49 protein-coding genes and 2 pseudogenes are annotated in these 56,841 nt (G+C 64.6%); 20 read left to right on the forward strand and 31 right to left on the reverse strand.

Going from position 1 to position 56,841, the window contains the following annotated elements; translation table 11 throughout:
- The coding region (locus tag CC207_RS27875) for a retention module-containing protein (protein ID WP_143496153.1) at positions 1–1,830 on the reverse strand (1,830 nt) is incomplete at its 3' end.
- A 488-nt stretch (positions 1,831–2,318) separates the two neighbouring features.
- Between CC207_RS27875 and CC207_RS21040 the strand changes: the two genes are divergently transcribed.
- The 3 genes from CC207_RS21040 (at position 2,319) to CC207_RS21050 (ending at position 7,312) form a co-directional block, all read left to right on the forward strand.
- Positions 2,319–3,692: a TolC family outer membrane protein gene (locus CC207_RS21040; RefSeq protein WP_028691108.1), complete on the forward strand. Its 1,374-nt coding sequence runs from the start codon at positions 2,319–2,321 to the stop codon at positions 3,690–3,692.
- 77 nt (positions 3,693–3,769) lie between these two features.
- Positions 3,770–5,905 carry a type I secretion system permease/ATPase gene (locus CC207_RS21045; protein ID WP_088852701.1) on the forward strand — a complete coding sequence of 712 codons (2,136 nt, stop codon included), beginning with the start codon at positions 3,770–3,772 and terminating at the stop codon, positions 5,903–5,905.
- A gap of 51 nt (positions 5,906–5,956) precedes the next feature.
- On the forward strand, positions 5,957–7,312 hold the full coding sequence (locus CC207_RS21050; RefSeq protein ID WP_028691110.1) for an HlyD family type I secretion periplasmic adaptor subunit: 1,356 nt from the start codon (positions 5,957–5,959) through the stop codon (positions 7,310–7,312).
- A gap of 94 nt (positions 7,313–7,406) precedes the next feature.
- Here CC207_RS21050 and CC207_RS21055 read toward each other — a convergent pair whose 3' ends face one another.
- From CC207_RS21055 to CC207_RS21085, 8 genes and pseudogenes are all read right to left on the reverse strand, one after another.
- The gene (locus CC207_RS21055) at positions 7,407–8,138 is read right to left on the reverse strand and encodes a peptidase (protein WP_028691111.1); all 732 of its coding nucleotides are present in this window, start codon (positions 8,136–8,138) and stop codon (positions 7,407–7,409) included.
- A 32-nt stretch (positions 8,139–8,170) separates the two neighbouring features.
- Positions 8,171–8,968 (reverse strand): transglutaminase family protein, encoded by a 798-nt coding sequence (locus tag CC207_RS21060; protein WP_088852702.1) that lies wholly within the window; start codon positions 8,966–8,968, stop codon positions 8,171–8,173.
- Complete coding sequence (locus CC207_RS21065; protein ID WP_062360625.1) at positions 8,965–9,915, reverse strand: alpha-E domain-containing protein; 951 nt, start codon at positions 9,913–9,915, stop codon at positions 8,965–8,967. The genes CC207_RS21060 and CC207_RS21065 overlap by 4 nt, the downstream gene beginning before the upstream one ends.
- 3 nt (positions 9,916–9,918) lie before the next feature.
- Positions 9,919–11,328: a circularly permuted type 2 ATP-grasp protein gene (locus tag CC207_RS21070; protein WP_028691114.1), complete on the reverse strand. Its 1,410-nt coding sequence runs from the start codon at positions 11,326–11,328 to the stop codon at positions 9,919–9,921.
- Between the two features lie 203 nt (positions 11,329–11,531).
- Positions 11,532–12,131, reverse strand: coding sequence for a tRNA-uridine aminocarboxypropyltransferase (locus CC207_RS21075; RefSeq protein WP_028691115.1), 600 nt, complete (start codon positions 12,129–12,131; stop codon positions 11,532–11,534).
- A 150-nt stretch (positions 12,132–12,281) separates the two neighbouring features.
- Positions 12,282–13,310, reverse strand: a complete 1,029-nt coding sequence (locus CC207_RS21080) for a methyl-accepting chemotaxis protein (RefSeq protein WP_371263157.1) — start codon at positions 13,308–13,310, stop codon at positions 12,282–12,284.
- 234 nt (positions 13,311–13,544) lie between these two features.
- Positions 13,545–13,889: pseudogene (locus CC207_RS28420) on the reverse strand (PAS domain-containing protein); the annotation flags it as partial.
- Between the two features lie 98 nt (positions 13,890–13,987).
- On the reverse strand, positions 13,988–14,881 hold the full coding sequence (locus tag CC207_RS21085; protein ID WP_028691117.1) for a LysR family transcriptional regulator: 894 nt from the start codon (positions 14,879–14,881) through the stop codon (positions 13,988–13,990).
- Positions 14,882–15,107: 226 nt separating this feature from the next.
- Here CC207_RS21085 and speB point away from each other — a divergent pair, with 226 nt between their 5' ends.
- Positions 15,108–16,058: an agmatinase gene (speB, locus tag CC207_RS21090; protein WP_028691118.1), complete on the forward strand. Its 951-nt coding sequence runs from the start codon at positions 15,108–15,110 to the stop codon at positions 16,056–16,058.
- 168 nt (positions 16,059–16,226) lie between these two features.
- A complete protein-coding gene (locus tag CC207_RS21095) occupies positions 16,227–17,606 on the forward strand; it encodes a sodium:solute symporter (protein WP_088852703.1) in 1,380 nt (459 codons plus the stop codon).
- Between the two features lie 70 nt (positions 17,607–17,676).
- Here CC207_RS21095 and CC207_RS27880 read toward each other — a convergent pair whose 3' ends face one another.
- Both CC207_RS27880 and CC207_RS21100 read right to left on the reverse strand, forming a co-directional pair.
- A complete protein-coding gene (locus CC207_RS27880) occupies positions 17,677–17,805 on the reverse strand; it encodes a PA1414 family protein (protein ID WP_256206021.1) in 129 nt (42 codons plus the stop codon).
- Positions 17,806–17,929: 124 nt separating this feature from the next.
- Complete coding sequence (locus CC207_RS21100) at positions 17,930–18,823, reverse strand: LysR family transcriptional regulator (RefSeq protein ID WP_088852704.1); 894 nt, start codon at positions 18,821–18,823, stop codon at positions 17,930–17,932.
- A gap of 106 nt (positions 18,824–18,929) precedes the next feature.
- Here CC207_RS21100 and CC207_RS21105 point away from each other — a divergent pair, with 106 nt between their 5' ends.
- Both CC207_RS21105 and CC207_RS28425 read left to right on the forward strand, forming a co-directional pair.
- Positions 18,930–20,099 (forward strand): MFS transporter, encoded by a 1,170-nt coding sequence (locus CC207_RS21105; RefSeq protein WP_088852705.1) that lies wholly within the window; start codon positions 18,930–18,932, stop codon positions 20,097–20,099.
- 95 nt (positions 20,100–20,194) lie between these two features.
- Positions 20,195–20,338: pseudogene (locus tag CC207_RS28425) on the forward strand (DNA-binding protein); the annotation flags it as partial.
- Between the two features lie 16 nt (positions 20,339–20,354).
- Here the strand turns inward: CC207_RS28425 and CC207_RS21115 are convergent.
- Together CC207_RS21115 and CC207_RS21120 are read right to left on the reverse strand one after the other, a co-directional pair.
- Entirely contained in the window at positions 20,355–21,281 is a 927-nt protein-coding gene (locus CC207_RS21115; RefSeq protein WP_084943071.1) for a DMT family transporter, read from the reverse strand.
- A gap of 91 nt (positions 21,282–21,372) precedes the next feature.
- Entirely contained in the window at positions 21,373–21,777 is a 405-nt protein-coding gene (locus CC207_RS21120; RefSeq protein WP_028691123.1) for a hypothetical protein, read from the reverse strand.
- A 484-nt stretch (positions 21,778–22,261) separates the two neighbouring features.
- Here CC207_RS21120 and CC207_RS21125 point away from each other — a divergent pair, with 484 nt between their 5' ends.
- On the forward strand, positions 22,262–22,531 hold the full coding sequence (locus CC207_RS21125; RefSeq protein ID WP_028693087.1) for a hypothetical protein: 270 nt from the start codon (positions 22,262–22,264) through the stop codon (positions 22,529–22,531).
- An 11-nt stretch (positions 22,532–22,542) separates the two neighbouring features.
- Here CC207_RS21125 and CC207_RS21130 read toward each other — a convergent pair whose 3' ends face one another.
- The 3 genes from CC207_RS21130 to CC207_RS21140 form a co-directional block, all read right to left on the reverse strand.
- Positions 22,543–22,779, reverse strand: a complete 237-nt coding sequence (locus CC207_RS21130; RefSeq protein ID WP_028693086.1) for a BrnA antitoxin family protein — start codon at positions 22,777–22,779, stop codon at positions 22,543–22,545.
- A complete protein-coding gene (locus CC207_RS21135) occupies positions 22,754–23,062 on the reverse strand; it encodes a BrnT family toxin (protein WP_028693085.1) in 309 nt (102 codons plus the stop codon). Before CC207_RS21135 ends, CC207_RS21130 begins: the two co-directional genes overlap by 26 nt.
- A 158-nt stretch (positions 23,063–23,220) precedes the next feature.
- Positions 23,221–24,546: a DEAD/DEAH box helicase gene (locus CC207_RS21140; RefSeq protein ID WP_028693084.1), complete on the reverse strand. Its 1,326-nt coding sequence runs from the start codon at positions 24,544–24,546 to the stop codon at positions 23,221–23,223.
- Between the two features lie 142 nt (positions 24,547–24,688).
- Between CC207_RS21140 and CC207_RS21145 the strand changes: the two genes are divergently transcribed.
- Together CC207_RS21145 and CC207_RS21150 are read left to right on the forward strand one after the other, a co-directional pair.
- On the forward strand, positions 24,689–25,990 hold the full coding sequence (locus CC207_RS21145) for a mechanosensitive ion channel family protein (RefSeq protein ID WP_088852706.1): 1,302 nt from the start codon (positions 24,689–24,691) through the stop codon (positions 25,988–25,990).
- Between the two features lie 165 nt (positions 25,991–26,155).
- Positions 26,156–27,358 (forward strand): MFS transporter, encoded by a 1,203-nt coding sequence (locus tag CC207_RS21150; protein ID WP_088852707.1) that lies wholly within the window; start codon positions 26,156–26,158, stop codon positions 27,356–27,358.
- Between the two features lie 3 nt (positions 27,359–27,361).
- Here the strand turns inward: CC207_RS21150 and CC207_RS21155 are convergent, their stop codons facing one another.
- The 3 genes from CC207_RS21155 to CC207_RS21165 all read right to left on the reverse strand — a co-directional run bounded on the left by CC207_RS21155 (position 27,362) and on the right by CC207_RS21165 (position 29,550).
- The gene (locus CC207_RS21155) at positions 27,362–28,234 is read right to left on the reverse strand and encodes a carboxylate/amino acid/amine transporter (protein WP_088852708.1); all 873 of its coding nucleotides are present in this window, start codon (positions 28,232–28,234) and stop codon (positions 27,362–27,364) included.
- A 291-nt stretch (positions 28,235–28,525) separates the two neighbouring features.
- Positions 28,526–29,125, reverse strand: a complete 600-nt coding sequence (locus tag CC207_RS21160) for an FMN-dependent NADH-azoreductase (protein WP_028693076.1) — start codon at positions 29,123–29,125, stop codon at positions 28,526–28,528.
- Between the two features lie 110 nt (positions 29,126–29,235).
- On the reverse strand, positions 29,236–29,550 hold the full coding sequence (locus CC207_RS21165) for a hypothetical protein (protein ID WP_028693075.1): 315 nt from the start codon (positions 29,548–29,550) through the stop codon (positions 29,236–29,238).
- Positions 29,551–29,600: 50 nt separating this feature from the next.
- On the opposite strand from CC207_RS21165, the gene CC207_RS21170 reads away from it, so the two are divergent.
- From CC207_RS21170 to CC207_RS21185, 4 genes are read left to right on the forward strand one after another with little or no spacing between them, the layout of a single operon-like run.
- On the forward strand, positions 29,601–30,524 hold the full coding sequence (locus CC207_RS21170) for a LysR family transcriptional regulator (RefSeq protein ID WP_028693074.1): 924 nt from the start codon (positions 29,601–29,603) through the stop codon (positions 30,522–30,524).
- 13 nt (positions 30,525–30,537) lie between these two features.
- A complete protein-coding gene (locus tag CC207_RS21175; RefSeq protein WP_028693073.1) occupies positions 30,538–31,350 on the forward strand; it encodes an alpha/beta fold hydrolase in 813 nt (270 codons plus the stop codon).
- Positions 31,344–31,901 (forward strand): peptidylprolyl isomerase, encoded by a 558-nt coding sequence (locus CC207_RS21180; RefSeq protein ID WP_088852709.1) that lies wholly within the window; start codon positions 31,344–31,346, stop codon positions 31,899–31,901. Before CC207_RS21175 ends, CC207_RS21180 begins: the two co-directional genes overlap by 7 nt.
- 51 nt (positions 31,902–31,952) lie before the next feature.
- Positions 31,953–33,785, forward strand: coding sequence for an ABC transporter ATP-binding protein (locus CC207_RS21185; RefSeq protein ID WP_028693071.1), 1,833 nt, complete (start codon positions 31,953–31,955; stop codon positions 33,783–33,785).
- Positions 33,786–33,905: 120 nt separating this feature from the next.
- On the opposite strand, the gene CC207_RS21190 is transcribed toward CC207_RS21185, so the two are convergent.
- The gene (locus CC207_RS21190) at positions 33,906–35,033 is read right to left on the reverse strand and encodes a GNAT family N-acetyltransferase (RefSeq protein WP_088852710.1); all 1,128 of its coding nucleotides are present in this window, start codon (positions 35,031–35,033) and stop codon (positions 33,906–33,908) included.
- Positions 35,034–35,272: 239 nt separating this feature from the next.
- Here CC207_RS21190 and CC207_RS21195 point away from each other — a divergent pair, with 239 nt between their 5' ends.
- Complete coding sequence (locus tag CC207_RS21195; protein WP_028693069.1) at positions 35,273–36,517, forward strand: putative porin; 1,245 nt, start codon at positions 35,273–35,275, stop codon at positions 36,515–36,517.
- A gap of 125 nt (positions 36,518–36,642) precedes the next feature.
- Here CC207_RS21195 and CC207_RS21200 read toward each other — a convergent pair whose 3' ends face one another.
- Together CC207_RS21200 and hrpA are read right to left on the reverse strand one after the other, a co-directional pair.
- Positions 36,643–37,764: a beta-ketoacyl-ACP synthase III gene (locus CC207_RS21200; RefSeq protein ID WP_028693068.1), complete on the reverse strand. Its 1,122-nt coding sequence runs from the start codon at positions 37,762–37,764 to the stop codon at positions 36,643–36,645.
- Between the two features lie 219 nt (positions 37,765–37,983).
- Positions 37,984–41,889: an ATP-dependent RNA helicase HrpA gene (gene hrpA / locus CC207_RS21205; RefSeq protein WP_062360604.1), complete on the reverse strand. Its 3,906-nt coding sequence runs from the start codon at positions 41,887–41,889 to the stop codon at positions 37,984–37,986.
- A 581-nt stretch (positions 41,890–42,470) separates the two neighbouring features.
- Between hrpA and CC207_RS21210 the strand changes: the two genes are divergently transcribed.
- Both CC207_RS21210 and CC207_RS21215 read left to right on the forward strand, forming a co-directional pair.
- Positions 42,471–43,835, forward strand: a complete 1,365-nt coding sequence (locus tag CC207_RS21210; RefSeq protein WP_062360602.1) for a glutamine synthetase family protein — start codon at positions 42,471–42,473, stop codon at positions 43,833–43,835.
- Positions 43,836–43,864: 29 nt separating this feature from the next.
- Positions 43,865–45,172, forward strand: coding sequence for an FAD-binding oxidoreductase (locus CC207_RS21215; RefSeq protein ID WP_069016969.1), 1,308 nt, complete (start codon positions 43,865–43,867; stop codon positions 45,170–45,172).
- Between the two features lie 121 nt (positions 45,173–45,293).
- Here the strand turns inward: CC207_RS21215 and fadD1 are convergent, their stop codons facing one another.
- Complete coding sequence (gene fadD1, locus CC207_RS21220; RefSeq protein ID WP_028693064.1) at positions 45,294–46,991, reverse strand: long-chain-fatty-acid--CoA ligase FadD1; 1,698 nt, start codon at positions 46,989–46,991, stop codon at positions 45,294–45,296.
- A 311-nt stretch (positions 46,992–47,302) separates the two neighbouring features.
- On the reverse strand, positions 47,303–48,991 hold the full coding sequence (fadD2, locus tag CC207_RS21225) for a long-chain-fatty-acid--CoA ligase FadD2 (protein ID WP_069016971.1): 1,689 nt from the start codon (positions 48,989–48,991) through the stop codon (positions 47,303–47,305).
- Positions 48,992–49,192: 201 nt separating this feature from the next.
- Between fadD2 and CC207_RS21230 the strand changes: the two genes are divergently transcribed.
- Entirely contained in the window at positions 49,193–50,137 is a 945-nt protein-coding gene (locus CC207_RS21230) for an alpha/beta hydrolase (RefSeq protein WP_028693062.1), read from the forward strand.
- Positions 50,138–50,170: 33 nt separating this feature from the next.
- Complete coding sequence (locus CC207_RS21235) at positions 50,171–50,641, forward strand: MaoC family dehydratase (protein WP_028693061.1); 471 nt, start codon at positions 50,171–50,173, stop codon at positions 50,639–50,641.
- A gap of 42 nt (positions 50,642–50,683) precedes the next feature.
- On the opposite strand, the gene CC207_RS21240 is transcribed toward CC207_RS21235, so the two are convergent.
- From CC207_RS21240 to CC207_RS21265, 6 genes are all read right to left on the reverse strand, one after another.
- Complete coding sequence (locus CC207_RS21240) at positions 50,684–51,922, reverse strand: RNA polymerase sigma factor (RefSeq protein WP_028693060.1); 1,239 nt, start codon at positions 51,920–51,922, stop codon at positions 50,684–50,686.
- A gap of 41 nt (positions 51,923–51,963) precedes the next feature.
- Positions 51,964–52,308, reverse strand: coding sequence for a YciI family protein (locus tag CC207_RS21245; protein ID WP_028693059.1), 345 nt, complete (start codon positions 52,306–52,308; stop codon positions 51,964–51,966).
- A gap of 42 nt (positions 52,309–52,350) precedes the next feature.
- Positions 52,351–52,776, reverse strand: a complete 426-nt coding sequence (locus tag CC207_RS21250) for a nuclear transport factor 2 family protein (protein ID WP_028693058.1) — start codon at positions 52,774–52,776, stop codon at positions 52,351–52,353.
- Between the two features lie 94 nt (positions 52,777–52,870).
- A complete protein-coding gene (gene aac(6') / locus CC207_RS21255; RefSeq protein ID WP_051555778.1) occupies positions 52,871–53,323 on the reverse strand; it encodes an aminoglycoside 6'-N-acetyltransferase in 453 nt (150 codons plus the stop codon).
- 24 nt (positions 53,324–53,347) lie between these two features.
- Entirely contained in the window at positions 53,348–53,989 is a 642-nt protein-coding gene (locus CC207_RS21260; protein WP_028693056.1) for a LysE family translocator, read from the reverse strand.
- A 77-nt stretch (positions 53,990–54,066) separates the two neighbouring features.
- A complete protein-coding gene (locus CC207_RS21265) occupies positions 54,067–55,026 on the reverse strand; it encodes a threonine dehydratase (protein WP_088852711.1) in 960 nt (319 codons plus the stop codon).
- 75 nt (positions 55,027–55,101) lie between these two features.
- Here CC207_RS21265 and CC207_RS21270 point away from each other — a divergent pair, with 75 nt between their 5' ends.
- Positions 55,102–56,469, forward strand: a complete 1,368-nt coding sequence (locus CC207_RS21270; RefSeq protein ID WP_088852712.1) for a PLP-dependent aminotransferase family protein — start codon at positions 55,102–55,104, stop codon at positions 56,467–56,469.
- 52 nt (positions 56,470–56,521) lie between these two features.
- Here the strand turns inward: CC207_RS21270 and CC207_RS21275 are convergent, their stop codons facing one another.
- A complete protein-coding gene (locus CC207_RS21275; RefSeq protein ID WP_028693053.1) occupies positions 56,522–56,779 on the reverse strand; it encodes a DUF2790 domain-containing protein in 258 nt (85 codons plus the stop codon).
- Positions 56,780–56,841 lie beyond the last annotated feature (62 nt).

The raw sequence follows: 56,841 nt of genomic DNA on the forward strand, positions 1-56,841 counted from the left end.
GGCCACCACCGGACCGCTGGGGATCCGATCCGCCCCCTGGAGGTCATTGCTCAGCACATTGCCGCTGAGTTCCACATGCTGTTCGGTGGCAGCGGTGGCATTGGTGTCGTTCACAGCCTTGGGCAGGTCATCGACAATATTGACGTCCAGCGAGCCACTGGCCGTGCTGCCGTCGGTATCCGTGGCCGTGACGGTGAAGTGCTCCGTGAGGCTGTTGGCGCCGTCGCCGTTGGCATGGGTCTCATTGTCCAGCAAGGTGTAGCTGTAGCTGATCACGCCCGTGGTGGGGTTGTAGCCGGTGATGGTCAGGGTATTGCCCAGGGCCGTGGTGATCGACTGCGGGAAGCTCGCCGCCACGCCACCGCTGACCACGCTGATGCCGCCGACGCTCAAGGATTGCAGGCCATCCGGCGCGCTGACCGTGAAAGTGCCGCTCTGGGTCAGGGCGCCCGGGTTCGGCGCACTGCCGTCGGCCAGGTTCTTCTCGTAGACGGTCAGTTCGCCACCGTTCACGTCCAGCCCGCCCAGGGTCACCGGGTCGTTGAGGTTGCTGACATTGAGGGTCAGGGTCGCGCTGCTGGTGTCGCCGTCGGCATCCTTCAGGGTGTAGGTGAAGGTCTCCACCCCATTGCCACCGCCGTGCAGGTTCTTGAAGTCCGGGTCGTTGGTGTTGAGGGTGTAGGTGTAGGAACCGTCCGCCGCCAGCACCAGGGTGCCGTAGGTGCCAACGAAGGTACCTGCCACCACCGGACCGCTTGGGATACGGTCCGCTCCCTGGATGTCATTGCTCAGCACATTGCCGCTGAGTTCCACCTGCTGCTCGGTGGCGGCGGTGGGATTGCTGTCGTTTACGGCCCGTGGCACATCGTCGCGGATGATCACGTCCAGGGACCCGCTGGCCACGTCGCCATCCGTATCGCTTACCAGCACCGGGAAATGCTCGCCCAGCGTGTTGGTACCCGCGCCGTCAGGGTGATGCTCGGCGCCGGTCAGGGTGTAGCTGTAGCTCACCACGCCGGTGGCCGGGTTGTAGCCGGTAATGGTCAGCACATTGCCGAGCCCGGTGACGATGGACTGCCCGACGCCCGTGACCACGCCCGCCGTGACCACATTGATGCCACCGACACTGAGGTTGAACACGCCGTCGGCAGCCACCACCGTGAAACTGCCGGCCTGTGTCAGCGCCGCAGGGTTGCTGGCCGAGCCCTGGGGCAGGTTGGCCTCGTCCAGGGTCAATTCGGCCGGGCTGACCTCCAGGCCAGTGAGGCTGACCGGATTGTCGACCACCGGCGTATTGGCTGGGAGCGGCCCGTCATCGTTGCCATCGAGGCCGCCAAGCTCGAGGTTGGCCAGCAGGGGGAAGCCATTGAATCCCGCGGTGGGGAAACCGATGGTGGGATCCACACGGGCGCCCACTTCAGTCAGTATCACGAAACTGTGGCCTCCGCCGAGCGCCCCCGAAACGCCTGAGGGGTTGCCACCCGCCGCCGTCGCTTCAGCGTCCTGCGTGGGGTCGGCACCTGCGGCAATGGCTTTTTGCAACTGCTCGACATCGCTGAGCTGGGCCTCGCTGGGCTGAGCATCAGGCGCCTGCACATGGGGAGCGCGATTGGCCAGCAGGTCGGTGGTCATCTCCAGGCTGCTGCCGCGACCCAGGGTCAGCTCCGCGCCATTGTGCAAACGCACCGCCACGGCGCCCTCGCTGCCGGTCTCGAGTTGTTCGCCGGCGAACAAGCGGTCGCCTTCCACCAACAGGCGGCGATGACCATCGTCGCCCACCGCGAATACCTGGCCGATCACCTTGCCGACTACACCGACTAATTTAGCCATGAGCGTACGCCTCCCCTGCCGATGGGCTTTTCGCAGATCAAGGCGTGCCGGGTAATGTGCGCAACGTTCCGAGTGCCATGGCTGGTGGATCGCTGCTGTCACGTTCGTGAGAAACCACGCTCCTTGTGACGACTGCCGCGATAGCGAAGAGGGCGAATGGCCATTATTAAGTGCCATTTTTTTGTCGCCAAATTCCGCTTTCGCCTTCCTCCCCTGTCTCCTTAGCTGCAAAAAATCTGGAACTTTCACAAAGGCCCGAAAATCGCCTGTCCCAGCCAATTCCCGTAACCACCTGAATGAAACAATGTCCCGGATTCCTTAGACCGCATAAGTTTTTTTTCGCATATATCTTATGAAAAAATCTTCTTAGCTCGCCCGATAAATGTTCTTAGCTCTGTTGTTACAAACCTGAAACGGTTTGATTCTAATTTTTCGTCATTTTTTTGGCGAACAGCAGGACATTATTCAAGACCAGGGAGATGTACCCCATGCGCGCTTTAACCCCCATCACCAGTGCGATTTTGTTGGCCATGGCGTGTGCCAACAGTCAGGCGATGTCGATCACCGAGGCTGTCCAGAACGCCGTGGACCAGCATCCCGAGATCAGCGCCAGCCGCAACAGCAGGCTGTCGGCCGACGAGGATGTGAAGTTCGCCCGCGGGGGGTACTACCCAACCGTCGATCTGGTCGCAGGCTATGGCCGGCAACGCTCGGACAACACCAACACCCGCGGCTTCAACCCCGACGGCACGCGTAACCACAACAAGGAAACCCTCAACTACACCCAGTCCGAACTGCGCCTGCGGCAGATGCTGTTCGACGGCTTCAACACCTCCAACGAGGTCGCCCGCACCGAAGCGGTGGCCACCTCGCGCGCCTACTACACCCAGGCCACCGCCGAGACCGTCGCCCTGCGCGCCATCGAGGTCTACCTCGAAGTGCTCAAGCGCCGCGAGCTGGTGACCCTGGCCAAGAACAACCTGCAGGCGCACCTGCGGGTCAACGACCAGATCGGCCTGCGCAGCGAGCGTGGCGTGGGCAGCACCGCCGACCTCGACCAGTCCCGCGCCCGTCGCGCCCTGGCTGAGAACAACCTGGACACCGCCGAGGTCGACCTGGCCGACGCCGAGGCCAACTTCTACAGCGTAGTCGGGCGCATGCCGGACGAGCTGGAAACACCGGTCACGATCAAGGGCGAAGTACCGGCCGACCTGCTCAACGCCCGCCAGGGCATGCTGGAGAACAACCCCTACCTGAAGTCGGCCCAGGCTGACGTACGCTCCGCCGAGCAGCAATACGAAGTGGCCAAGTCGCCCTTCTACCCGCGCCTGGACGCGGTGCTGGCCACCGGCGCCAACAACAACATCGGCGGCCAGAAGGGCCACGACAACAACGACTGGCAGGCCGGCGTCGAGCTCAGCTACAACCTGTTCCGCGGCGGCAGCGACAAGGCCCGCCTGCAGTCCGACGCGCACAAGATCAACCAGGCGATGGACATCCGCAACAACGCCCTGCGCGAGCTGAATGAAAATCTCAGCCTGGCCTGGAACGCGATGAACAACGCCCGCAAGCAGACCCCGAGCGCCCGCGAGTACGCCGAAACCACCCAGCGCGTACGCGCCGCCTACCAGGACCAGTTCGGCCTGGGCCAGCGTACCCTGCTCGACGTGCTCGATAGCGAGAACGAGCTGTACAACGCCAACCGACGCTATACCGAAGTGCGCTACACCGAAGAGTTCTCCATGTACCGAGTCCTGGCGACCATGGGTGAGTTGCTGAGCAAGCAGCACATCTCGCTGCCGCCCGAGGCCATCGCCAAGACCGAAGTACGCAACGAGGCGAAACTGCCAGACATGCGCTAGGTTCTGACGAGACAAGAGATTTTTCGCCAGCGCCCGTTTCCCGTCCACCGCGGCAGGAGTAGGCCATCGTGACCAGTATGCAAAGCGCGCAACCGCGCCTGGATGTTGATGATCCGTTGCTCGATGGCCTGTTGATCCTGTGCAAGTTGCACGGCTGCCCTGCCAGCCGCGCCAGCCTGTGCAGCGGCCTGCCGCTGGCCGCGCAGCGCCTGCCCCTGGCCCTGCTGCCCCGCGCCGCCGCGCGGGCGGGGTTGCAGGCGCGGGTGCTGCAGCGTGAGCTGGACGCCATCTCGGCACTCAACCTGCCGGTCTTGCTGATCCTCAACGACGGCCGCAGCGCCGTGCTGCAGCGCTGGGGGGACAACGGCCGGGGCCTGCTGCTGCCGTGCGAAGCCGAAGGCGGCGAGCAGTGGGTCGAACGTGATGCCTTGGCCGAAGCCTACAGCGGCCAGGCCCTGTTCGCCCGTCCCCGTCATACCTTGGAAGAGGTGCGCGCCCCACTGATCCCGCGGGTCAACGCCTGGTTCCGCGACACCCTGCGCCACTCCCGATGGCTGTATGGCGATGCCCTGCTGGCCAGCCTGCTGATCAACCTGCTGGGGTTGATGGTGCCGCTGTTCGTCATGCAGACCTACGACCGCGTGGTGCCCAACCAGGCGCTGTCCACCCTCTGGGTGCTGGTGGCCGGCCTGTTCATCGGCACAGCCTTCGAGCTGGTGCTGCGCATGGTTCGTGCGCACCTGCTGGACCAGGCTGGCAAGAAGACCGACCTGATTCTCTCGGCCACTTTGTTCGAACGCATTACCGGCATGAGCATGAAGGCGCGGCCGGCCACCATCGGCGGCTTCGCCCAGAGCATCCATGACTTCCAGGGACTGCGTGAATTCCTCACCGCGGTCACCCTGACCAGCATCATCGACCTGCCATTCGTGGCGCTGATGCTGCTGGTGATCGGCCTGCTCGGTGGCTGGCTGGTGGTGATCCCGCTGATCGCCTTCCCGCTGGCCGTGGGCCTGGCGCTGTTCATCCAGGTGCGCCTGCGTGACACGGTACAGAAGAGTCTGAGCCTCGGCGCGGTGCGCCAGGCGCTGCTGATCGAGACCCTCGGCGGACTGGAAACCCTCAAGGCCTGCGGCGCCGAAAGCGAACGCCAGTACCAGTGGGAGCACACCAACGGCGCCATCGCCCGCCTCGACGCCCATGCCCGCAACCTGTCCTCGTTGGCCAGCAACGGCACGCTCTTCATCCAACAATTCTGCGGCATGGCCACCATCGTCGCCGGGGTCTACAGCATCATCGCCGGCAACCTCAGCGTCGGCGCGCTGGTGGCCAGCTACATGCTCGGCAGCCGGGTCCTCGCGCCGCTGGGCCAGATCGCCGGGCTGATCACTCGCTACCAGCAGGCGCAGTTGACCATGCGCAGCACCGACGCGCTGATGAGCCTGCCCCAGGAACGCGAAGCCGAGCACCAGGCCCTGGAACACACCGCGCTGCAGGGTGGCATCAGCATCAACCACGCCACGTTTCGCTATGCCGGGCAAACGGCCCCGGCGCTCAATGATGTCAGCGTCACACTCAAGCCGGGCGAGCGCATCGGTATCATCGGCCGCAGCGGCTCGGGCAAGAGTACCCTCACCCGCCTGCTGATGGGCTTCCATCACCCCGAAGATGGCCAGGTGTTGCTGGACAATCTCGACCTGCGCCAGCTGGACATCGCCGACCTGCGCAGCCAGGTCGGCTACGTGGCCCACGACCTGCCCCTGCTGGCCGGCAGCCTGCGCGACAACCTCACGCTCGGCGCCCGCCACGTCAGCGATGCGCGCATGCTCGAGGTGGCCGAGCTGACCGGGGTCAGCGAACTGGCCCGCCAGCACCCGCAAGGCTTCGACCGCCCGGTGGGCGAGCGCGGCCAGCTGCTGTCCGGCGGCCAACGCCAGGCCGTGCTGCTGGCCCGGGCCCTGCTGCTGGAGCCGCCGATCCTGATCCTCGACGAACCCACCAGCCACATGGACAACAGCAGCGAGGAGCAACTGCGCCAGCGCCTGCTGAACTGGGTGCAGGGCAAAACCCTGCTGCTGGTCACACACCGCACCTCGATGCTCAGCCTGGTGGACCGGCTGCTGGTGCTGGACAACGGCAAGATCGTCGCCGACGGGCCGAAGGACGCGGTCATCGACGCGCTGCGCAAGGGCCGTATCGGCGCGGCGCTGTGAACCAACAACCTGGGATTCCACAACGGCCTCGGTCTGCACCGGAGGTAGAACATGCCCCTCAGCCACAGCGTGCGCAGCTACCTCCAGGGCGCCGACAAGCGCGCCGAGCGCGACTACATGCCGGAGCTGGCCGGTGCCACCTTGCAGGAATCGCCCAGCCTGTCGCGCCTGACCGTGTGGCTGGCCGCGATCCTGCTGTTGGTAGCCTTGGTCTGGGCCAATTTCGCGGTGCTCGACGAGGTCACCGTCGGCGAGGGCAAGGCCATTCCGTCTAGCAAGGTGCAGGTGGTGCAGAACCTTGAGGGCGGCATCGTCACCGAGATCTTCGTGCGTGAAGGGCAGATGGTCGACAAGGGCGCGACCCTGCTGCGCCTGGACGACACGCGCTTCAAGTCGAACAAGGGCGAGAGTGAAGCCGACCGCTACGCGCTCACCGCCCAGGTCGAGCGCCTGTCGGCCGAGTCCGAAGGCCGTCCCTTCGTGTTGTCGAGCGAAGTCCGCGCCAAGGCACCGCAGGTGGCCGAGGACGAAGCCGCTCTGTATGACTCGCGCCAGCGCCGCTTGGCCAGCGAAAAGCAGACCCTCAACGAACAATTGCGGCAAAAGACCCAGGAGCTTGCCGAGTTCCGCTCCAAGGTCGATCAATACCGCTCGGCGGTCGGCCTGCTGCAACAGGAACTGGACATGTCCTCGCCACTGGTGAGCAAGGGTGCCATATCCCCCGTGGAAATCCTGCGCTTGAAGCAGCGCAGCGTCGAGGCGCGCGGCCAGCTCAATGCCACCAACCTGGCCATTCCCCGCGCCGAAGCGGCGATCGCGGAGATCCGCAGCAAGATCCAGGAATCCGACGCCAGCTTCCGTTCCGACGCCGCCAAGGAACTCAACGACAAGCGCACGGAGCTGTCGAAGATCACCGCCACCAGCATCGCCATCGACGACCGGGTCAACCGCACCACCGTGGTGTCGCCGGTGCGCGGCATCGTCAAGCTGCTGAAGGTCAACACCATCGGCGGCGTGGTCCAGCCCGGCAGCGACCTGGTGGAGATCGTGCCGATCGAGGACAACCTGCTGATCGAGGCCAAGGTAAGGCCCCAGGACGTGGCATTCCTGCACCCGGGGCAGACCGCGATGGTCAAATTCAGCGCCTACGACTACACCATCTACGGCGGGCTAAAGGCCAAGCTGGAGCTGATCGGCGCGGATACCGTCACCGACGACAAGGGCAATGCGTTCTACCTGATCCAGGTGCGCACGGACAAGAACCACCTGGGCGGGGACAACAAGCCGCTGCTGATCATTCCGGGGATGGTGGCCACGGTGGATATCATCACCGGGCAGAAGAGCGTGCTGGACTATCTGCTCAAACCCGTCCTCAAGGCCAGGACCGAAGCGTTGCGAGAGCGGTGAATGCCTATCCAGGCGCCTTCACGGAGAAGCCCGCTCAGACAGGCATATCAGCACAGCAGGATCGGTGGTGCGCCCCTATCCCCGACAAACGCCCTCAACGGATATAAGCCTCCGGCGGCTCCGGCAACGCGGCGAGCAGATCCCGCAGACCATCGGCCCATTGCGCCTGGATCCGCAGAAAATAGGGATCGTGGGTGCCGATCCGGTGACAGTTGCTGGCAGCCAGGCTGTCCTTGCGATACACCAGCACATCCAGTGGCATGCCCACCGACAGGTTGCTGCGCATGGTCGAATCGAACGAGATCAGGCCACAGCGCAATCCCTCGCCCAGGGGTGTGTGATACAGCAGGTTGCGATCAAGGATCGGCCTGCCGTACTTGCTCTCGCCCAGTTGCATGAACGGCGTGTCTTCCGTGGCCTGGATGAAATTACCCTGGGGATAGATGTTGTACACCCCCATGGGCTGCTCGGCGATCTGCCCGCCCACCAGGAACGAGCAGCTCAGGTCGACCTTGCCTGCCAGTTTGGTGCAGTCGCGGGCGATCACCTCGCGGATGGTCTCGGCCACCAGCGCCGTGGCGTCATACAGCGTCGGCACGTTCAACAGGTGCGCGCCGTCCTGGTTGCAGCGCTGACGGAGCAGGCTCACCACTGATTGCGACGTGGCCAGGTTGCCGGCGGTCTGCAGCACAATCACACGCTCGCCCGAGCGGTTGAAAACGAACAGCTTGCGAAACGTCGATATCTGGTCGATCCCCGCATTGGTCCGTGAGTCCGAAATGAACACCAGCCCATCGGCCAGGTGCATCGCAACGCAGTACGTCATGGTGCTAACTCATGCAGAGGTAGGAAGTGTCGCTATTGCTGCTGAAGCTGTGGCTTGGAGCTGACCAGAACCTGTGCCTGCATCGACTCGGTCCCTCCGCCACGGCGCATGCCGCGTACCGGGCAAGCGTCCAGGTAATCATGCCCCACCGCCAGTTTCAGGTGGCGCTCGGGCCGAGCCAGGCGGTTGGTCACATCGAAGCTGTACCAGCCATCGTCAAGCCAGGCCTCGGCCCAGGCGTGACTGGCCAGATGGTTCTCGTCCTCGGTGCACAGGTAACCTGACACATAGCGCGCCGGCACGCCCAGGCTGCGGGCACAGGCGAGAAAAGCGTGGGTATGGTCCTGGCAGACTCCGGCGCGGTTGGCGAACGCCTCGGCGGCCACGGTATCGACCGCCGTCGAACCAGGCCTGTAGGCCATGTGATCGGCCAATCCGTTCATCAACTCGATCAGCGCCGTCCGATCACGACGATCGCCACAGTGGCGCACGGCGAAATCGCGCAACGCCTCGTCGGGGCTGCTGAGCTTGCTCGAACGCAGGAAGGGCAAGGCCGATCGAGAGTCGTGCTCCACCTCCAGGGTCTGGTCGATCTCCACCTCGCCGTGGGCGCTCAGCATCAACGCACCATGGGGTTCGTCGAGCGTCAGCACGTGCAGGACGTTGCCATAAGGGTCAAGTTGGCTGCCTACCGGGCGCGGCAATTCCAGCTGCCATTGCAGGACGCGCTGGCGCTCGCTGCTCTGGGGCGTCAGTCGCAGCAGCTGAATGCTCATGCAGACATCGTCGGAATAGTGATAGGTGGTGTCGTGACGAATGAACAGTCTCATACTACCTCCAGATAGGAATCGTGAACGCTCTGCCCCAGATGATTGATCTGGCCAATGTAATGACTCAGCCACTGATGCAATCCGGACGCGAGAATTTCCTCGATACCGGTAAAGCGCAACCGCGCACTCAGCTCTGCCGCGAGGCGTTGCGCCGGACGCCCGTTGTCGCCCGGCAGGCCGGCCAGCAACTGGGCCAGCTCCTCGACACAGGCATGCAGCGAACGCGGTACGTCCGCGCGTAGCAACAACATCTCCGACACCTGCTCGGCACCGGGAGCCGTGCGGTAGATTTCATTGAACGCCTCGAAGGAGGACAGTGCCCGCAGCAAGGCACTCCACTGGTAATAGCCACGGGCCGAATTGTCACTGACCTCCTCGGACTCCTCACCAAACATTTCGTAGCGCGCATCCAACAGGCGCAGCGTGTTATCGGCCCGTTCGAGGAAGGTGCCCAGCCGGATGAAGCCATAGGCGTCATTGCGCATGATGGTGCCGGCGGTGGCTCCGCGGAACAGATGCGAACGCTCCTTGACCCATTCGCAGAAAGAGTTGATGCCGTAGCGTGCCAGGCCCTTGTCGGCGATGTTGCGCATCTCGAGCCATGTAGCGTTGATGTTCTCCCACATGTCAGCAGTGATCCGCCCGCGCACGGCATGCGCATTGCTGCGAGCCGCGCGCAGGCAACAATAGATGCTGCCGGGATTGCGTTCGTCCAGGGCGAAAAAATGCAGCATGTACTCGACGTTGAGTTCACCATGGCGACGGTGATAATCGTCCAGCGTCCCGGCCGCCAGCAGCGACATCGCCAGCTCGGCTCGGCCATCGCTACGCCCCGCCTGCGGCATCAGCGAAAGCGAATAGCTGACTTCGAGCATGCGTGCGAGGTTCTCCGCGCGCTCAAGGTAACGGGACATCCAATACAGGTCGGCAGCCGTTCTTGAAAGCATGATTCAGTCCTCCACCACCCAGGTGTCCTTGGTGCCGCCGCCCTGGGAAGAATTGACCACCAGCGAGCCTTCACGCAGCGCCACGCGGGTCAGGCCACCTGGCACCAGGCGGGTTTCTTTGCCTGACAGCACAAACGGGCGCAGGTCGATATGCCTGGGCGATATGCCACTTTCGACAAAGGTCGGGCAAGTGGATAGGCACAGCGTGGGCTGTGCGATGTACGCATGGGGTCGCGCCTTGATACGGGCACGGAACGCTTCGATTTCCGCCGTGCTGGCGGCCGGCCCGACCAACATGCCGTAGCCACCAGACCCTTGGGTTTCCTTGACCACCAGGTCCGCCAGATTGGCCAGCACATGGGACAACTCCGCAGGCTTGCGACATTGCCAGGTGGGCACGTTCTTGAGAATCGGCTCTTCGCTCAGGTAGAAGCGGATCATGTCGTCGACATACGGGTAGATCGACTTGTCGTCAGCCACTCCGGTGCCCACGGCGTTGGCCAGCACAACGTTGCCGGCCCGGTAGGCCGTGATCAGTCCTGGCACGCCCAGCAACGAGTCCGGATTGAACGTCAGCGGATCGAGGAAGGCATCGTCCAGCCGGCGGTAGATCACATCGACCGCCTGCGGGCCTGACGTGGTACGCATGAACACCCGGTTGTCACGCACGAACAGGTCAGCGCCCTCCACCAGTTCCACACCCATTTCCCGCGCCAGGAAGGCATGCTCGAAATAGGCACTGTTGAAGCGGCCCGGAGTCAGCACCACGGTGGTGGGATTGTCCAGCGGGCTTGAGCGCTTGAGGGTGTCCAGCAACAGATTGGGATAGTGGTCGATGGGCGCCACCCGCTGGGCGGCGAACAGCTCCGGGAACAGCCGCATCATCATCTTGCGATCTTCGAGCATGTAGCTCACGCCGCTCGGTGTGCGCAGGTTGTCTTCCAGGACGTAGTAGCTGCCGTCGCCATCGCGCACCAGATCGACACCGGCGATGTGCGCATAGATGCCTCGGTGCAGGTCCAGCCCCTGCATGGCCACCTGGTAACCGTCGTTGGCCAGTACCTGCTCCGGTGGGATGATGCCTTGCTTGAGGATCCGCTGGTCGTGGTAGATGTCCTCGAGGAACAGGTTCAACGCCTGCACCCGCTGGATGCAGCCACGCTCCACGACCTGCCACTCGCTGGCCTTGATGCTGCGCGGAATGATATCGAAGGGGATCAGCCGCTCGGTACCCTGCTCATCGCCGTACAAGGTGAACGTGATGCCTGCCCGGTGAAACAGCAGGTCCGCCTCGCGACGCCGCTGTTCGAGCAGCTCCAACGGCGTATCGGCCAGCCAGCGTGCGAACGCCTGATAATGAGGCCGGCAATCACCCGCCGCATCGTACATCTCATTGAAAAAGGCCCGAGGCATAATCAGTTCCTCACCACGCAATGCTTGTCCGTTATCGATGCATGGTTGACCTAGCAATAGCAGTGCCGGAAACACGGCACCTCAGGCGGGACGAGGTGTGCACGGGTCGCAGCAGGCGGCGGCCATGCCCCAGATCAGGGCTTCACCGGCGAACGCGCCCCTGTCGGTGAACCAAAACAGGGTGCTGGTGATCGGCGTAGTGCTCACTTTTCGCCATGATTACGTTCGAACGTCTCCTGCCCCATCGCGCTGATCTGCCCCTCGATCAGCGCTTCGAAAGGCCTCAACAAAGCAGCGAAGCCGCTCGGCGCCTCCAACACATTCAACGCCTGCACCACCGCCTCCAGGGTCGACAAGGCCCCTGGTTCCGGTGCCTTGCGCAGCCGGTAGCGCGAGGGTGGGACGTTGCCCAGGGCCACTCGCGGCAGCGCCTCGAGCTGCGGGTTCAGGTACAGCATCTTGCGCGCCTTGCGCCAGGTGCCATCCGGCACGATCAGCATCAGCGGCAGGTCGACGTCTTGACCATAGCCTTGCAGAACCTCGGCTTCATCACCGGGGAACAGCAACGCGGGTCGATAGCCCGGCGTGGCCAGCAGCGTGTGCAGGTCGTCGAACACCTCGCCGATCCGCAGCTCGGCGTTGACCAGCCCAAGGACCGCAAGGCGTGCGGTGTTCAGGGCGTGGGCGGTTTCACTGGGGTGCTGCAGCACGACCACGCGGGTGCGGCTGTCCAGGTGCGGGATCAGTGGGCAAAGGCAATGGGCGAGCGGGCGCTGACAACGCTCGCAGCGGGGTCTGGGCATGGGGGGCTCCTTGGGGCGGGTAGTTTGCCACAGGGCTGCCATCCCCGGGTTGCTGCGAGGCATTCGTGGGAGCGGGCTTGCCCCGCGATAAAGCCAGCACCGCAATCGCGGGGCAAGCCCGCTCCCACGCACCGCTCACACAGTCCAACTTCAGCGGTTGAACCGCTCCGCCAGGCTGTGCAGGTACTCCGCCATGCGCTCCAGGTCCTGGCTGATCTCGGCCCCCTGCCTGGCCTGCCCCGCGCTTTCGTCGCACAAATGGGCGATGCGCACGATCTGCTGGTTGATGTCCTCGGCGACATGGCTCTGCTGCTCGGACGCCGTGGCCATCTGTTGGCTCATGCCAGTGATGCGACTGACCGCCTGGGCGATCCCCGACAACGCCGCCTGCACCGCCTCGACACTGTGCACGCTGTCGCTGGAGATCTGTTGGCCGCGGCTGGCGCTGGCCACCGCGCGGTCGGCACCGGAGCGCAGGGTGGAGATGATGTGGTGGATCTCCTCGGTCGAGGCGCGGGTCCGCTGCGCCAGCGAGCGCACTTCATCCGCCACCACGGCGAAACCCCGGCCCTGCTCGCCGGCCCGCGCCGCCTCGATGGCGGCATTGAGCGCCAGCAGGTTGGTCTGCTCGGCAATCGAGGTGATCACATCCACCACGCTACCGATCGACTGCGTCTGCTCGGCCAGGGCGTTGACCGCCTGGCCGATGTCGCTCACCGCCTCGCTCATGCTGCCCATGGCGCGCAGGCTCTGCTGCGCCAGGTCGCTGCCTTGCTGGGCCAGCTGGTCGGCGTCGCTGGCGGCATGGGCGGTGCTCTGCACGTTATGGGTGACCTGCTGGATGGTCGCCGCCATCTGCGCGATGGCGGTGGCCGACTGGTCGGTCTCGCTGCGCTGGCGGTCGAGCATCTGCGCCTGGGCATCGGACAGGTCGGCGGACTGCGCGGCCCGTGACTTGACCCCGACACCGGCGTCCACCAGACGGGTCAGCGCAGTCTGCAGGCGCGCCTCCTCGCTGATGATCGCCAGGTCGAGCTGGCCCTGCAGCCCGGGGTTGTCGCTGTAGGTCAGCGCCACCAGCGGGCTGGTGAAGGCCTTGGGGTGCTCCTGCAGGGTGCGCCGGATCGACTGGTTCTGCCGGTGCTCGACCACGTACCAGGCCGCCAGCAGGCTGGCCATCAGCACACCCAGTGCCGCGTAGGGGGGCAGCCACAGGTAGGCGGCGGCCGACAGCAAGCCTGCACCGATCAGCGGCCAGCCATGGCCGATCCCATGCCCCAGGCGCGCCGCCAGCGGTACCGGCGAGCGCCCTGCCCGCAGGCGGGCGTACAAGTTCTCGGCCCGGCGGATCTGCTCCCGGGTCGGCACCGAGCGCACCGACTCGTAGCCGCTGATGCGGCCGTTCTCGTAGACCGCCGTGACGTAGGCGCTGACCCAGTAGAAGTCGCCGTTCTTGGCGCGGTTCTTGACCACGCCCATCCAGGGTTTGCCTTGCTTGATGGTGTCCCACATATGCCCGAAGACCGCCGGCGGCATGTCAGGATGACGCACCAGATTGTGCGGCTGGCCGACCAGTTCGTCGTAGGTGAAACCGCTGATGGCCACAAAGGCGTCGTTGCAATAGGTAATGCGACTGTTCAGGTCGGTGGTGGAGATCAGCCGCTGGTCTTGGGGAAAGGTTCTTTCGTGCTCGGTGACGGGCAAATTCATGCGCATCGTTGGCGATCCCTTGCTTATCCAGATGAGTGGGAAAATCATCAAAGCAAGTAGATATTTAGCAGAAGGCCATCACGTGAGCGGTCAACTTTCGTAGGAAATTTACCCGACCTGACGGAATGTGCTGAAAGCGACCTGGATCAGCCCACATTGAGCTGGCTCTTGAGCAGGTCACGGAACGTCTGGATCAAGGGTTCCCGGCTCCGGCCACGGCGGATGATCAGGGAAAACGGCGCCTGGTAGCCGAAGGTCGCCGGCGACAGCACGCGCAGGTCGCCCTTGTCGACCCAGGCCTGGGCGTAGTGCTCGGGCAGGTAGCCAATGTAGGCGCCGGAGAGAATCAGAATCAGCTGCGCTTCCATGCTCTCCACGGTGGCGGCGCTGTGCTTGAAACCGTGCCGGGCCAGCTCCGCCTGGCTCCAGTAGCCACGCCCGACCATGCGCTGCTGGGTGATCACCGGCTCCGGGATCCGTCGCTCGCCGAACAGCGCATGGCGGCTGCTGCAATACAGCCAGTGCTGCTCGCGGTACAACGGCTGGTAGACCAGGCCACTCATGCGCGATGAAAACGCGCCGATGGCCAGGTCCAGGCGGTTGTCCTGCACGCCCAATTGCAGTTCGTAAGGGCTGGACACCGACAGGTGCAGGTGTACCGCCGGGTGTTCCTGGCTATAGGCGCCGATGGCCTCCGCCAGCGGCAGGGCGCGGTCGCCCACGGTGGAGTCGATCACCCCGAGGTTGAGGGTGCCGCGCAATTCGCCCTTGAGCGCCGCCGCATACTGCTCGAAGCCATCCAGTTCCCCCAGCAGGCGCAGGGTCTCCTGATGAAACAGCTCGCCCTTGCTGGTCAGGCTGAAACCGCCACGGCCTCGGTGGCAGAGCACGATGCCCAGGGCGCTTTCCAGCTGGCTCATGTAGGTGCTGATGGCCGAGGTCGACAGGTTGAGGTCGCGCTGGGCGTTGGCGAAGCCCTGGTGACGCACCACGCTGGCAAAGATGCGCAGCAGTTTCAGGTCGGGCAGCGATGAGGCCATGGGGCAACGGGTCCGTGGGCTGGAAATGGCCTGAGTCTAACCCGGCCGCGCACCGATAGTTCAGAAATTCCTGAAGTAAGTTTTTGTCGGTAGCGATTCTTCCCGGGCACTACCTTGCGCAGACTGCGGCGAAATGTCCCTGCCCGCCAGCACAACCAGAGCAACGAGGCGCGCGGCGGCACAGGTTCGAACAAACAGAACAATCGACCGACTGATGAGGCCCACCGTGGACAAGATTCTCCACCAACCACTGGGCGGCAACGAAATGCCGCGTTTCGGCGGCATCGCCACCATGCTCCGACTCCCCCACCTGCAGAGCGCCGAAGGGCTCGACGCCGCGTTCATCGGCGTGCCCCTGGACATCGGCACCTCGCTGCGCTCGGGTACCCGCTTCGGCCCACGGCAGATCCGTGCCGAGTCGGTGATGATCCGCCCGTACAACATGGCCACCGGCGCCGCCCCGTTCGACTCGCTGTCGGTGGCCGACATCGGTGACGTGGCGATCAACACCTTCAACCTGCTGGACGCCGTGCGCATCATCGAAGAGGCCTACGATGAAATCGTCGAGCACAATGTCATCCCGCTGACCCTCGGTGGCGACCACACCATCACCCTGCCGATCCTGCGCGCCCTGCACAAGAAGCACGGCAAGATCGGCCTGGTGCACATCGATGCCCACGCCGACGTCAACGACCACATGTTCGGCGAGAAGATCGCCCACGGCACCACCTTCCGCCGCGCCGTGGAAGAAGGCCTGCTCGATTGCGAGCGCGTGGTGCAGATCGGCCTGCGCGCCCAGGGCTACACCGCCGACGACTTCAACTGGAGCCGTCGCCAGGGCTTCCGTGTGGTCCAGGCCGAAGAATGCTGGCACAAGTCGCTGGAGCCGCTGATGGCCGAAGTGCGCGAGAAAGTCGGTGGCGGCCCGGTGTACCTGTCGTTCGACATCGACGGCATCGACCCGGCCTGGGCGCCAGGCACCGGTACCCCGGAGATCGGCGGCTTGACCACCATCCAGGCGATGGAGATCATCCGCGGCTGCCACGGCCTGGACCTGATCGGCTGCGACCTGGTCGAAGTCTCCCCACCGTACGACACCACCGGCAACACCTCGCTGCTGGGCGCCAACCTGCTGTTCGAAATGCTCTGCGTGCTGCCGGGCGTGGTACGCCGCTAACCGCCGAGTACCGCCCGTTTACAGGGGCGCTGCAATCGATTGCTTGACCCCGGCAGGAGCCATTCGGGAGGGCCATAGAGGCCCGCCAACACATGACAGGACCGCCGGGCGCCTTGCAGCGTCCGGACGGCCGATCTCGCCATAATAAAGATAATCGGGAGACCCCCAATGGCCTTGGACATCATCGTTGTACTGATCTATGCCGCCGGCATGCTCGGCCTCGGCTGGTACGGCATGCGGCGCGCGAAGACCCACGAAGACTACCTGGTGGCCGGGCGCAACCTCGGCCCGACCCTGTACATGGGCACCATGGCCACCACCGTGCTCGGTGGCGCCTCCACCGTCGGCACCGTGCGCCTGGGCTACGTCCATGGCATTTCCGGCTTCTGGCTGTGCGCCGCCCTGGGCCTGGGGATCATCGCCCTCAACCTGTTCCTGGCCAAGCCGCTGCTGCGCCTGAAGATCTTCACCGTCACCCAGGTGCTGGAGCGCCGCTACAACCCGATGGCCCGCCAGGCCAGCGCGGCGATCATGCTCGCCTACGCGCTGATGATCGCGGTGACCTCGACCCTGGCCATGGGCACCGTGCTGCAGGTGCTGCTCGACGTGCCGTTCTGGATGGCGCTGCTGTTCGGCGGCGGCGTGGTGGTGGTGTATTCGACCATCGGCGGCATGTGGTCGCTGACCCTGACCGACATCGTCCAGTTCATCATCAAGACCGTTGGCCTGATGTTCATCCTGCTGCCGGTGTGCCTGTACAAGGCCGGCGGCTGGGACGCCCTGGTGGCCAAGCTGCCGGCGGCCAGCTTCAGCTGGACCACCATCGGCTGGGACACCATCATCACCTACTTCCTGATCTACTTCTTCGGCATCCTGATCGGCCAGGATATCTGGCAGCGCGTGTTCACCGCCCGTGACGAGAAGGTCTGCCAGCGCGCCGGCACCACCGCCGGTATCTACTGCGTGCTGTACGGCCTGGCCTGCGCCCTGATCGGCATGGCCGCCCACGTGCTGATGCCGGACCTGGCCAACCCGAACAACGCCTTCGCCGAGATGATCAAGGGCCAGTTGCCCGAGGGCATCCGCGGCCTGCTGATGGCCGCCGCCCTGGCCGCGATGATGTCCACCGCCAGCGCGGGCCTGCTGGCCGCCTCGACCACCCTGACCGAAGACCTGCTGCCCAAGTTGCGCGGTGGCAAGCAGTCGAGCCTGGGCATCAACCGCCTGTTCACCCTGCTCACCGGCCTGGTGGTGCTGGGTATCGCCCTGGCAGTGAACGATGTGATCAGCGCCCTGACCCTGGCCTACAACCTGCTGGTGGGCGGCATGCTGATCCCGCTGATCGGCGCGATCTTCTGGAAACGCGCGACCACCGCCGGGGCCATCGCCAGCATGACGCTGGGCTTCGGTACCGCGCTGTTGTTCATGTTCAAGGACGGCCTGGAAGCCAACTCGCCGATCTACTACAGCCTGGCCATCGGCCTAGTGAGCTTCGTGGTGGTCAGCCTGGCTTCGCGCAAGCCGGTGGCGACGGTGAACCTGGCCTGAGGCCAGATCCCGGGGCAACAACGCAAAAGGCCGCCGCATCGATAAGATGCGGCGGCCTTTTTGTCAGGGGTCAGCGCCGACGCGGCTGGCGCTTGCGCTGTTCTTCGTCGGTCGGGATCGGCACCGGCTGCAGCGGTGGCGGGAGCAGCCCCAGGGCGACGGCGAGGTCATGGAGCCAGTTGTACATGCGTTCGTTCATAGTGCCCCCTTGACGGGTCAGCCTCACGGTCAATCAAACTTGCGATGCGTCATACAGATCATAGACCTATGTCCTGTATTGCGCATGCCTCTGTTCCTACACATAGGGGCGATTTTGACCCGGATCAAGCGCTGATGGCAGCTTCCGACGGTCGGTCAATCGTTTCGCTTTGTTGCAGGTCGATCCAGGCCTGCAGATTCGCCCCGCGTTTGCCCTGGCGCCACATCAGCCAGGTCATCGCCTGGTCGAACGGCGCCTGCAGCCGATGCGCCCGCACCTGCTCGCGGCCCGGCAGGCTGTCGAGCATGGACTGCGCCATCAACGCCACGCCGGCCCCGGCGATCACACAGGCCAGCATGCTCTGGTACGACTCGATCTCCATGACCCGCCCCATGGGCGTGTGGTCATGGGCGTACCAGGCTTCCAGGCGCATGCGGTACGAGCAGCCCTGGCGGAAGGTGAACACCGCCTTGCCGGCGACATCCCTGGCGCTGTGCACCGTCGGGTGCTCGGGGCTGGTGATCAGCACCAGGGTTTCCTCGCACAACGGCACGCCATCGAGCCCTGCCAGGTTGAGCGGGCCGTCCACCAGCGCCGCGTCCAGCCGATGGCTGAGCACCCCCTCCAGCAGCTCGGCACTGGGCGCCGCCTGCACTTGCAGGTTCACCGCCGGGTAGGCCTGGTGGTAGCGCGCCAGCAGCGCCGGCAAATGAATGGCTGCCGTGCTGTACATGGTGCCCAGCACGAAATCCCCCGCCGGCTGGCCGCCCTGCACCGCGGCCAGCGCTTCGTCGCGCAGGCTGGTCAGCCTATGTGCATAGTCCAGCAACACCTTGCCGGCCGGCGACAGCTGCAAGCGCTGGCGCTCGCGCAGGAACAGCTCCACCCCCAGTTGCTCCTCGAGCTGGCGCAGGCGCGTCGACAGGTTCGACGGCACCCGGTGCAATCGCTCGGCGGCGCGGGTCACCGAGCCCTCCTCGGCCACGGCCTGGAAGATGCGCAGTTGGCTGAACTCCATGAGATTCTCCAAAACAGAACAACTTGATCATCATTATTCAATTTTATTGAAAGTCAATGAACCCTACCCTGCCATCCATCGCATCCCTCCGTGCAGGAGACTTTCCATGTCACCCATCGTGCAATTGCTGGCCAGCGCCGTGGCGCTGATGATGGCCATGGGCATCGGCCGCTTCGCCCTCACGCCGCAACTGCCCCGACTGATCGCCGAGGGCCAGTTCGACCTGACCGCTGGCGGCCTGGTCGCCGCCGCCAACTACCTGGGCTACTTCCTCGGCGCCGTGGACGCCATGTTCGCCCGCCAGCCCGCCCAGGTGCGTTTGCGCCTGCATGGAGGCCTGTGGCTATGCGTGCTGCTGACCCTGATCTCGTGGGCCGCCGACGGTTTCTGGAGCCACCTGTTGCTGCGTTTCGGCACTGGCGTGGCCAGCGCCTGGGTGCTGGTGATGATCGCCAGCCTCAGCCAGCAACTGGCCAGCGCCCATGGCCGCCAGCGCCTCGGTGCGCTGGTGTTCGCCGGGCCCGGCGTCGGCATCGCGGTGACGGGCGTGCTGGCCCTGGGTGCGCACCTGCTGGGGCTGGATTCTGCCGCCCTGTGGCTGGTCTATGGCGTCGCCGCGCTGGTCATGCTGCTAGCGGTGCTACCGTGGCTGCCACGGGCGCTGGAGCCCGCCGCCACGCCTGCGGCCGTCAACGAACAAGGCCATGGCACCGGCATCGGACGGCTGGGACTGGTCTATGCGCTCTACGGGATCGGCTACATCCTGCCGGCCACCTTCCTGTCGCAGATGGCCAGCCAGCAGTTCCATGGGCAGTGGCAAGCCGACCTGTTCTGGCCCGCGTTCGGATTGGCATCGGCGCTCGGCGTGGCCATCGTCAGCCTGCGCCGCCCTGGGCGGACCTCTGCCTGGCTGACCACCACCCTGTGGCTGCAAGGGCTCGGCGTACTGGCCTGCCTGCTCGGTGGCGGTATCGGCCTGGCATTGGGCGTGCTGCTGTGCGGCGGGCCGTTCCTGGCCTGCATGCAACTGGTGATGCAGCGCTCACGGGAGCTGGCGCCCCATGCCACACAGCGCAATGCCGGGTTGCTGACAGCATGCTTTGCCCTGGGGCAGTTGAGCGGGCCGTTGCTGGCGGCGTTGAGCAGTCATTTCAGTGGTGGATTACAGCCAGCATTGGTGTTGGCGGCGGCAGGGTTGGCCGTGGCCGGAGTGCTGGCCGTGACAGGAGGTCATTACCTGCAGGATTGCCACTCAAATGCCCGAACAGCCGGGTGATGGTGGGTTCAGTTCAGCAACAGATCGAAATCATTTGTGCCTCTCTCGACAACGTTTCATTGGCTACATTCTCCAGCACTCGCAGAGGACGCAAAATGACTGAAACGTTCCATGAATTCGACGCTGCCGCCTATCTGGCTTCTCCGGAAACCATCGCACAGTTCATGGCTGACGCATTAGAGACAGGAGATGCAGCCTACGTAGCAAAAGCCGTGGACGTGGTGGAGCGCGCCAGGGGCCGGCGCGTCTACCCTCTCATCCCACCAGCTTGCGCAACTGCTGCCGCACCCACGCCTCGGCGCTGACCATGACCACCCCGAGCAATACCATCACCGCGCCGATCACGAAGTTCAAGCTCAACGGCTCATCCAGCAGCAACACGCCGAAGGTCACCCCGAACAGCGGCGTGATGAAGGAAAACACCGCCAGGTTCGAGGCCAGGTATTTGCGCAGCAACCAGAACCAGGTCAGGTAACTGACGAACGACACCACGATCCCCTGGAACAGCACACTGCCCACCGCCAGCGGGGTCAGCGAGAAATCGGCGATCTGCCCGCTCACCAGGGCGATCAGCACCAGCCCGACAAACCCCACCGCCAGCTGGTAGAACAGCGTCAGGGTCGCCGGCGCCTCGGACAGGCGCGAGCCGCGCACCACCACCGTGGTCGCGCCCCAGGCCAGGCCTGCCAGGATCGCCAGGGCATCGCCCAGCAACATGCGTCCATCGAGGTACTCTAGGGAAACGCCACCAGCAAAGGCCAGGGCAATCCCCCCGAAGGCCAGCAGGATGCCCAGCCACTGCAACAGCCGCAGCCGTTCGCTGGGCATCATGAAATGCAGCCCCAGGGCGGTGAAGATCGGCGCGGTGTAGAGAAACACCGACATATGCGCCGCCGAGGTCAGCTTCAGCCCCTCGGCGATGAACAGGAACTCCAGGCCGAACAGCGCGCCGGCCAGCAACCCGGCACGCCAGGTGCTGCCCACCTGGCTCCAGCCTCCCCGCCAGCAGACCAGCAGCCCCACCAGCAGCGCGGCGATGCCATTGCGAAACGCCGCCTGCATGACCGGTGCAATGTCCACGGCAGCGGATTTGATCAGCACCTGCTGGCAGCCCCAGATCAGGCACAGCCCCAGCATGACCTGGAAGGCGAAGGCGTCGGGGTTCTTGCGGACCGCAGTCATGGGCGGCCCCTCAGCGGGTTGAACGGCATGGCAAGGCTCGGCAGTGAGAATGGATCCCGATTATCGGGGGACCGGCCTTGCCGATGCCAGTCTAAATTGATCCGCCAGCGATCTGTGCCTTGGCCGAGACGTGCTCGAAGGTGGCTTCGTCCAGCGCATCAGCCTGTTCATCGAGCACCTGGCGTGGGTGTTCGAAGCCCGGAATGCTGCTGTCGATCAGGCTGAGCAGGCGCGAGCCACGCGGACTGAGGACGAAATTCTCGCCGTTGCCGCCTTCCGCTTCAGGCCGGCTCTCGATGAAACCCCGTTCCAAGAGGATCTTTTCGTACTCGCAGGCCTGGGCCTTGAGCTGGTTCAGATCGCCCGGCGCCTCGCCATCGGCGGCCAGCGCGGCGGCATGCTGCTCGGCATAGGGGCGTGGCGTGAAACTGTGACCGGCGCCGTTCTGCACTTCGTGCAGCAAGCGTTCGATCAAGTCCCAGTCGTATGTGCTCATGGGGTAAGCCTCCTGCTGTGGACAAGTAGGTACACAGCGTGGGACTGACAGAGGTTGCCAGGTGTTCAATCAGAAACCGAGGCCACCCCATTGCTCCTCGACGGCTAAAAGTCGTTCAGCATTTCACGTATGTACTCGGAAAAACTGTCCGCCACTTGATGCGCTTCACGGCTTACCGGGTCGATATCGATAACCACCCAGCCATTGTTCGTATCGAACCCCGAGCAGTACCCTTGGTCGTGCAGGCCAGCAAGGCGGCAAGCATGCAAGCTCGCCCCCGGTTAAAACGCATAGACATCATCCAGTCCCTGGACCACGGAAAAGAGCGCGGGATATTATTTAGCCATCATCATGGCGTCAAATTAATATCGTCAAAAAACCGTGAAAGTCATCTGATGCCTGAACCAGCAGTCACCCGGACTGAACTTCCTCGCAGACCGGCGCCTCCACCGGACTGAATCCACTGGTAACAAGGAGTCGAGGGATGAAACCGTTGCCATGCCTTATCTGCGCGGCCACCCTGCTCTGTGCACAGCCCATCTTGGCCTGCACACCGGAAGAGGCCACGCAAAAAAGAGAAGAACTGGCAGGGCTGGTCAGTCAGTTGACCGAACAGAACCCGCGCAAGGCCAAGGAGATAAACGACGAGCTCCAGCACATGGAGCTCGGAACGGCCAGCAAGGACTTGCCGGACAAATGCCAGTTGATCGACAAGCGCATCCAGGAACTTAAAGAAGCGGAAAGGAAAACCTGACCGCGCCAGTGTCAGCGTCGCTGCTGGGCCTGCATGTACTGGCGAAGCAACTGGTTGATGCGGGTCTGGTAGCCGGCGCCCTGTTCCTTGAACCAGGCCAGCACGTCGGCGTCCAGGCGGATGGTCACCGTTTGCTTGGCCGGCACTCGCAGCTCGGCGCGGCGGAAGAAGTCATCGTCGAGTTCGGGGATGTCCGAGGTATCGACCGGGGCTTGGTCTTGCTCACAGTTTATGGACGGTTTCGACATAGCGCGTTACCTCACGTCGGGTGGCTCTTCTGGCGGAAATGATGCGGATCACATCACCCTGCCGTTCGGTGTAGGCGACCAGGCTGACCCAGGCATTGATCCAGCCCATGCCGATCCAGCGTGCCTCCGGGTACTCGAATCGCTCATCGCGCAACGCCAGCATCGGCTGGCGGAACATCTCGGGCACGTCGTTGAAGTCGATACCGTGCTTGCGGATGTTGAGCAGGTTCTTTTCCTCGTCCCATTCAAATCGTACGGGACAATCGTATTTACAGCTGTACATACGCTACTCCTCCTTGACTGCACATGCCAGAGGAGTGTGGCGGGTAGGCGACAAAATGCCCGGGCTTGAACAGGGTTTGGGAAATGGGCTACGCGCCCTGGGGAAGGAGGTGAAGCAACCCGCCACCGTTGCAGTGGCGGGCTCATTGCCGGTGATATTTACTCAGCGGCTGGCTTGCGCTTTTTCAGTGGTGCCAGGCCGTCGGAGCTGGCCAGAGGCGCATTGGCCTTGGGCTTGGCGGTAGGCCTCTTCTTGGCGGCACCCTTCTTGTCGCCACCGGCCTTCTTCTCGACCTTTTTCTTCTTGCTGCCGGCTGCCTTGCCCGAGGCCTTGACCTTCTTCGGCCCGCTGTAGGTACCCTTGACCTCCTTGATGACGCGGCGCTCGAACTGCTGCTTGAGGTAGCGTTCGATGCTGGACATCAGGTTCCAGTCGTTGTGGGTGATCAGCGAGATCGCCAGGCCTTCGCCACCGGCACGGCCGGTGCGACCGATACGGTGCACGTACTCGTCACCGCTGCGAGGCATGTCGAAGTTGATCACCAGGTCCAGGCCGTCGATGTCCAGGCCGCGAGCCGCGACGTCAGTGGCCACCAAGACCTTGGAGCCGCCATCCTTGAAGCGGTCGATGGCCAGCTTGCGGTCCTTCTGGTCCTTCTCGCCGTGCAGGACGAAAGCCTTGACCTCCTTGGCCACCAGGTGTCCGTAGATACGGTCGGCCAGGGCACGGGTGTTGGTGAAGATGATTGCCTTCTGGTAGGTCTCATTGGCCAGCAGCCACTGCACGATCTGCTCTTTGTGCTGGTCGTGGTCGGCGGTGATGATCTGCTGGCGGGTGCCTTCGGCCAGTTGCGAGACACTGTTGAGCATCAGGTGCTCGGGGTCCTTGAGCACTTTACCGATGATATCGCGAAGGGCCGCCCCGCCGGTGGTGGCCGAGAACAGCAGGGTCTGTTTGCGATTCTCGCACTCCTTGCACAGGCGCTCCATGTCTTCGGCGAAGCCCATGTCGAGCATGCGGTCGGCTTCGTCGAGGATCAGCACCTCCACGTGCGACAGGTCCAGGTTGCCAGCATTGAGCTGCTCGAGCAGACGGCCAGGGGTGCCGATCAGCACATCCGGCACCTTGCGCAGCATGGCGGCCTGTTCCTTGAAGTCTTCACCGCCGGTGACCAGGCCCGACTTGATGTAGGTGAACTGCGAGAACAGTTTCACTTGCTTGAGGGTTTGCTGGGCCAGCTCGCGGGTCGGCAGCAGGATCAGCGCACGGATCTCCACGCTCGGGCCGCTGCGGTCGACCAGGCGGTTGAGCAGCGGCAGCACGAAGGCGGCGGTCTTGCCGCTGCCGGTTTGCGCCGTCACCCGCAGGTCACGCCCTTGCAGGGCCAGGGGAATGGCCGCTGCCTGCACCGGCGTCGGCTCGACAAATTTCAGCTCGGCCACGGCTTTGAGCAGGCGTTCGTGCAGGGCGAATTGGGAAAACACGGGGTAACCTCGGGCAAGTGCGAAAAATTCAGTTGCATAGGGTAACGTTTTCCGTGGCCAGAACCGAATTTCTTTTGGCAACTTTGCGCCGATCCACGCTCTAATACCCCTTCATACCGCAACACAGACCGCTTTCACGCCCATGGACATCCAACGCTTCTGGCGCGACGCCCTCGACCTCTGGGGCACGCTCGACCAACATCCGCTGCTGCATGCCGCCCTCGGCCTGATCGTGCTGCTGCTGGTCTCGCTGCTGATCGGCCGCCTCGCCCGCTTCCTGATCCTGCACTCCACCCGCCTGCTCGGCCGCCAACAGGCGCTCAGGTGGCTGGACGACCTGCGCCACAACAAAGTGTTCCACCGCCTGGCGCAGACCACCCCGTCGCTGGTGGTGCAGTTCGGCCTGAAGCTGGTGCCGGAGCTGTCGGCCACCACCCAGCACTTCCTCGGCAACGTCGCCCTGGCGGTGACCCTGCTGTTCATGACCCGCGCCCTGTCCTGCCTGCTCGACGCGCTGCTGGACATCTACGCACGCACCGAGCACGCCCGCACCCGCTCGATCAAGGGATACATGCAGCTGGCCAAGATGATGCTGTGGATCTTCGCCGCCATCGTCATCGTCGCCACCCTGATCGACCGCTCGCCGCTGTTGCTGCTGTCGGGCCTGGGCGCCATGTCGGCGGTGCTGCTGTTGGTATACAAGGACACCCTGCTGTCGTTCGTCGCCAGCGTGCAACTGACCAGCAACGACATGCTGCACGTCGGCGACTGGATCGAGATGCCCCAGGCCGGCGCCGATGGCGACGTGGTGGACATCACCCTGCACACGGTCAAGGTACAGAACTTCGACAAGACCATCGTCTCGATCCCCACCTGGCGCCTGATGAGCGAGTCGTTCCGCAACTACCGCGGCATGCAGCAGTCCGGCGGGCGTCGGATCAAGCGCAGCCTGTTCATCGACGCCGCCGGCGTGCGCTTCCTCAGCCCGGACGAAGAACAGCGCCTGGGCCAGGTACGCCTGCTGGGCGACTACCTGGCGCAGAAGCGCCAGGAACTGCATCACTGGAACGAGGCCCTGGGCCCGGTGGCGGAGCTTTCGGCCAACCGCCGCAAGCTGACCAACATCGGTACCTTCCGCGCCTTCGCCCTGGCCTACCTGAAGAACCACCCCAACGTGCACCCGAACATGACCTGCATGGTCCGCCAGATGCAGACCACCGCCGAAGGCGTGCCGCTGGAGATCTACTGCTTCACCACCACAACGGTATGGGCCGAATACGAGCGCATCCAGGGCGATATCTTCGACTACCTGCTGGCGGTGCTGCCGGAGTTCGGGCTGAGCCTGTACCAGCAACCGAGCGGTAAAGACATGCGGGTGGGATTGGCGACCAGGCCGTTGCCTCAGACCCAGCCACGCAGCCTGGATGCATTGAGCGAAGCCTGACCGTCCAATCGGGGCGCCCGAGCGGGCGCCCCTTTGCATTGCGCCCCCAAGACGCTCTAACCTAGGGCCATCCAGGACGACGTCATCACGGAAGATCGACGGCCCACTCGCCACGCCCATCCCTGACGCTCGACAAACGCCTGCCACAGCCCTCGTGAGCGAGCCATGCCTCAGGACATTTCCAGCGTTTCACTGCACGACGCCCCGCCATCGCCTCGGCGCAAGGCGCTTGCCGCCGCCAGCCTCGCCCATGGCGTGCATGACGGGCTGACCGATGTCATCTACGTGTTGCTGCCCCTCTGGCAGGTCGCCTTCGGCCTCAGCTACGCCCAGGTCGGACTGCTGCGCGGCGCCTACGCCGGCATGATGGCGGGCTTTCAGTTGCTGGCCAGCAAAGGCGCCCGGCGCTGGGGCCGCGAGGCCCTGTTGGTCCGCGGCACGGCGCTGGCCGGGCTGGCCTACCTGCTGGCCGCCCAGGCCAGTGACCTGAACCTTCTGCTGATCGCCCTGATGCTCGCCGGCCTCGGCGCCAGCACCCAGCACCCGCTGGCCAGCGCGCTGGTCGCCGATGCCTACGAAGGCAGTGGCAAGGTGAAACAGGCCCTGGCCCAGTACAACTTCGCCGGGGATATCGGCAAGGCGCTGATCCCCGGCCTGGTCGGCCTGGTGCTGGTGTATGTGTCATGGCAGGCCAACGCCACCGCGCTTGGCCTGCTCGGCCTGGGGGCGGCAGCGGCGCTGTGGTGGCTGTTGCGTCAGGCACCACCCGCAGGGCGATCAACGCACAAGGCCACAGCCCACGACCAGGTTGGCTCAAGGTCGGGGCTCGCGGCGCTGATCGCCACCGGCACCCTCGACAGTGGCGTGCGCATGGGTTTTCTGACCTTCCTGCCATTCCTGCTGCAGGGCAAGGGTGCGACCACTGCGCAGATCGGCCTGGCCCTGACATTGCTGTTCATCGGCGGCGCCTTCGGCAAGCTGTTCTGCGGCTACCTGGGCGCCCGGCTGGGGCCGCTACGCACCGTGGTCTGTACCGAGCTGCTGACCGCCGCGCTGATCCTGGTAGCGCTGCTGTTGCCCTATCTCCCGTTGATGCTGGTGATGCCTCTGATCGGCGTCGCCCTCAACGGCACTTCATCGGTGCTGACCGGGCTGGTGCCGGACTTCGCCGGCCGCGAGCAGCGGGAACGGGTGTTCGCCTGCTTCTATACCGGCACCGTCGGCGGCGGCGCGCTGGCGCCGGTGCTGATCGGCGCGATATCCGACCACACGGGAGTGGAACAGGGATTGATGGCGCTGGCAGGCACGCTGCTGCTGACACTGCCCTTGTGCCTGATCGTGCACACTGGCCTGCCGCGCCGGCAATGACCCTCAGGCCGCTCCAGGCAGCCTCGCGCGCTGGCCGCCCAAGCGGCTCAGCCATACCGATGCCAGGATCACCGAACCGCCAATGGCCAGGCGCCCAAGCGGTTCGTCCTGGTTCCAGATCAGCAGGTTGAGCAGCAGGCCCACCGGCACATGCAGGTTGTTCATGACCGCCAGGGTGCCGCCAGAGACCAGGCAAGCGCCCTTGTTCCACCAGTACAGCCCTAGCGCCGTCGGACACAGGCCCAGGAACAGCAGCACCAGCCACTGGGTGTCGGTGCTCGGCAGGTGCTGGGCATTGCCGAACAGTAGGAAGGCCGGCAACACCACCAGCAACGCGCCCAGGTAGAAATAGCCGAACCGGCGATAGTGCGGCAGGTCGCTGGGGTGGCGGGCCACCAAGTGGCGGTACAGCACCTGGCCGGCGGCGTAGGTGAAGTTGGCCAGTTGCAGCAACAGGAAACCGATGAAGAACTCACCGGTGACCGTGTCGAAGCGGATCACCGCCGCGCCGGCCACCGCCACCAGGGCAGCAAGCAGCGCCCAGGGGTTGAAGCGCCGGTTCAGGGCATCCTCGATCAAGGTGACATGCAGCGGGGTAAGGATGGTGAACAACAGTACTTCCGGCACCGTCAGCACGCGGAAGCTGAGGTACAGGCAGACATAGGTGATGCCGTACTGCAGCGCGCCGATCAGCAGCATCGCGCGCATGAAACGCGGCTCGACCTGGCGCCAGCGGGTCAGTGGCAGGAACACCAGCCCGGCCAGCAGCACCCGGACCAGCACGGCGAAGTAACTGTCGACGTGGCCGGCCAGGTATTCGCCGATCAGGTTGAAGGAGTACGCCTGGATCAGCGCGACGATTATCAGGTAGCCCATGGTTGGCCCTCGTGGATCAAGGCGGGGACCTTAGCGGGTTGGGCCTGGGCAGTTCAACCATGGGGGTTGTGGGGGCAGTAAAAGCCTCTTCTCTGGCAAGCCCACTACCACAGGCCTTGAAAGCAGTGTTTTCTCTGTGAGAGCAACTGCCTTGCAGAACATTCATGGTTTGCATTTGCCCTTGTGGGAGCGCAAGGCATGAGGTCGGCATAAAAAAGCCCGGCCAAGTACTGGCCGGGCAGGCACACCCAAAGGAGCAACAAGGTGTCAGGGTTGGGAATTCGTCGCGGCTCAGGCCACCGCGGCCAGTCTTGCCTTGGCCTGGTTCAGGCCCTTCTCGTGGAACTCGCCGCTCATGTTCAGGCCTTCGGCGTGGATGAAGTCCACATCGTGGATACCGATGAAGGCCATCACCTGGCGCAGGTAGGGTTCCTGGTGGTCGCTGCTGGCGCCGGCATGGATGCCGCCGCGGGCGGTCAGGACGATGGCGCGCTTGCCGTTGAGCAGGCCCTGCGGCCCGGTCGGGGTGTACTTGAAGGTGATGCCGGCGCGCAGCACGTGGTCCAGCCAGGCTTTCAAGGTACTGGGGATGGTGAAGTTGTACATCGGCGCGGCCATCACCAGCACGTCGGCGGCCAGCAGTTCGTCGGTCAGCACGTTGGAACGTGCCAGCGCCTCACGCTCGGCGGCGCTGCGCTGTTCCTCAGGCTTCATCCAGCCGCCAAGCAGGTTGGCGTCCAGGTGCGGCACGGGGTTCACCGCCAGGTCGCGCACCTTGATCTCGTCGGCCGGATGCGCCGCTTGCCATTGCTGGATGAAGTCCAGGGTCAGTTGACGGGAAACGGAATCCTGCTGGCGGGCGCTGCTTTCGATGATCAGTACGCGGGACATGGGCTGCCTCCATCGGCGGTAAAGGGTGGCGATTCGATGGAGGTGAGATTAGTGGTTGACCTATCGATAAAAAAGCGTAAAAAGTGGGATCAACCTATCGATTAATCTGTTTATTCGGCTTTGCAGTCGAGCACGATGCGCAGCTTGATGATCTGCCGGTTGAACTTGGCGGTGACATCCACGCTCCTGCCGGCGGGCACATTGACCCGACGCACCCGTGGCGCCTCAGGGCCGTTGCGGAAGGTGACCTTGCACGCCGCCGGCACCTGCCCATAGTTGTTGAGGCTGATCGAGCCGATGTCATAGGCCGTGTCGTAGACGGTGTAATCGACCTTGACCCCGGTCAGGTCCTTTTCCACGTCGATCGGGTATGCCATGGCCCCGAGGGGTAGGCACAACAGCAAAGCCGCACAACATTTCTTCATACGGGCGCTCTCCTTGGGAAGAGCGCAGCTTAGGACAACAGGAGCCCTGGATGAAAGCACCGCGCGTTACCCTGGATCAGTGGCGGACCCTGCAGGCAGTGGTCGACCACGGCGGGTTCGCCCAGGCCGCCGAGGCCCTGCACCGCTCGCAGTCGTCGGTGAGCTATACCGTGGCGCGGATGCAGGAGCAGTTGGGCGTGCCGCTGCTGCGCATCGATGGGCGCAAGGCGGTGCTGACCGAGGCCGGCAGCGTGCTGCTGCGCCGTTCGCGACAACTGGTCAAGCAGGCCAGCCAGCTGGAAGACCTGGCCCACCACATGGAACAGGGCTGGGAGGCCGAAGTGCGCCTGGTGGTCGACGCCGCCTACCCCAGCGCCCGCCTGGTACGCGCCCTGGCCGCCTTCATGCCGCAGAGCCGCGGCTGCCGGGTACGCCTGCGCGAAGAAGTGCTGTCCGGGGTCGAGGAAGTGCTGCACGAAGGCATCGCCGACCTTGCCATCAGCAGCTTCAACATCGGCGGCTACCTGGGCACCGAACTGAGCCCGGTGGAGTTCATCGCCGTCGCCCACCCCGAGCACGCCCTGCACCGCATGGGCCGCGAAATTACTTTCCAGGATCTGGAAAGCCAGTTGCAGGTGGTGATCCGCGACTCCGGCCGGGCCCAGCCGCGCGATGTCGGCTGGCTCGGCGCCGAGCAGCGCTGGACGGTCGGCAGCCTGGGCACCGCGGCGACCTTCGTCGGCAGCGGCCTGGGTTTTGCCTGGCTGCCCCGGCACATGATCGAGCGCGAGCTGCGCGAAGGCGTGCTCAAGCCCCTGCCGCTGGATCAGGGTGGCAGCCGCCATCCGCTGTTCTACCTTTACTCCAGCAAGGAAAAGACCCTGGGCCCGGCCACGCAGATCCTCATCGAACTGCTGCGCAACTTCGACACCGCGCCGCTGGACGTGCCCTTCGCAGCCCCCCCGCAAGCCTGAGAGGACCGCGCCCATGGCCTGTTTCGAACATGACGGATGCCTGCTGCATTACGAGGAACATGGCCAGGGCGAGCCCCTGGTGCTGCTGCACGGGCTGGGTTCGAGCAGCCAGGACTGGGAACTGCAGGTGCCCGAGCTCGGCCGCCAGTATCGGGTGATCCTCATGGACATCCGCGGCCACGGGCAATCCTCCAAGCCGCGCAAGGGCTACCAGATAAAGACTTTCAGCGCTGATCTGCTGGCCCTGCTGCGCCATCTGGACACCGGCCCGGTGCACTTCGTCGGCCTGTCCATGGGCGGCATGGTCGGTTTCCAGTTTGCCGTCGACCACCCCGACTGGCTGCGCAGCCTGTGCATCGTCAACAGCGCCCCCGAGGTCAAGCGACGCACCCGCAGCGACTGGATCTGGTGGCTCAAGCGCTGGGGCCTGGCACGCCTGCTCAGCGTCGAGACCGTCGGCAAGGGCCTGGCTGCGCGGCTGTTTCCCAAGCCGGAGCAGACCGAACTGCGGCGCAAGATGGCCGAGCGCTGGGCGCGCAACGACAAGCGTGCCTATTTGAAAAGCTTCGACGCCATCGTCGACTGGGGCGTGCAGGAACGCATCGGCCAGATCCGCTGTCCCACCCTGGTGATCGCCGCCGACCACGATTACACACCGATACAACTGAAGGAGCGTTACGTCGCCCTGATGCCCAACGCCAGGCTGGCGGTCATCGACGATTCGCGGCACGCTACGCCCCTGGATCAACCCGAAGTCTTCAACCGTACCGTGCTGCAGTTCCTCGCAGCCGCTTCCACCTCTCAAGGATCTTTGAGCCCATGCTGAAAAAACTTCTGCTCACCGCCTGCTCGGTCGCCCTCGCCACCAGCGTCATGGCCTCCGACAAGACCCCGCACGTTGAGCTGGTCACCAGCTTCGGCAAGATCGAGATCGAGCTGAACGCAGAAAAAGCACCGATCAGTACCAAGAACTTCCTCCAGTACGTGGACAGCGGCTTCTACAACAACACCATCTTCCACCGCGTGATCCCGGGCTTCATGGTCCAGGGCGGTGGCTTTACCGACCAGATGGTGCAGAAGAGCACCAAGGACCCGATCCGCAACGAAGCGAGCAACGGCCTGCAGAACACCCGCGGCACCCTGTCCATGGCCCGCACCTCCGACCCGAACTCGGCCACCAGCCAGTTCTTCATCAACGTCGCCGACAACGACTTCCTCAACCCGGGCCGCGACCGTGGCTACGCGGTGTTCGGCAAGGTCACCAAGGGCATGGAGGTGGTCGACCAGATCGTCAACTCGCCGACCACCGTCAAGAAAGGCATGCGCGATGTGCCGGCCGATCCGGTCTACATCAAGTCGGCCAAACGCATCGATTGATCCCGCGCCGCACAGGGACGTGAGTCGGGTCGAACAGGAGTGTCGTCACCCATGCTGTACCGTCGTTTCGAGCAGTTGATCGACATTTTCCGCGAGGCGCCCAGCGAGGCGCCTCCCGGCAAGGTCTGGCCCTTCTATCTCTACTACCTGCGCCAGGTGTGGCCGAGCTTCCTCGCCCTGCTGATCGTCGGCCTGATCGCCTCGCTGATCGAAGTGGCGCTGTTCAGCTACCTGAGCCGGATTATCGACCTGGCCCAGGGCACGCCCAACGCCAATTTCTTCAGCGAGCACAGCGGCGAGCTGATCTGGATGCTGGTGGTGGTGCTGTTGCTGCGGCCGGTGTTTTTCGGCCTGCATGACCTGCTGGTGCACCAGACCATCAGCCCGGGCATGACCAGCCTGATCCGCTGGCAAAACCACACCTACGTGCTCAAGCAGAGCCTGAACTTCTTCCAGAGCGACTTCGCCGGGCGCATCGCCCAGCGCATCATGCAGACCGGCAACTCCCTGCGCGATTCGGCGGTGCAGGCGGTGGACGCGCTGTGGCACGTGCTGATCTACGCCATCAGTTCGCTGGTGCTGTTCGCTGAGGCCGACTGGCGGCTGATGCTGCCGCTGCTGGTGTGGATCGCCTGCTATATCGGTGCGCTGTACTACTTCGTGCCACGGGTGAAGGAGCGCTCGGTGATTTCCTCCGACGCCCGCTCCAAGCTGATGGGGCGCATCGTCGACGGCTACACCAACATCGCCACGCTCAAGTTGTTCGCCCATACCGACTACGAGCAGCAGTACGCCCGCGAGGCGATCAGCGAGCAGACCGAGAAGACCCAGCTGGCCTCGCGGGTGATCACCAGCATGGACGTGGTCATTACCTCGCTGAACGGCCTGCTGGTGGTTACCACCACCGGCCTTGCCCTGTGGCTGTGGAGCCAGTCGCTGATCAGCGTCGGCGCCATCGCCCTGGCCACAGGCCTGGTGATCCGCATCGTCAACATGTCCGGCTGGATCATGTGGGTGGTCAACGGCATCTTCGAGAACATCGGCATGGTCCAGGACGGCCTGCAGACCATTGCCCAGCCGGTCACCGTCAGCGACAGGCCCAACGCCGCGGCACTCAAGGTCAGCCGCGGGGCGGTGCGCTTCGACCATGTCGACTTCCACTACGGCAAGGGCGGCAAGGTGATCGACGCGCTGAACCTGGACATCCGTCCTGGCGAGAAGATCGGCCTGATCGGTCCGTCCGGCGCCGGCAAGTCGACCCTGGTCAACCTGCTGCTGCGCCTGTACGACATCGACAGCGGGCGCATCCTCATCGACGGCCAGGACATCGCCGAGGTCAACCAGGCCAGCTTGCGCGCGCAGATCGGCATGATCACCCAGGACACTTCGCTGCTGCACCGCTCAATCCGCGACAACCTGCTGTACGGCCGGCCGGATGCCAGTGACGAGGAAGTCTGGGAAGCAGTGCGCCGGGCCCGAGCCGACGAGTTCATCCCGCAGCTGTCCGATGCCCAGGGCCGCACCGGCTTCGACGCCCATGTCGGCGAGCGCGGCGTCAAGCTCTCCGGCGGCCAGCGCCAGCGCATCGCCATTGCCCGGGTATTGCTGAAGAACGCGCCGATCCTGATCATGGATGAGGCGACCTCGGCGCTGGACTCGGAGGTCGAGGCGGCAATCCAGGAGAGCCTGGAGACGCTGATGCAGGGCAAGACGGTGATCGCTATCGCCCACCGCCTGTCGACCATCGCCCGCATGGACCGGCTGATCGTGCTGGACAAGGGGCATATCGTCGAAAGCGGCAGCCATGCCGAGCTGCTGGCACAGCGCGGGTTGTATGCGCGGTTGTGGCATCACCAGACCGGGGGATTTGTCGGCGTCGATTGACGCAGGTTTGATGGGCGGGTGTTCGTGGGAGCGGGCTTGGCCCGCGTTGGCGATGACCGGGATGGACGTTATCGCGGGGCAAGCCCGCTCCCACGCCCCCGCTCTCCCACGCAAAGGCTGTCAAACCTGACGATACGGCAACATCCCCCTCGCCTCGTCGGCATAGGCCATCACCCCTTCGCGCTCCTGGCTCAGGAAGTCCGCGACCGCCCGGCGCAACCCCGGGTGCAGCAGGTAATGCCACGACCGTGTGATCACCGGCTCAAACCCGCGAATCAGCTTGTGCTCGCCCTGGGCCCCGGCATCGAAGCGCTGCAGGCCTTCGCCGATCGCGAAGTCCATGCCCTGGTAGAAACAAGTCTCGAAATGCAGGCGGTCGAATTCGTCCAGGCAACCCCAGTAGCGGCCGTACAGGCTGTCGCCCCCCACCAGGCTGAAGGCCATCGCCACCTCGCGCCCTTGCTGCCGGGCAATCACCACGCGAATCGCCTCGGGCATGCGCTCGGCCACCAGGCTGAAGAACTCGCGAGTCAGGTACGGTGCTCGTCGCCGTACGGCATAGGTGTTGGCATAGCAGCGGTAGACGAAGTCCCACTGCGCCTCGCTCAGTTCATCGCCGCGGTACCAGGCGAAATCGATCCCGTGCCCCGCCACCTGTTCACGCTCCTTGCGCATCTGCTTGCGCTTGCGTGAGCTGAGGGTGTCGAGAAAGTCCTGGAAGTCCCGGTAACCCCGGTTACGCCAGTGGAACTGGCAGCCCAGGCGCTCCAACCAGCCCGGCTGGCCGGCAATGGCCGCGTCCAGCACACTGTCGGTGAAGTTGATGTGCGCCCCCGACAGCCCACCCTTGCCCAGGTACTCGGGAATCGCCTGCAACAGCAGCAGGCCATCGGCTGGATCGGCGGCCAGCAGACGCGGCCCCGCGACCGGACTGAACGGCACCGCGCCGAGCAGCTTGGGGTAGTAGGCAATGCCCGCGCGCTCACAGGCATCGGCCCAGCCATGGTCGAACACGTACTCGCCGAACGAATGCCACTTGCGGTAGGCCGGCAGCAGCGCCCGTACCTCGCCATCGCGCTCCAGCACCAGGTGTTCGGCGGCCCAGCCGGTGTCGGGCACCACGCTACCACTGTCTTCCATGGCACTGAGAAAGGCGTGGCGCAGGAACGGCTGACCGTCGGGCACCAGCGCGTCCCAAGTGGTCGCCGGCAGGTCGCGCAGGTGGGCAAGGCTGTGAAGGCTGATCACGGTTGCAACTCGCTATGGACAGGGCGCCAGTATTGCCAAAGCCGCCGTGACACACAAATGACGGCCTGTTTACTTAACAACAGTGCCACTATTCAGACATTATTCTGTCATTCCCCCCCGCAATACTTGCGCCTGTTTTCCGGAACCCCAGAACCTGTCTATTCAGGCCCTTTCCGAAGACATGCCAACTCGGGGGCGGGCGCTTGAGCCTCCCCACTTTTTCCAACAGGGAGAACCTTATGCGTCTTGTTTCTACACTTACTGGAGTGAGCCTCACCGGCATGATGCTGGCTCTGAGTACTCCGGCCAGTGCTGCTGTCGACGCCAAGCTGCTCGAAATACTCCGCGCCAACGGCTCGATCAACCAGGCGCAGTACACCGAACTGCAGGGCGACCTGGCAAAGGAAACCAAGGAAAAGGCCGACCAGAAAGCCCAGTCCGAGCGCCTGAGCTCCTTCGAGCAGAAAGTGGCATGGGCCGCCAAGACCCAGATCAAGGGTGATGTGCGCCTGCGCTACGAAGACGTCAACGTCGACAACCCCAACAGCCGCAGTGGCAACCAGGACCGCGAGCGTGTGCGTGCCCGCGTCGGTTTCTACAGCGAGATCAACCCGCAGGTCGACGCTGGCATTCGCGTGGCCACCGGCAGCAGCTCGGACGCCCGCTCGACCAACCAGAGCCTGGACAACTACTTCGACAAGAAATCGCTGTGGGTGGACCTGGCCTACCTCGACTGGCACCCGACCGCCGTGCCGAACCTGCACCTGATCGGCGGCAAGATGCTGCAGCCGTGGGTGAGCATGGGCGACATCATCTGGGACAGCGACATCAACCCGGAAGGCGTGGCCGTCACCTACAAGACCAACCTGGGCGGCGCCGAAGTGTTCGGCAGCGCCGGTCACTACACCCTCAAGGACAACGTCGACGGCGACGGCGTGCAGTTCAAGCACGACGCACAGCTGTACCACGGCCAATTGGGCACCAAGTTCAACCTGGCTGACAGCGTCAAGGTCACCGTCGGCGGCAGCCTCTACGGTTTCGACAACGACAAGAAGTCGGCCGTGCTGCGCAGCTTCGGCAACACCACCACCGAGTTCAACCTGGCCGAAGGCTTCGGCCAGGTGGACTTCACCGGCTTCGCCATCCCGCTGTCGGCCTATGGCCAGTTCGTCAAGAACACCGACAGCACCGACGGCGAGGACAAGGCCTGGCTGGCCGGTTTGAAGACCAAGGTGGGCGCCTGGAGCCTGGACTACAACTACCGCGACGTGCAGCGCAACGCCGTGGTCAGCCTGTTCACCGACTCCGACTTCGGCGCAGGCTTCACGGGTTCGCGTGGTCACAAGTTCAAGGTCGGCTACGAGATCGACAAGAACTTCTCCCTGGGCGCGGCCTACCTGATGGCCAAGACCGACCTGTCGCAGTTGCCGAACAACAACGCCGACGTCGACACCCTGCAGGTCGACCTGGAAGCCAAGTTCTAAGCGCTACGTACCCTTGCTCCACCCAGAAGCGGGAAATGCTGACCCCATCCAGCGTTTCCCGCTTTTTTTGCCTGTCAGAAAGCCGGGGCTGCTTTGCAGCCCCGATAGAGAAGTAAAAGTAGGTATCAGCGTTTACGCAGAACCACACTACCAATCGAATAGCCAGCACCGAACGAACTCAGTACCCCCAGCGAACCCTTGGCCAGATCATCCTGATACAGGTGGAAGGCAATCACCGAACCCGCCGAACTGGTGTTGGCATAGCGATCCAGGATCACCGGCGCATCTTCCTCGGCCACTTCACGCCCCAGCAGCTTCTTGACGATCAGGTGGTTCATGCTCAGGTTGGCCTGGTGCAGCCAGAAGCGCTTGACGTCCGACGGCTGCAGGTCGTTCTCGGCCAGGTGCTGGCCGATCAGCTCGGCAACCATCGGGCAGACTTCCTTGAACACCTTGCGGCCTTCCTGCACGAACAGTTTGTCGCGGGCACCGATGCCCTCTTCCGCGGCGCGGTTGAGGAAACCGAAGTTGTTGCGGATGTTGTTGGAGAACGCCGTCAGCAGCTTGGTGCTGACGATGTCGAACTGATGTTCGGAGGTCGCCAGGTCGGCACGCTCGACCAGCACGGCGGTGGCGGCGTCGCCGAAGATGAAGTGGCTGTCGCGGTCACGGAAGTTCAGGTGGCCGGTGCAGATCTCCGGGTTGACCACCAGCACCGCGCGCGACTGGCCCAGCTGCACGCTGTTGGCGGCGGTCTGGATACCGAAGGTGGCCGACGAGCAGGCCACGTTCATGTCAAAGGCGAAGCCCTGGATGCCCAGTGCCTGCTGCACTTCGATGGCGATGGCCGGGTACGGGCGCTGCAGGTTGGAACAGGCGACGATCACCCCGTCTACATCGGCGGCGGTGCGCCCGGCACGCTCCAGGGCCTGGCGAGCGGCGGCCACGCCCATCTCGCAGAGGATCGATTGTTCGTCGTTGCCGCGCTCGGGCAGACGCGGCTTCATGCGCTGCGGATCGAGAATACCGGCCTTGTCCATGACGAAGCGGCTCTTGATACCCGAGGCCTTCTCGATGAAGGCGGCGTCGGACAGCGGCGCCGCCTCGACCTCGCCACGCTCGATGGCGGCGGCGTTGTCACGGTTGAAACGCTGTGCCCAGGCGTTGAAAGATTCCACCAGTTCTTCGTTGGAAATGCTTTGGGCCGGGGTGTACAGGCCGGTGCCGCTGATGACGACGTTGTGCACGGTCGTTCCTCTGGTCTGGGGCCATCGCCACAAGGCGCTGGCCGGAATAAGGGCAACTTAATGGCACCTTGGTACCAATTTTGAGGCGAGGGCTGCGCCCTCGTTTGCGGCACAAGGCCGCTCCTACAGCATCGGCGTTCTTCTGTAGGAGCGGACTTGTGCCGCGATCGGCCGCACAGCGGCCGTAAATTCCACCAAGTTTGCCACAACTTGGGGAGTTTAGGCTTCCACCTGACTCCACTGTTTGCTCAGTCGCTTGTCGGAAACCGGCACCTTCGTCCCCAGTTGCTGGGCAAACAACGACACCCGGTATTCCTCCAGCAGCCAGCGGTACAGGGTCAGCTGCTCATCGCGCTTGCCTTCCTGGGCATGCTTGTCGGCGCGGGCCCGGTACTGCGCCCAGCAATTGGCCAGCTCGGCGCTCCACACCCGGTCCTTCTGCACCTGAGACCCCAGTTTCTCCAGACGCAGTTCCACCGCCTTGAGATAACGTGGCAGCTCCTTGAACCAGGCACCCGGTGTCTCCCGCACGAAGCCCGGGTACACCAGGTTGGCCAGCTGCTGCTTGATGTCGTTGAGCGCCACCGCCTGGCTCAGGTCGATCTTGCCCTTGAAGCGCTTCTGCAGGCCATGCCACAGCTTCAGTACCTCCAGGGTAAGGCGGGCCAGGCGTTCGGCGTGCTCGGTCCAGTTGCCGCGCTTGCGTTCGGCCAGCGAGGCCAGGCCCGCGCCATCACGCGGCAGCGGGTCTTCGCCTTCCAGCACACAGCTGTCGAGGCTGGCCAGGAGGATATCCTCGACCAGCGCCTCGACCCGGCCCAGTTCACGGTACAGCAGCCCCAGCTCAGTCAGCCCCGGCAGCTTGCCGCGCAGGAACTTGGCCGGCTCCGCCAGCTGTTGCAGCAACAGGCGCTGCAAGGCGCGACGGTGCTGGAACTCGGCTTCGGCCTGGGTCGAGAAGCGCCCCTCGCGCACCGTGCCGTTGTCCTCGACCAGCGCCGGATAGACCGTCATCGACAGCCCGGCGATCTTCTGCTGGGCGGTCTGCGCCACCTGCGCGAAGGCCTTGGCCTGTACCGGCTGCTCGGCCTTCTCGCTGCGCGGCAGGGCCAGCGCCGCCTGGCTGGCGGCCGCGAAGCGGGCGGTCAGCTCGGCGAGGTCGCGACCTTCGCCGAGGAACTTGCCCTGGGCGTCGACCACTTCGATGTTCATGCGCAGATGGCCTTCCACCAGCCCGGCCGCCTCCGCCCAGGCCTCGTCCGACACCCGCGCTCCGGTCATGCGCAGCAACTCCTGGCCCAGCGCCTGCGGCAATGCCCCTTGGCCGAACGCCATACGCGACAGGGCCGCCTTGACGAAGTCGGGCACCGGCACGAAGTTCTTGCGCAGGGCCTTGGGCAGGTTGCGCACCAGGGCGATGCACTTGGCCTCAAGCAGACCGGGCACCAGCCATTCCAGGCGTTCGCCCGGCAGGTTCGGCAACAGCGGCGCCGGCACCCGCACGGTCACGCCGTCACGCGGGTGGTTCGGTTCGAAGTGATAGCTCAGCGACAGGCGCAGATCGCCCACCTGCAGGTGGTCCGGATACTGCGCGGCGGTGACCTCGCTGGCCTCGCGGGCGAGCACGTCCTCTTCGCGCATGATCAGCAGGTTCGGATCCTTCTGGCTGTTCATCCGGTACCAGCTGTCGAAGGTCGCCGTCTGGTGGATCTCTTCGGGCAGGCGCGCCTCGTAGAAGGCGTACAGCGTCTCCTCGTCGGCCAGAATATCGCGCCGGCGGGCCTTGGCCTCCAGCTCGTCGAGCTGCTCGAGCAGGCGCTTGTTGGCCGCCAGGCACTTGGCCCGGGACTGGATCTCGCCACCGACCAGGCCGTCGCGGATGAACAGCTCGCGGGAAGTGACCGGGTCGATCGGGCCGAAATGCACCGGTCGACGGCCGACCAGGATCAGCCCGTAGAGGGTAATCTGCTCGTAGGCCACCACCTGGCCGCGCTTCTTCTCCCAGTGCGGTTCGAAGTGGTTCTTCTTGATCAGGTGGGTGGCCAGCGGCTCGATCCAGTCCGGCTCGATCTTGGCCACCATGCGCGCATACAGCTTGGTGGTCTCCACCAGTTCCGCGGCCATCACCCACTGCGGTCGCTTGCGGCCGATGCCCGACGACGGGTGAACCCAGAAACGCCGCTGACGCGCGCCCTGATAGTCGCCCTCCTCGGTCTTCTGGCCGATCTGGCTGAGCAGGCCGCTGAGAATCGCCTTGTGCAGGGGCTGGTAGTCGCAGGCGTCCTTGTTCACCGCCAATTGCAGGTCGCGGCAGATCAGCGCCAGCTGGCGATGGGCGTCACGCCACTCGCGCAGGCGCAGGTAGTTGAGGAAGTTCTTGCGGCACCAGTTGCGCAGCGGGCTGGCGGTCAGCGCCTGGCGCTGCTCCTCGAAACCACGCCACAGGTTGACCAGCGCGGCGAAGTCGGAATCGACATCCTTCCACTGCGCATGGGCCTGGTCAGCGGCCTGCTGGCGCTCCGGCGGGCGCTCACGCGGGTCCTGCACCGACAGCGCGCTGGCGACGATCAGCACTTCCTGCAGGCTGCCCTGGCGGGCGCCTTCGAGCAGCATGCGGCCCAAACGCGGATCGATCGGCAGGCGCGCCAGCTGGCGGCCCAGCGGCGTCAGCTGGTTCTCGCGGTTGACCGCCGACAGTTCCTGCAACAGGTTGAAGCCGTCGCTGATGGCCTTGCCATCCGGCGGCTCGATGAACGGGAAGGCGTCGATCGCGCCCAGGCGCAGGTGCAGCATCTGCAGGATCACCGCGGCCAGGTTGGTGCGCAGGATCTCCGGGTCGGTGAACGCCGGCCGGCCGTTGAAATCGTCCTCGCTGTACAGGCGGATGCAGATGCCCGGCTCGACCCGGCCGCAGCGGCCTTTACGCTGGTTGGCGCTGGCCTGGGACACCGCCTCGATGGGCAGGCGCTGGACCTTGGCGCGGTAGCTGTAGCGGCTGATGCGCGCGGTGCCGCTGTCGATCACGTAGCGGATGCCCGGCACCGTCAGCGAGGTTTCGGCGACGTTGGTCGCCAGCACCACGCGCCGGCCGCTGTGGGACTGGAAGATCCGCTGCTGCTCGGCCGGCGACAGCCGCGCATACAGCGGCAGGATCTCGGTGTGGCGCAGCTGCGCCTTGCGCAGGATCTCGGCGGCGTCGCGAATCTCGCGCTCGCCGGGCAGGAACACCAGCACATCGCCCGGGCCCTTGCCCTGGCTGCGCTCGTGCTGGGCGATCTCGTCGAGGCTGGCGAGGATCGCCTGGTCGACGGAAAGGTCCTCCTCGACCTGGTTGCCCTCCTCGTCGTGCTCGCTGGTCAGCGGTCGGTACCAGGTTTCCACCGGGTAGGTACGCCCGGACACCTCGATGATCGGCGCGCCGTCGAAGTGCTTGGAGAAGCGCTCCAGGTCGATGGTCGCCGAGGTGATGATCAGCTTCAGGTCCGGGCGGCGGTGCAGCAGGGTCTTGAGATAGCCGAGCAGGAAGTCGATATTCAGGCTGCGCTCATGGGCCTCATCGACGATGATCGTGTCGTAGCGCTCGAGGAAGCGGTCGTGCTGGGTCTCGGCCAGCAGGATACCGTCAGTCATCAGCTTGACCAGGGTGTTCGAATCGCTCTGGTCCTCGAAGCGCACCTGGTAGCCGACCAGCGCCCCCAACGGCGTGCCCAGCTCCTCCGCGACCCGCGCCGCCACGCTGCGCGCGGCGATCCGCCGGGGCTGGGTGTGGGCAATCAGGCCATGGCTGCCGCGGCCCAGCTCCAGGCAGATCTTCGGCAGCTGGGTGGTCTTGCCGGAACCGGTCTCGCCGGCGATCACCAGCACCTGGTGCTCGGCCAGGGCCTTCTTGATCTCGTCGCGCTTGGCGGCGATGGGCAGGTTGTCGTCGTAGCGAATGCTCGGCACGCTCTGCTGGCGCGCGGTGACCTGGGCGCAGGAGGCCTGGACCTTTTCCACCCACTGCGCGAGCTTGCCCTCGTCGGGGCGCTTGCGCAGCTCGTGCAATTGCCGGCGCAACCGATGGCGGTCGGCGATCATGGCGTGGTCGAGGTTCTTCAGCAGTTGGTCGATGGCGTGATCTGTCATGGGGCTTTTTAATGATGCAGGCGAGTGCTGCTTTTTCATGATCGGCAGGCGTAAGAGGCGCGATTGTCGCAGATTTGCGAAATCGATGCTGCCTGTGCCCGCCGTTCAGTCGCGATCACGCTCGAAATAACGGGAGCGCTTGAACAACAACGGGGTAGCAATTGCGACGAAAAAAGCTGACCAGCCACCTGCCAACTAGCCTAAAACTGTGGGAAGCGTCCTAAGCTGCTGCAGCGCGGGGGGCAGACTTGCCAATGTTTAGCTCTCACCGGAATGAACGTCGCCATTCACTGCTTTAATCAACCTTACAGGCCATGTGAGTATCCAGGGATGCTTCCCGACCCGATGAACGCCCGCCCGCTGCCCTACCCTTCGCTGCCGAAGGCCAGGGCCCGTGCCGGTGAAAATCCGCTGGTCCATATCATTCTGGCGTTCTGGGCCCTGTGGCATTGCCGCCACGCGCGCCCACCGGACACGTCGCTCACGCACTCCTGACCCGACCCGGCCGCCCTACTGGCCGATTGACTCAGCCTGACCGCCCACCTGCGCGGCGGTCCTGCGTGCCCCAGAGCGAATCCACCATGCACTTTGCCCCCGCAGAGCAAGCCAGGCGTTTCCTGGCCGACAACCCCGATATCGACCTGATCGAACTGTTCATCCTCGATGCCAACGGCGTGCCACGCGGCAAGCTGCTGCACCGCGAGGAGCTGCTGGCAGTGTTCGAAAGCGGCCGCCCGCTGCCCAGCACCATCCTCGGCCTGACCCTAAACGGCGACGATGTCGAAGATTCGGGCCTGGTCTGGGACGTCGGCGACATCGACTGCCGTGCCTATCCGCTGGACGGCAGCCTGGTACGCCTACCCTGGCGCCGGGTGCCGACCGCCGCCGTGCAGGTCAGCATGCACCCCAGCGAAGGCCTGCCGGCCAGCGTGGCCGATCCGCGCCATGTGCTGCTGCGGGTGATCGACGCGCTCAAGGCCGATGGTTTCCACCCGGTGATGGCCTGCGAGCTGGAGTTCTACCTGCTCGACCAGCAGCGCGACGCCCAAGGCCGGCCGCAGCCAGCGCTGGACAGCGACGGAGGACGTCCGCGCGGGACCCAGGTGTATGGCCTGCGCGAGCTGGAGCAGATCGAACCCTTCCTCGCCGACCTCTATGCCGCCTGCAAGGCCCAGGGCATCCCGGCCCGCACGGCGATCTCCGAATACGCGCCCGGCCAGGTGGAGATCACCCTGGAACACGGCGACGCACTCGAGGCGATGGACCAGGCCGTGCGCTACAAGCGCCTGGTCAAGGGCGTCGCCAACGCCCACGGCATGCAGGCCTGCTTCATGGCCAAGCCGTTTGCCCAGCTGGCCGGCACCGGCATGCACATGCACCTGAGCCTGGCTGACGCCGCCGGCAACAACCTGTTCGCCAGCGAGGACAAGGCGGGCACCCCGCTGCTGCGCCAGGCGGTGGCCGGCATGCTGCGTCACCTGCGCGAATCGTTGCTGATGTTCTGCCCCAACGCCAACTCGTTCCGCCGCTTCCAGGCCAACAGCTATGCACCGCTGGCACCGACCTGGGGCGTGGACAACCGCACCGTCAGCCTGCGCGTACCCGGTGGCCCGGCCAACAGCCGGCATATCGAGCACCGCATCTGCGGCGCCGACGCCAACCCCTACCTGGCCGCCGCCGCGATTCTCGCCGCCACCCACCAGGGCATCCGTGAACAACTCGATCCCGGCGCACCGGTCGAGGGCAACGGCTATGCCCAGGCCGGCGAACACCTGCCCACCGACTGGCTCACCGTCCTCGAGGCCCTGGAAAATTCGAGCTGGGCCCGAGAGGCGCTGGGCGAGGCCTTCCTCGGCGTCTACCTCAAGGTCAAGCGCGCCGAGTACCGCCAGTTCATGGCCGAGGTCGGCGAGCAGGACTGGCGCTGGTACCTGCACCAGGCCTGATGCCCACGAGATTACAAGAAGGAACAAGCATGAACGCAGCAGTGAACAACGGCCCGGCCCAGCGCGCGCCGTCCTATTACAGCGCCACCCTCAACGACACGACCGAATACCCCACGCTCAAGGGCACGGTGCAGGTGGACGTGGCGATCATCGGCGGCGGCTTTACCGGCGTGGCCACCGCAGTGGAACTGGCGGAACGCGGCCTGAAGGTGGCCATCGTCGAGACCAACCGCATCGGCTGGGGCGCCAGCGGGCGCAACGGCGGCCAGGTCACCGGCAGCCTGTCGGGCGACGAGGCCATGCGCACGCAGATGCGCGACCGGCTGGGCGCCGAGGTGGACGATTTCATCTGGCAGCTGCGCTGGCGCGGCCACCAGATCATCGAGCAGCGCGTCGAGCGCTACGGCATCCAGTGCGACCTCAAGCACGGCCACCTGCACGCGGCGATGAAACCGTCGCACATGAACGAGCTGCGCGCCTTCGAGGCCGAGGCCCGGCGTCGTGGCATGGGCGACCTGGTGCAGTTGCTCGACCGCGACGCCATGCAGCAGCACCTGCAGAGCCCGCTGTACCTCGGCGCGCTGAAGAACCGCCGCAACCTGCACCTGCACCCGCTCAACCTGTGCCTGGGCGAGGCCCGCGCCGCCCACGGGCTGGGCGCCCTGGTGTTCGAGAACTCCGAGGTGCTGGAGATCGTCCACGGCCCGCGCCCGGCGGTGGTCACCGCCCAGGGACGGATCGAGGCACGCCAGGTGATGCTGGCAGGCGACGTGTATCACAAGCTGGAGAAGCGCCAGCTCAAGGGCAAGATCTTCCCGGCCATGGGCGGTATCGTCACCACCGCGCCGCTGGGCGATCTGGCCGAGCAGATCAACCCGCAGGACCTGGCGGTGTACGACTGCCGTTTCGTCCTCGACTACTACCGCCTGACCGCCGACAAGCGCCTGCTGTTCGGCGGCGGCGCCAACTACTCCGGGCGTGATTCACGGGACATCGAAGGCGAACTGCGCCCGTGCATCGAGCGCACCTTCCCGGCGCTAAAGGGCGTGCCGATCGAGTTCCAGTGGAGCTGCGCCATGGGCATCGTGGTCAACCGCATCCCGCAGCTGGGCAAGCTGTCGGACAACGTCTGGTACTGCCAGGGGTATTCCGGGCACGGCATCGCCACCAGCCATATCATGGGCGAGATCATGGCCGAGGCATTGACCGGGACACTGGAGAAGTTCGATACGTTCGCGGGCTGCCGGCACATCAAGGTGCCGATGGGCGACTTGCTGGGCAATCCGCTGCTGGCGGCGGGGATGTGGTACTACCAGATGCTGGAAAAGCTGCGCTGAGTTTCCTGTATCGCAAACGTGGGAGCGGGCTTGACCCGCGATGGCTTCGACTCGTTACCTGAGCCGACGCTATCGCGGGGCAAGCCCGCTCCCACGTTTCAATCCCAAAGCGCGCTGCGGCTCAGGCGATCTTCTTCAGGCCCTGCTTCTTCAGCTCTTCGTCGCGCAGCTCGCGGCGCAGGATCTTGCCGACGTTGGTGGTCGGCAGCGCGTCGCGGAACTCGATGGCCTTGGGCACCTTGTAGCCGGTGACGTTGGCGCGCATGTGCTCCATCACCTGCTCCTTGGTCAGGGTCATGCCCGGCTTGACCACGATGAACACCTTGATCACCTCGCCGGACTTCTCGTCCGGGATGCCGATGGCCGCGCACTGCAGCACGCCCGGCAGCGCGGCGAGCACGTCTTCAAGCTCGTTGGGGTACACGTTGAAGCCGGACACCAGGATCATGTCCTTCTTGCGATCGACGATGCGCATGTAGCCGTCCGGCTGGATCAGGGCGATGTCGCCGGTCTTCAGCCAGCCGTTGCTGTCGATGATCTCGGCGGTGGCGTCTTCACGCTGCCAATAGCCCTTCATCACCTGTGGCCCTTTGATGCACAACTCGCCCACCTCGCCCAAGGGCAGCTCCTGGCCGTTGTCGTCGATGATCTTGCACAGGGTGGACGGCACCGGGATGCCGATGGTCCCCAGCTGGTTGGCCGAAGTCGGGTTGACCGCCGCCACCGGGCTGGTCTCGGTCATGCCGTAGCCTTCGCAGATAGCGCAGCCGGTCACCGTCTTCCAGCGCTCGGCCACACTCTGTTGCAGGGCCATGCCGCCGGACAGGGTGATCTTCAGCGCCGAGAAGTCGAGGTTGCGGAACGTCTCGTTGTTGCACAGGGCGACGAACAGCGTGTTGAGGCCAACGAAACCGCTGAACTTCCACTTGCCCAGTTCCTTGACCATGGCCGGCAGGTCGCGTGGGTTGCTGATCAGCACGTTGTGGTTGCCGATGAGCATCATGGCCATGCAATGGAAGGTGAAGGCGTAGATGTGGTACAGCGGCAGCGGGGTGATGAGGATCTCGCAGCCTTCGTGCAGGTTCGAACCCATCAGCGCGCGACACTGCAGCATGTTGGCGACCAGGTTGCGGTGGGTGAGCATCGCGCCCTTGGCCACGCCGGTGGTACCGCCGGTGTACTGCAGCACGGCGACATCGCCGGACTGCGGGTTGGCCTCGGTCACCGCGCCGCCTTTGCCCAGCGCCAGGGCGTCGTTGAAGCGCACGGCGCCCGGCAGGTGGTAGGCCGGCACCATTTTCTTCACGTACTTGATGACGCTGTTGATCAGCAAACGCTTGAGAGGTGGCAACAGGTCGGCCACTTCGGTGACAATGACATGTTTGACCTGGGTCTTGGGCACCACCTTTTCCGCCAGGTGCGCCATGTTGGCCAGGCACACCAGGGCCTTGGCCCCGGAATCGTTGAACTGGTGCTCCAGCTCCCGCGCGGTGTACAGCGGGTTGGTGTTGACCACGATCAGGCCGGCACGCATGGCACCGAACACAGCGACGGGATACTGCAGAACGTTGGGCAGCTGGACAGCGATGCGATCACCAGGCTTCAGGTCGGTGTGCTGCTGCAACCAGGCGGCGAAGGCGCCGGACAGGGTATACAGCTCGCCGTAGGTGATGGTCTTGCCCAGGTTGCTAAAGGCAGGTTTGTCGGCAAAGCGTTGGCAGGATTGCTTGAGTACCGCCTGGATATTGGGGAATTCGTCAGGATTGATGTCCGCCGTGACCCCGGCTGGGTACTTATCCTTCCAAAAATGTTCGATCATGGAAGCCCGCTCCTTCAGCAACAGCGAATTCGGTACGCGTCGATGCGCTTATTATTGATATGAGAGGCCGGCTCATTGCAAACCGGATCCTCTGAAAGCGCGCCGAGAGTAACAGCTTTGCAAAGGGTCGACTAGAGGCCGAAATGGGCCGGCGGGTCACGAAAATGACTCAATGAACTATACAGGTCATTTTTAGAGTAATTATACAAAATGTCGCAAATCCGCCTGAAAGCCCTGCCCTAGATAGGCCTTGCGATTGCGTCAGCCTGGGCGACGACGCTGTCAGAGATGACACAATCGCGGGCCTACCATCAGGCGATGTCGCGCAACTCCCTACGAAGGATCTTGCCCACCGGCGTCATCGGCAGCGATTCGCGCAGCACGATGTGCTTGGGCACCTTGTAGCCGGTGAAGTTGGTCTTGCAGAACGCCTTGAGCTCATCGACGCTCACCCCACCCGCGCGCGGCACCACGAACAGCTTCACAGCCTCGCCGGTGCGCTCGTCCGGCACGCCGATCACCGCGCAGCTGGCCACCTGCGGATGGCCCATCACCACGTCCTCGATCTCGTTGGGATACACGTTGAAGCCCGAGACGATGATCATGTCCTTCTTGCGGTCGACGATGCGGGTGAAACCGTCCGGGTCGATGACGGCGATGTCGCCGGTCTTCAGCCAGCCTTCGGCATCCAGGACCTGGGTGGTGGCCTCAACCTGCTGCCAGTAGCCTTTCATGACCTGCGGCCCCTTGATGCACAGCTCGCCACGCTCGCCCAGCGGCTGCTCGTGACCTTCGTCGTCGATCACCTTGAACGCCGTGCCAGGCACCGGGAGCCCCACGGTCCCCAGGCGCGCCAACTGGCCATAGGGATTGGTGCTGGCCGCCGGCGAGGTTTCGGTCAGGCCGTAGCCTTCGACAATGCGGCAACCGGTGAGGGCCTCCCAGCGCTCCGCGGTGGCCTTGACCAGCGCGGTGCCGCCGGAGTTGGTGATCTTCAGCGCGGAGAAATCCAGCGACTTGAAACCCGGGTTGTCCATCAGCGCGACGAACAGCGTGTTCAAGCCCACCAGCGCCGAGAATCGCCACTTGCCCAGCTCCTTGATGAAGCCGGGGATATCCCGGGGGTTGGTGATCAGCACGTTATGGTTGCCGGTTACCATCATGCACATGCAGTTCGCGGTGAAGGCATAGATGTGGTAAAGCGGCAGCGGCGCGATCATCACTTCCTGCCCTTCCTTGATCAGCGGCTGGCCATCGGGGCCGTGCTGACCGAAGCAGGCCAGTACCTGGAGCATGTTGGCCACCAGGTTGCCATGGGTGAGCATGGCGCCCTTGGCCAGCCCGGTGGTGCCGCCGGTGTACTGCAGCACCGCGATGTTCTCCAGGGTTTGCGCCACCGGCCTGTGAGGGAGCTCGCGCCCCTGGCGCAGCACCTGCTTGAACGACACGGCCTGGGGCAACTGGTAGGCCGGCACCATCTTTTTCAGCTTGTCGACCACGGTGTTGACCAGCCAGCCCTTGGCCGTCGGCAGCAGGTCGCCCATCTTCGCCTCGATCAGGTACTCGATGCCGGTGTCGGGCAGCACTTCCTGCACACGCTTGCCGAACATGTTCAGGTACACCAGGGCGCGGGCGCCGGAGTCCTTGAACTGGTGGCGCATCTCGCGCTCGGTGTACAGCGGGTTGGTGTTGACCACGATCAGGCCGGCGCGCATGGCGCCGAACACCGCGATGGGGTATTGCAGGATATTGGGCATCTGCACCGCGATGCGGTCGCCCGGCACCAGTTCGGTGTGCTGCTGCAGCCAGGCGGCGAAGGCCGCCGAATGACGCTCGAGATCGGCATAGCTCAGGGTGACGCCGAGGTTGCTGTACGCCGGACGGTCGGCGAAGCGCTTGCAGCAGCGCTCGAAGACGTCGACGACGGATGTGTAGGCCTTCATGTCAATGGTGGAAAGTACGCCCGCCGGGCGCTTGTCGTTCCAGAAGTCGGCTTGCATTTATTGTTGTTCCTCTAACGGGACATCCCTGACCTGATCGCCTGCTGGCAAAAAGGTGTTCAGCCGACGTTAGCAGCTCTGTTGAGGGTGGCAAATACGCCAAGTGCCGCCATTAACATTGTGAATCTCTTTTCTGCCCTTCCTGCAATTGACGGCTTTGCGCATACACTGTTGGGCAACCTCCGCGCGCAAGGACCCGCCATGCCCCACGACGCCTTCTGGCTCCCCGCCAGCGAGCATTGCAGCCTTTATGTCCACCAATGGCTGCCGGCCACACCGGTCAAGGCCGTGGTGTTGCTGGCCCATGGCATGGCCGAGCACGCCGGGCGCTACCAGCGCCTGGGCCATGCGCTCAACGCCGCCGGCTACGGGCTGCTCGCCCCCGACCTGCGCGGCCACGGCCGCACCGCCGAGCTGGGCAGCCTGGGCCTGTTCGCCCGGCAAAATGGCTGGAATGCCGTACTCAACGACCTGGGCCTGCTGGCCCAGCACATCGGCCAGCAGTTTCCAGGAACCCCGCTGTTCCTGTTCGGCCACAGCATGGGCAGCTACATCGCCCAGGCCTACCTGCTGCACCACAGTGCCAGCCTGCAGGGCGCGATCCTCAGCGGCTCGAACTTCCAGCCGGTGGCGCTGTACCGCGCGGCGCGCCTGATCGCCCGTCTCGAGGCCTGGCGCCAGGGCCCTCTGGGCAAGAGCGCGCTGATCGACTGGCTGTCGTTCGGCTCGTTCAACAAGGCATTCAAGCCCAATCGCACCGCCTTCGACTGGTTAAGCCGCGATGACGCGGAGGTGGACAAGTACATCGCCGACCCGCTGTGCGGCTTTCGCTGCAGTAACCAGCTATGGCTCGACCTGCTGCAGGGCCTGGCGCAGATCAGTCAGAAAAAGAACCTGGCGCAGATCGATCCGAACCTGCCGATCTTCGTGGTGGGCGGCGAATGTGATCCGGTGAGTGCCGGCAAGCGTCTCACCCACCTGGCCGACGCCCTGCGCGCGACCGGCAACCGTCATGTACAGTTGCGCATCTACCCCGGCGCACGCCACGAAGTGCTCAACGAAACCCATCGCGACGAGGTCACCGCCGAGATCATCGGCTGGCTGGAGCAGGCGCTGGCCCTTGGCCGCCCCGCCCGCAGTGAATGATCGGCAGCCTCGCCCCCCACAAGGAAGCCCCTGATGACCCAGGTCACCAACACGCCTTACGAAGCCCTCGAAGTCGGCCAGAAAGCTGAATACAAGAAGTCCGTGGCAGAACGCGATATCCAGCTGTTCGCCGCCATGTCCGGTGACCACAACCCGGTGCATCTGGATGCCGAGTTCGCCGCCAAGAGCATGTTCAAGGAGCGCATTGCCCACGGCATGTTCAGCGGCGCGCTGATCAGCGCCGCGGTGGCCTGCACCCTGCCTGGCCCTGGCACCATCTATCTGGGCCAGCAAATGAGCTTCCAGAAGCCGGTGAAGATCGGTGACGAGTTGACCGTACGCCTGGAAATCCTCGAGAAGCTGCCCAAGTTCAAGGTGCGTATCGCCACCAACGTGTACAACCAGAACGACGAGCTGGTGGTCGCCGGCGAAGCCGAGATCCTCGCGCCGCGCAAACAGCAGACCGTCGAGCTGGTGAGCCCGCCGGAATTCGTTGCCAGCTGAAAGTACAGCGGCTCCTACAGGTCTTGCACTCGGCCTGAGCGCTTACCCCAGCTCGCGTAAGCGTCGCTCGATATGACGACGCTCCGGCCCCTGCCGGGTAAGCGTTAGCGCCTGCTGCCAGGCCTTGCGGGCCTGTTCGGTATTGCCCAGTTGACGATGCAGTTCGGCGCGCGCGGCGTGGGCCAGGTGGTAGTCGCCCAATTCGCCCCGCTCGAGAATTGCTTCAACCGCGCGCAACCCGACCTGTGCGCCATCACGCCGGGCCAGGGCTGCGGCCCGGTTCAGCTCCACCACTGGTGACGGCCAGTGGCGCTGCAGCACATCATACAGGCCGACGATCTCGTCCCAGTCGGTGGCCTCGGCGCTGGGCGCTTCGGCATGCAGCGCGGCAATCGCCGCCTGCACGCTGTAGGGGCCGAACTCCCGACTGCCCAGTGCCTGGCGCACCAACTGGCTGCCCTCCTCTATCTGTGCCCGGTCCCACAGACCGCGGTCCTGCTCATCAAGCAGCACCAGCTCGCCGTGGGCGTCGCTGCGCGCGTTCTGCCGCGAGGCCTGCAACAGCATCAACGCCAGCAGCCCCAGCACTTCGGCATCCGGCAGCAATTGCGCCAGCAACCGGCCCAGGCGGATGGCTTCGTCAGTCAGCGCACGCGTGGTCACATCCTCGCCCGAAGATGCCGAATAGCCCTCGTTGAACACCAGGTAGATCACCCGCAGCACGCTCTCCAGCCGCTCCGGCAATTCGCCCAGCTCTGGTACCTGGTAGGGGATCTTCGCATCGCGGATCTTGGCCTTGGCCCGCACGATGCGCTGGGCGATGGTCGCCGGGCTCTGCAGGAAGGCGCGGGCGATCTGCTCGGTGGTCAGGTCGCAGACCTCACGCAATGTCAGCGGCACCTGGGCATCGAAGGCCAGGGCCGGGTGGCAGCAGGTAAAGATCAGGCGCAGCCGATCATCGACCAGCAGTTCCTGCTCGCCCGGATCCTGGGCCTCGCCTTCCAGCAGCATGATCAGGTCCGCCTGGGAGCGGTCGAAGCGGGCACGCCGGCGCAAGGCGTCGATGGCCTTGAAACGGCCGGCGGAGACCAGCCAGGCCCGCGGATTGTCCGGGATGCCATCGCGCTGCCAACGTTCGACGGCAATGAAGAACGCGTCATGCAAGGCCTCCTCGGCCAGGTCGAAGTCTCCCAGCAGGCGGATCAGGGTGGCCAGGATGCGCCGGGAGTCGCGGCGGTAGACCGCCGCCACTTCATCACGGATTTGCCCTTCGCTGTTCATCAGCCCGGCGATACCTGGTTCATTGTGGTTCTCCATTCACGTCAGGGTTGCAGCTCTCGCACCGGGCGCACTTCGACGCTGCCGACCCGCGCCGCGGGAATGCCCTTGGCGATGTTCAACGCTTCATTGAGGTCGCGGGCATCGACCAGGTAGAAACCGGCCAACTGCTCCTTGGTCTCGGCGAACGGGCCATCGGTCAGGCTCATCCGACCGGCGCGCACGCGTACCGTTGTGGCCGTCTGCACGGGCTTGAGTGCCTCGGCGGCGATCATCCGCCCGGAGCCCTGGATGGACTCGGCGTAAGCCATGCATTCGGCGTCCTCGGGGCTGTCGGGCAGGCTGTGCAACAGCGCTTCATCACAATAGACCAGGCACAGGTATTTCATGATCGTCTCCGGGGCAAGGTGGCGATAGGCGGTCGAGGGCATTCAGGGTTTGAGATCGAACAGCGCTTTTTGCGTTTCCATGTCGAACGGCGCCGACCAGTGTTCGTGGATGACCTGCCATTGGCCGGCGCTGCGTCGGTAGCCGACGGTGGCGCGCATGAAACCGCACTGGCTCTCATCGTCGCCCGGGCCACAGCGGTTGAGCCAGTGGGCCAGGCCCAGGTCGCCGTCGGCGTGCACGGTCAGTTGCGCCAGTTCGAACACCATCGGCCCGGTGCACATGCCCATGCACATTTCCCAATGGGCGCGGTAGGCGGCCTTGCCTTTGAATTGCAGGGCCTGGATGGCGTCGAAGGCAAGAATGTCGTCGGCGTAGGGGGCGACGATACGGTCCACGTCACGCTCGCGCACGGCTTGCATCCACTGCTCGATCAGTTGCTCCAGTTCACGCTCGGCTTCAGTGTTCATCGGTGTTTGCTCCGAAGATTCATCAGGGTTGGTGGTGACGCTTTCAACACTGGTCGAACGGGAAAACGGCAAATCGACAACTGCCCGGAAATTTTCAGTCGAGGGGCGCGACTGGCTTGAGGAAGTACACGACACGCTCGGTCTCGGCAAAGCCCAGGGCCGCGTGCATGCGCTGGCTGCCAAGGTTGTCCAGCGCGGCGTCCGAGGCCAGCTCGCGGCAACCTTTGCCATCGGCCCACCGTTCGACAGCCGCGATCAGCTGGCGGGCGACACCCTGGCCGCGTGAAGCCTGTTCGACAAAGACGCCTTCAAGGTACGCCACCGGCGAAGTGTTGCTGCCATTGACATAGTCATGACGCACCGACGCCTCGGCCAGCCCTTGCGCCCTGCCCTGCTCGTCATACGCCAGCAGGGCCACGAAGGTTGCGGGGCGGCCGGCGATATCAACCATTTCCGCCAGGTGGTCAGTCGCCGCACTGTCGGGCCACAAGGCGCTGCGCAAGTGCAGCCAGGCCGGACTGCCCGGGTCAGTGCAGGGTTGGATCATTGCCACTTCTGGGAACTCCATGACTCAAACAGGTGTAGACAAGATGAACTCACGATAACCGGAGAGAATCACATACACAGCGAAATAACAGAAAATGGCCGCCGACAGCAGGTAGGACCACGTCAGCAGCCGATCCCCAAGCAGACGCCCACCATGGCTGGCGATGCCGCAGAGCGACACGCACCAGACCAACCCGGCGGCGAAGAAGCCCCCGAGGAACAGTCCCGCATCGAGCAGACTGCCGCCACCGGACCTTGAGATCAGCACCCCACCCACCGCCGCGAACCAGAGGATCGCACTGGGCGATGACATGGCCAGGAAGATCCCACGCAGGAACTCGCGCCAGCCCGACTCCACCACCACCTCGCCCCGCGACTCCAGATGCCCGCCGCGCCAGGCCGCCAGCAACATCTTCACGGCAAACCACACCAGCAGCGCCGAGCCGCCCAGCCACAAGGTCCAGCGCACGCTTTCGAACTGCAACAGCACGGTCATCCCGGCCAAAGCAGCAATTGCATAGACCAGGTCGCCGACGCAGGTACCCAGGCCCAGCCAGAACCCCTGGAGAAACCCGCGCTGCATGGCCAGGGTGATCATGGCGATATTGGCCACCCCGATATCCAGGCAAAGGGAAAGACTGAGCAGAAAACCGTTGGAGAAAGGCATGGCGCACTCTGGGCATATTCAGGGGTGCACATTGAACCCGAGGGGACGCTTGCCGTACAGAAAGAAAGCTCACTCGCTCAGACAGGCCCCGCCAACACCTGCGCATAGCGCCCGCGATCCACATTAGCGCCACTGAGCACCACAGCGACACGCTTGCCGGCCTGGCGCCCACGCTCCTGCATCAATGCGGCCAGGGCAGCGGCACCGGCACCTTCGGCGGTATTGTGGGTGGTCTCGTGATAGAGGCGCATGGCCTCGGCGATCTCGTCATCGCTCACCCGCACGATACGTGCGGCATGCTCGCGCACCAGGGCGAAGGCGTCGGGGTGCGGCACGCGGCAGGCCATCCCGTCGGCGAAAGTGTCGGCGCTGGCGGTGGTGACGATGCGCCCCCGCTCGAAGCTCTGGGCATAGGCATCCGCAGCACTGGAGACCACGCCGACGATCTCGGTGGCCAGCCCCAGCAGGTTGCGCGCCTGGATCAGCCCGCAGATGCCCGAACCCATGCCGATCGGCACGTACACGCAATCCAGGCCAGCCACCGCCTCGAACAGCTCCAGCGCATAAGTGGCCACGCCACGCACCAGTTCCGGGTGGAACGACGGGACCATCGCGTAGCCGCGCGCCTCGGCCAGGCGCGCCGCCTCTTCACGGGCAACGTCGAAGTCCGCGCCGTGCTCCACCAGTTCCGCGCCCAGGGCACGCATGGCGGCGTTCTTCTCTCGCGAGTTGCCTTCAGGCACCACGATCACCAGCGGCAAGCCCGCCTGGCGCGCGGCCAGGGCCATGCTCTGGCCATGGTTGCCGCGGGTGGCGGTGACCAGCCCGCGCGGGACGTCGCCGCCGGCCAGCAGGGAACGCACGTAGACCAGCCCGCCACGCACCTTGAAGGCACCGGTGGGGGCATGGTTCTCGTGCTTGACCCAGAGTTGGCAACCCAACCGCTCGGCCAGCAGCGGCCAGGCATGCTGCGGGGTCGGTGGCACGTGCTGGTGAACAAAATCGGCGGCTTCACGCAGGGCGGGCAAGTCGAACATGGCGATCTTCCTTCATCGGTAGGGCTTGATCCGATCCTAAGCGCCGGTCATTGTATGGGTCCAAATATATATTGCATGGGTAGCAATTTCGTGTGGATTCCCGCCCTGCCAGACAACGACCAGCCGCGCTACCTGGCGCTGGTCGAGGCCATTGCCAGCGCCATCGAACAGGGTGAGCTAAAAGCTGGTGAACGCCTGCCGCCCCAGCGTCGCCTGGCGTGGGCATTGGGCCTGAACCCGAGCACCACGCAACAGGCTTACCGCGAAGCCGCGGCGCGGCACCTGGTGTCCGGGGAGGTGGGGCGCGGCACCTATGTGCTGGCCAGCAGCAAGGAGGCGACGCTGTTTCGCCTCAAGCAGCCCGACCGCCAGCATCAGGTGATTGACCTGTCGACCAACGTGCCGGTGGCCGACCCGCACAATCTTGACCTCGAGTACAGCCTGCGCAGGTTGCTCGAACAGGGTGAAACCGCCCTGCTCGACCATTACCTGGGGCCGGAGCAACTGCTGCTGGGGCGGATCCAGGGCACTCGCTGGTTGGCCAATCGTGGCCTGGACCTCAGGCCGGAGGAAGTGTTGCTCTGCGGTGGCGCCCAACAGGCCTTGCTCCTGGTACTGCAGTCGCTGTGCCAGGCAGGCGAGCCGGTAATGGTTGAAGCGCTGACCGCTCCGGGCATCAAGGCGGCCTGTCGCCAGCTGCGCCTGCCGGTGCAGGGGGTGGCTCTGGATGAACAGGGTTTGCGCCCTGACGAACTGGACCGCGTCGTGCGGGCCAGTGGCGCGCGAGTACTGGTGACCACCCCGACCCTGCATAACCCGACCGGGGCCTGCATGGGCGAGGCCCAGCGTCAGGCGCTGGCGGAAGTCGCCAAGCGCCACGACTTGCTGGTGATCGAGGATGACGTGTACGGCGCCTTGACTGATCGGCCGCCGCTCTACCCTTTGCTCGAAGGCCGCGGCGTGCTGATCAGTAGCATGTCCAAGACCGTGGCCGCCGGCCTGCGCCTGGGCTGGATCGTGGCGCGGCCAGCGTTGCTGGAGCAGATCGATCCTTATGCCCAGGCCACCCACTGGTCGGTTTCACCGTTGAACCTGCACATCGCTTGCCAGTGGATTTCGGACGGGACCGCCGCACGGCGACTGGCCTGGCAGCGGGAGGAACTGGCCGAGCGTTGGCGCCTGGCGCGGGCGTTGCTGGGTAATGCATTGCCGGTGGATGGCGTGCCTTCGCCCCATGTCTGGCTGGCCACGCCTGGAGAGGCCGAGGCGCTGGTTGCCCGGTGTCGGGCGCAAGGGGTGGAGATCGTGCCGGCCAGCGTGTTCGCGGTGGGCACGGAGCGTGTGCGGGCAGTGCGGGTCAGCCTGTCGGCGGCGCACAGCCGGGCGCAGTTGAAGCAGGGGCTGGAGCTTCTGGGGGCGGGCTTGACCCGCGATTGCAACTGATCGCCATCGCGGGGCAAGCCCGCTCCCACAGGCCCTGACGGGGCCAACAGGCTCAATTCAGCCGGCAACCCTCGCCCAAGGCACGGTACTGAAGGGTGTGCACCTGTCCTTGATGGTCCTCGTAGGTCATGGTGGCGGGCACCACTTCACAGACGTTGGGGATTGTCGACAGGCTGATCACGCGCTTGATGTCGAGGTTGGTGGAATAGTCATACTGCTCGACCACGGGTTGGGTGTCTGCGGTCTTGACCTGGTCCGCGAAGGCGAGCGAGGACATACCGACCAATGCAAGAATCAGTAAGGCTTTCATGGATAACGACCTTGATGGCTATCAAGCTGATCGCGTGACTTCTGATGCCGTCAATGGCGCGG

Source organism: Pseudomonas sp. DrBHI1 (assembly GCF_002205115.1).
In the GTDB taxonomy this organism is placed as follows: domain Bacteria; phylum Pseudomonadota; class Gammaproteobacteria; order Pseudomonadales; family Pseudomonadaceae; genus Aquipseudomonas; species Aquipseudomonas mosselii.

What these genes read in the sequence shown, in the direction of transcription:
- CC207_RS21040 (WP_028691108.1), top strand. Translation starts at nt 2,319, where the DNA reads ATGCGCGCTTTAACCCCCATCACCAGTGCGATTTTGTTGGCCATGGCG.
- CC207_RS21045 (WP_088852701.1), top strand. Translation starts at nt 3,770, where the DNA reads ATGCAAAGCGCGCAACCGCGCCTGGATGTTGATGATCCGTTGCTCGAT.
- CC207_RS21050 (WP_028691110.1), top strand. Translation starts at nt 5,957, where the DNA reads ATGCCCCTCAGCCACAGCGTGCGCAGCTACCTCCAGGGCGCCGACAAG.
- CC207_RS21055 (WP_028691111.1), bottom strand. Translation starts at nt 8,138, where the DNA reads ATGACGTACTGCGTTGCGATGCACCTGGCCGATGGGCTGGTGTTCATT.
- CC207_RS21060 (WP_088852702.1), bottom strand. Translation starts at nt 8,968, where the DNA reads ATGAGACTGTTCATTCGTCACGACACCACCTATCACTATTCCGACGAT.
- CC207_RS21065 (WP_062360625.1), bottom strand. Translation starts at nt 9,915, where the DNA reads ATGCTTTCAAGAACGGCTGCCGACCTGTATTGGATGTCCCGTTACCTT.
- CC207_RS21070 (WP_028691114.1), bottom strand. Translation starts at nt 11,328, where the DNA reads ATGCCTCGGGCCTTTTTCAATGAGATGTACGATGCGGCGGGTGATTGC.
- CC207_RS21075 (WP_028691115.1), bottom strand. Translation starts at nt 12,131, where the DNA reads ATGCCCAGACCCCGCTGCGAGCGTTGTCAGCGCCCGCTCGCCCATTGC.
- CC207_RS21080 (WP_371263157.1), bottom strand. Translation starts at nt 13,310, where the DNA reads ATGGCCAGCCTGCTGGCGGCCTGGTACGTGGTCGAGCACCGGCAGAAC.
- CC207_RS21085 (WP_028691117.1), bottom strand. Translation starts at nt 14,881, where the DNA reads ATGGCCTCATCGCTGCCCGACCTGAAACTGCTGCGCATCTTTGCCAGC.
- CC207_RS21095 (WP_088852703.1), top strand. Translation starts at nt 16,227, where the DNA reads ATGGCCTTGGACATCATCGTTGTACTGATCTATGCCGCCGGCATGCTC.
- CC207_RS27880 (WP_256206021.1), bottom strand. Translation starts at nt 17,805, where the DNA reads ATGAACGAACGCATGTACAACTGGCTCCATGACCTCGCCGTCGCCCTG.
- CC207_RS21100 (WP_088852704.1), bottom strand. Translation starts at nt 18,823, where the DNA reads ATGGAGTTCAGCCAACTGCGCATCTTCCAGGCCGTGGCCGAGGAGGGC.
- CC207_RS21105 (WP_088852705.1), top strand. Translation starts at nt 18,930, where the DNA reads ATGTCACCCATCGTGCAATTGCTGGCCAGCGCCGTGGCGCTGATGATG.
- CC207_RS21115 (WP_084943071.1), bottom strand. Translation starts at nt 21,281, where the DNA reads ATGACTGCGGTCCGCAAGAACCCCGACGCCTTCGCCTTCCAGGTCATG.
- CC207_RS21120 (WP_028691123.1), bottom strand. Translation starts at nt 21,777, where the DNA reads ATGAGCACATACGACTGGGACTTGATCGAACGCTTGCTGCACGAAGTG.
- CC207_RS21125 (WP_028693087.1), top strand. Translation starts at nt 22,262, where the DNA reads ATGAAACCGTTGCCATGCCTTATCTGCGCGGCCACCCTGCTCTGTGCA.
- CC207_RS21130 (WP_028693086.1), bottom strand. Translation starts at nt 22,779, where the DNA reads ATGTCGAAACCGTCCATAAACTGTGAGCAAGACCAAGCCCCGGTCGAT.
- CC207_RS21135 (WP_028693085.1), bottom strand. Translation starts at nt 23,062, where the DNA reads ATGTACAGCTGTAAATACGATTGTCCCGTACGATTTGAATGGGACGAG.
- CC207_RS21145 (WP_088852706.1), top strand. Translation starts at nt 24,689, where the DNA reads ATGGACATCCAACGCTTCTGGCGCGACGCCCTCGACCTCTGGGGCACG.
- CC207_RS21150 (WP_088852707.1), top strand. Translation starts at nt 26,156, where the DNA reads ATGCCTCAGGACATTTCCAGCGTTTCACTGCACGACGCCCCGCCATCG.
- CC207_RS21155 (WP_088852708.1), bottom strand. Translation starts at nt 28,234, where the DNA reads ATGGGCTACCTGATAATCGTCGCGCTGATCCAGGCGTACTCCTTCAAC.
- CC207_RS21160 (WP_028693076.1), bottom strand. Translation starts at nt 29,125, where the DNA reads ATGTCCCGCGTACTGATCATCGAAAGCAGCGCCCGCCAGCAGGATTCC.
- CC207_RS21165 (WP_028693075.1), bottom strand. Translation starts at nt 29,550, where the DNA reads ATGAAGAAATGTTGTGCGGCTTTGCTGTTGTGCCTACCCCTCGGGGCC.
- CC207_RS21170 (WP_028693074.1), top strand. Translation starts at nt 29,601, where the DNA reads ATGAAAGCACCGCGCGTTACCCTGGATCAGTGGCGGACCCTGCAGGCA.
- CC207_RS21175 (WP_028693073.1), top strand. Translation starts at nt 30,538, where the DNA reads ATGGCCTGTTTCGAACATGACGGATGCCTGCTGCATTACGAGGAACAT.
- CC207_RS21180 (WP_088852709.1), top strand. Translation starts at nt 31,344, where the DNA reads ATGCTGAAAAAACTTCTGCTCACCGCCTGCTCGGTCGCCCTCGCCACC.
- CC207_RS21185 (WP_028693071.1), top strand. Translation starts at nt 31,953, where the DNA reads ATGCTGTACCGTCGTTTCGAGCAGTTGATCGACATTTTCCGCGAGGCG.
- CC207_RS21195 (WP_028693069.1), top strand. Translation starts at nt 35,273, where the DNA reads ATGCGTCTTGTTTCTACACTTACTGGAGTGAGCCTCACCGGCATGATG.
- hrpA (WP_062360604.1), bottom strand. Translation starts at nt 41,889, where the DNA reads ATGACAGATCACGCCATCGACCAACTGCTGAAGAACCTCGACCACGCC.
- CC207_RS21210 (WP_062360602.1), top strand. Translation starts at nt 42,471, where the DNA reads ATGCACTTTGCCCCCGCAGAGCAAGCCAGGCGTTTCCTGGCCGACAAC.
- CC207_RS21215 (WP_069016969.1), top strand. Translation starts at nt 43,865, where the DNA reads ATGAACGCAGCAGTGAACAACGGCCCGGCCCAGCGCGCGCCGTCCTAT.
- fadD1 (WP_028693064.1), bottom strand. Translation starts at nt 46,991, where the DNA reads ATGATCGAACATTTTTGGAAGGATAAGTACCCAGCCGGGGTCACGGCG.
- fadD2 (WP_069016971.1), bottom strand. Translation starts at nt 48,991, where the DNA reads ATGCAAGCCGACTTCTGGAACGACAAGCGCCCGGCGGGCGTACTTTCC.
- CC207_RS21230 (WP_028693062.1), top strand. Translation starts at nt 49,193, where the DNA reads ATGCCCCACGACGCCTTCTGGCTCCCCGCCAGCGAGCATTGCAGCCTT.
- CC207_RS21235 (WP_028693061.1), top strand. Translation starts at nt 50,171, where the DNA reads ATGACCCAGGTCACCAACACGCCTTACGAAGCCCTCGAAGTCGGCCAG.
- CC207_RS21240 (WP_028693060.1), bottom strand. Translation starts at nt 51,922, where the DNA reads ATGAACAGCGAAGGGCAAATCCGTGATGAAGTGGCGGCGGTCTACCGC.
- CC207_RS21245 (WP_028693059.1), bottom strand. Translation starts at nt 52,308, where the DNA reads ATGAAATACCTGTGCCTGGTCTATTGTGATGAAGCGCTGTTGCACAGC.
- CC207_RS21250 (WP_028693058.1), bottom strand. Translation starts at nt 52,776, where the DNA reads ATGAACACTGAAGCCGAGCGTGAACTGGAGCAACTGATCGAGCAGTGG.
- CC207_RS21260 (WP_028693056.1), bottom strand. Translation starts at nt 53,989, where the DNA reads ATGCCTTTCTCCAACGGTTTTCTGCTCAGTCTTTCCCTTTGCCTGGAT.
- CC207_RS21265 (WP_088852711.1), bottom strand. Translation starts at nt 55,026, where the DNA reads ATGTTCGACTTGCCCGCCCTGCGTGAAGCCGCCGATTTTGTTCACCAG.
- CC207_RS21270 (WP_088852712.1), top strand. Translation starts at nt 55,102, where the DNA reads ATGGGTAGCAATTTCGTGTGGATTCCCGCCCTGCCAGACAACGACCAG.
- CC207_RS21275 (WP_028693053.1), bottom strand. Translation starts at nt 56,779, where the DNA reads ATGAAAGCCTTACTGATTCTTGCATTGGTCGGTATGTCCTCGCTCGCC.